The organism is Aeromonas sp. PI_26 (assembly GCF_027854445.1).
GTDB lineage: Bacteria > Pseudomonadota > Gammaproteobacteria > Enterobacterales > Aeromonadaceae > Aeromonas > Aeromonas veronii.
Window position 1 is genome coordinate 1 of sequence record NZ_JAJNOE010000010.1, and the last position, 56868, is coordinate 56868.

A 56868-nucleotide genomic window follows, 5' to 3' on the forward strand; every position below is an offset into this window, starting at 1 on the left:
TCTGGATCACGCTTGCAAGGGTGTTTTCGAATTAAATTCGCATTTTTGGTTCAACCGTTCACTAATCATCCAAAAAGCGCATTTATCCTGCAACAACACACCCGTTTGGCGAGCTCGCTATCCTCTAGATGGCGTGGCGGTGGTAGCAGATCAAGGTTGTGGCGATTTGGTCTCTCTACATCTATATGCATGGTGATCGAGGTCACGCCTTCGGGTAACATAGCGCCCCTTTGCGATTCACACACTCTTGGGCTTTGGAGAGTTTAATGCCTTTTGCACTTGGCCAGCGTTGGATTAGTGATACAGAGACGGATCTGGGGTTGGGGACTGTCGTTGCTGTTGAAGGACGCATGGTTACCCTGTTGTTTCCGGCTACCGGTGAAAACCGCATGTATGCCAAAGAAGAGGCGCCGGTCACCCGGGTCAGCTTCAATGTGGGCGATCAGATCACCAGTCACGAAGACTGGACCATGACGGTCGAAGAAGTGCAGGAGAAAGACGGCCTGCTTATATATGTAGGTGTGCGCACTGACAATAATGAGCCCGTTGCCCTCAAGGAAGTGTTTCTCAACAACTTTATCAAGTTCAACAAGCCGCAGGATCGCCTGTTCGCCGGTCAGATCGATCGGATGTCCCGCTTCACCCTGCGCTACGAAGCGCTGGTCAACCAGCACCAGCGTCGTCGCAACCCGACTCGTGGTCTGGCCGGTGGCCGGGTCAGCCTGATCCCGCACCAGCTCTATATTGCCCATGAAGTGGGTCACCGCTACGCTCCGCGCGTACTGCTGGCCGATGAGGTTGGCCTGGGCAAGACCATCGAAGCGGGCATGATCATTCATCAGCAGCTGCTCTCCGGCCGCGCCCATCGCGTGCTCATTCTGCTGCCCGAGACGCTCCAGCACCAATGGCTGGTCGAAATGCTGCGCCGTTTCAACCTGCACTTCTCCCTGTTTGACGAGGAGCGCTGCATCGAGGCGTTTGCCGATGCGGAGAACCCCTTCGAGACCGAACAGCTGGTGATATGCAGCCTCGACTTCCTGCGCAAGAAGCGTCGTCGCTTCGAGCAGGTGCTGGAAGCCGAGTGGGATCTGCTGGTTGTCGACGAAGCCCACCATCTGGAGTGGAGTGAAGAGGCGCCGAGCCGTGCCTATGAAATGGTGGAAGCGCTGGCCGAACAGGTGCCGGGCGTGCTGCTGCTGACTGCGACACCGGATCAGCTGGGCCACCAGAGCCACTTTGCCCGTCTGCGCCTGCTCGATCCCGAACGTTTCTACGACTACGAGGCTTTCCTCGCCGAGGAGCAGGCCTATGGTCAGGTCGCCAGCGCCGCACAAGAGCTGCTGGATGGCGAGACCCTGAGCGATGAAGCCAGACAGATCCTCGCCAGCCAGCTGGAAGGGCTGGACTTGAGCGATGCTGAGGCCCGCCAGCAGGCAGTCGCCAAGCTGCTGGACCAGCACGGCACCGGCCGGGTGCTGTTCCGTAACAGCCGCGCCAATATTCAGGGCTTCCCCGAGCGTCACCTCAACGTCTACCCTATGCCGCTGCCGGAGCAGTACAAGACTGCCATCAAGGTGATGGGCATGATGGGTGGTAACGGTGGCGATCTGCAGACCCGTGCCCTGCGCTACCTCTATCCCGAGAAGATCTTCCAGCAGTTCGAAGGCGACAACGCCACCTGGACCCAGTTCGACCCGCGCGTAGAATGGTTGCTGGAGCTGCTGCTCTCAGCCCGCCAGCAGAAGGTGCTGGTGATCTGCTCCGAAGCGGCGACCGCCATCGCGCTGGAAGAGGCGCTGCGTACCCGTGAAGGGATCCGTGGTGCCGTGTTCCACGAAGGGATGTCGATCCTCGAGCGGGACAAGGCCTCCGCCTATTTCGCCCAGCAAGAGGGGGGCGCCCAAGTGCTGCTCTGCTCCGAGATCGGTTCAGAAGGACGCAACTTCCAGTTTGCCAGTCATCTGGTGCTGTTCGATCTGCCGCTCAATCCGGATCTGCTGGAACAACGTATCGGCCGACTGGATCGTATCGGTCAGCAGAATACCGTCGAGATCCACGTTCCCTATCTGGAAGGGACTGCCCAGCGCGCCCTGCAGCTCTGGTATCACGATGGTCTGGACGCGTTCGAGCAGACCTGCCCGACTGCCCGCCCGGTATTCGAAGCGGTACGTGAAGAGCTGTTCGAGCTGCTGGCCGCCAACACCGGCGATCAGGCGGCACTCGACGTCCTGCTGGTCAAGACCCGCGAACTGCACGAGCCGCTCAAGGCCCGACTGGAGCAGGGCCGCGATCGCCTGCTGGAGATCCACTCCAGCGGTGGCGCCGCCGCCCAGCAGTTGGTCGACAAGCTGGCCGCCGAAGATGACGACACCGGCATGATCTCCTTTGCCCTCAAGATGTTCGACGAGATCGGCGTCAATCAGGATGACCGTGGCGAGAACGCGCTGGTGCTGACTCCCGGTGATCATATGCTGGTTTCCAGCTTCCCAGGCCTGCCGCAAGATGGCATGACCATCACCTTCGATCGCAACACCGCCCTGTCGCGTGATGACATGGCGCTGCTCTCCTGGGATCACCCCATGATGCGCGGCGGTATCGACCTGATCCTGGGCTCCGAGATCGGTGCCACCTCGGTCGCACTGCTCAAGAACAAGGCGCTGCCCATCGGCTCCATCCTGCTTGAGCTGATCTTTGTCGCCGAGTCTGCGGCCCATCCCCAGCTCTACCGCTTCATGCCGCCGACGCCAATCCGTCTGCTGATGGACAAGAACGGCCAGAATCTGGGTGAGAAAGTGGCGTTCGATGCCTTCAACCGCCAGCTGACTCCGGTCAATCGCCACCTCGGCAGCAAGCTCGTGACTGCATCCCAACCGGTGATCCACGGTCTGATTGGCAAGGGCCAGGCCATTGCCGAAGAGCTGAAAGCCGGGATTGTCGACAAGGCCCGCGCCCAGATGGCGCAGACCCTGCAGCAGGATCTGGATCGTCTGGAAGCGCTCAAGGCGGTCAACCCGAACGTGCGCGACAGCGAACTGGATTATCTGCGCAATCTGCAGGCAGAATTGCACCACCTGATCGATCAGACCCAACTCAAGCTGGATGCAATCCGCTTTATCGTGGTCACCCATAACTGACAAGGTACCGACTGATAGCGGCCAGACCCAGCTCAAACTGGATACCCAAGGCCGCTTTGTCGTGGTTACCCATAACTGATGGGGGCTTGCCCCCACCTTCTGATGCGAGACATTTATGTTTGAATACTCACCGCCTCTGGAACCCTGGCTCGATATCCTGTTCAAGGACAAGGACATCATGGTGGTCAACAAGCCCACTGGCCTGCTAAGCGTCCCCGGGCGCGGCCCCGAGAATGAAGACAGCGTCCTGCATCGGGTGAAACAGCAACACCCCAAGGCGGCGGCAGCTCATCGCCTCGACATGTCCACCACTGGCGTCATTGTCATTCCCCTCAATCCCAACTCTCATCGGGAACTGAGCCGACAATTTCGCGAGCGGGAGACCGAGAAGCACTACCTCGCCTGGGTGTGGGGTGAGCCGGAGGCAGAGTCGGGTCAGGTTGACCTGCCGCTCTGCGTCGACTGGCCCAACCGCCCGAAACAGAAGGTGGATCACGAGGAGGGGCGTCACGCTCTGACCCTGTGGGAAAAACTGAAAGTGGAGAACGGCAACAGCCTGATCAAGCTGACCCCCATCACAGGTCGCTCACACCAGTTGCGCGTCCATATGCTGGAGCTGGGGCATCCGATCCTGGGTGACAACCTCTATGCCCATCCGGATGCGCTGGCGGCTGCGCCCCATCTCTACCTTCATGCGGCCAGCCTGACCATCAGCCACCCCCGCAGTGGCGAGCGGATGACCTTCGAGGCGCCAGCCCCCTTCCCGCTCTGAGCGGAAGAGGCTCGCGCCAAATCGCAGAGATAAAAAAGCCCCCATCGTGAGATGGGGGCTTTTTCATTAGGGTCAGACGCGAATATCGATCTTGCTTCCCAAAGAAGCGCTGGCCGATGTCGGTGCAACCGGCGCTGATTGCGCTGCGTTTTGCAGCAGCTTCAGCGCAGCTTCGCCCTCTTGGGTCTGCTGTTTCTTGGCCAGACTGGCCGTCATCAGAGCAGAACCAAACGACGCATTTGCAGAACTTGATATATCCATAGGGTTCCTCCTGCATTCAACAGTATCGGCCAAGCGGCCCCGAACATAAGCACTGAATGCAAAACAATCTGACAGTTGCTTTTCTATCAATCAGATAGCAATAGCATTCATGGCCCCTATTCACCGCTGGATGACGCCTTCCAGCTCCTGTGCCGTCATCGGCCGAAGCACCTTGCAAGGGTTGCCAGCCGCCACCACGTTGGCGGGCACATCTTTGGTCACCACCGAGCCGGCGCCGATGACGCTGTTGTCACCGATGGTGACGCCGGGGCAGATGACGACGCTGCCGCCAATCCAGACGTTGTGACCGATCCGTACCGGCTTGCCGAACTCGACCCCCCTGATACGCGGCGCCACCGCCACCGGGTGAGCGGCGGTGTAGATCTGCACCCCGGGCGCCAGCAGCACGTTGTCGCCGATGTGCACCTCACAGACGTCGAGGATGGTGCAATTGACGTTGGCGTAGAAGTTCTCGCCGACGAAGATATTGGTGCCATAGTCGCAGAAGAACGGCGGATTGATGGCGCACTCCTGGCCGCGTCTACCGAGCAGCTCGTGCAGCAAAGCATCCAGCGCCGGTTTCTCCTGCCAGCAGGTGTTGAAGGTGTTATAGAGCTTGCGGCAGCGCTCGCGCGCCGCTTTGAGCTCGGGGTCGCCCGCATCATAGGGCTCCCCCGCCACCATCTTCTGCCACTCGGTACCGCGCACCACCTTCTCCATTACCTACTCCATCAGCCAGATCAGGGATTCATAAGGGCGCAGCATACCCGATTGCGGTTGGGCCGGGCTATCTGGGTAGTTTCCAAGCAGCAGGCGACCTTGCCCGCTTTGCAGCTCGACAGGCAAGGCAAACTCAGCCGGCTCGCCGTAGAAGTTGCTCACCACCAGCAGGGTCTGGCCGTTGGCGCGACGGGCATAGGCCCAGATCTGTTGGTGCCCGGTCAGCAGCTCCTGATAATCCCCCTGAGTGAAGATGGGGTGCGCCTTGCGCAGGGCGATAAGATCCCGATAGTGCCAGAACACCGAGTTCTGGTCGGCCAGCGCCGCATCGGCGTTGATCTCGGGATAGTTGGCGGCAGGCTTGAGCCAGGGCGTTCCTTGGGTGAAACCTGCGTTGGCCGCAGCGCTCCACTGCATCGGGGTGCGCGAGTTGTCGCGGGACTTGGCAGCGAGAATGGCGAGGATCTCGGCCTCGCTCATCCCTTCAGCCTGCTTGATGGCGAAGATGTTGCGGCTCTCCACATCCTGATAGTCATCGATGTGCTGATAGCCGGGGTTGGTCATGCCGATCTCCTCCCCCTGATAGATGTAGGGGGTGCCTTGCAGGCCGTGCAGCGTGCTGGCCAGCATCTTGGCGGCCACGACCCTATGCTCACCCTCATCGCCAAAACGGGAGACGATGCGCGGCTGATCGTGGTTGCACCAGAACAGCGCCGACCACCCCTTGCCATGCATGCCGCTCTGCCAGTGGTTGAAGATGCGCTTGAGTTCGAGGAAGTCGAACGGCGCCTTGGTCCACTTGTCGCCGTTGGGGTAATCCACCTTCAGATGGTGGAAGTTGAACACCATGGAGAGCTCGGAGCCATCGAGGGCGCCATAGCGCTGGCAGTGCTCCAGCGAAGTAGAGGACATCTCCCCCACCGTCATGGCGCCGACAGGAGCAAACACGTCGCAGCTCACATCCTGCAGGAATTCGTGGATGCGCGGCCCGTCGGTGTAGAAGCGGCGGCCATCGCCAATATCGTCGTTCGGGAAGGTCTGATCCTTGGAGATAAGGTTGATAACGTCGAGCCGGAACCCATCCACCCCCTTCTTGGCCCAGAAGTGAATGATGTTTTTCACCTCGGCGCGCACCGCCGGATTTTCCCAGTTGAGATCCGCCTGCTCGCGGGCAAACAGGTGCAGGTAGTACTGACCGGTGGCAGAGTCCAGCTCCCAGGCGCTGCCGCCAAACTTGGATTGCCAGTTGTTGGGCACGCCGCCATCCACCGGATCGTGCCAGATGTAGTAGTCGCGGTAGGGGCTGTTTTTATCCCCCAGCGCCGACTTGAACCAGGCGTGCTCGGTGGAGGTGTGGTTGACCACTATATCCATCACGATGCGGATATCGCGCGCGTGGGCGGCGGCCAGCAGCGCCTCGAAATCATCCATGGTGCCGTAGGCGGGGTCGATGGCGTAGTAATCGGCGATGTCGTAGCCGTTGTCCACCTGCGGCGAGACGTAGACCGGGGTCAGCCAGAGGGCATCGACCCCCAGCGTCTTGAGGTAATCGAGGCGGGCCATGATCCCCTTGAGGTCACCAGTGCCACGGGCAGCGGAATCCTGAAAGCTCTTGGGATAGATCTGGTAAATCACGGCGCTCTGCCACCAGGGTGTTTGGCTCATGGCTCTTTCTCTTGTCACAAATTGAAAAGGGAGAGGGCGACCCGCAAGGTCGCCCGGACAATCAGATTCAGGCGCTGGCTTCGGCCAGCTTGCCGGCCGCTTGCTGGCGCTTGTAGACCAGCAGAGTCAGCACCACCGGTACCACGATGGCGACCAGCATGGCGAGGGAGTAAACGGCCCAGTATTGCGGCTGGATGGAGAGGATGCCCGGCAGGCCGCCTACCCCGATGCCGTTGGCCATCACCCCGGCGAAACCGCAGATGAGGGCTGCAAGGCTGGAGCCCACCATGGCGCACAGCATGGGGAACTTGTACTTGAGGTTGATACCGTACATCGCCGGTTCGGTCACCCCGAGATAGGCGGAGATGGCGGCAGGCACCGAAATCTCCCGCTCGTTCTCCTTGCGGCTAATCAGAATGATGCCGACGACCGCAGACGCCTGAGCGATGTTGGAGAGGGCGATAAGCGGCCAAATCGGGGTGCCACCCATGCTCTGCATCAGTTGCAGATCCACCGCGTTGGTGGTGTGGTGGATGCCGGTGATGACCAGCGGCGCGTAGAGGAATCCGAACAGGGCGGCACCGATAGGGGCGAAGGAGCCGGTCATGGCCGCCTTGGCAGCGAAGCCGACGCCATCACCAATCCAGCGGCCGAACGGGCCGATAAAGGCGTGAGCCACGATCACCGCCAGCAGCAGCGAGACAAACGGCACAATCACCAGATAGAGGTAAGCCGGAATGATCCGCTTGAGGTTGGTCTCAACCCAGGCGAGGAAGACACCCGCCAGCAGCGCCGGAATGACCTGTGCCTGATAGCCCACCTTCTGGATCACGAACAGGCCGAAGTCCCACACCTCGGGAGTCTGCTGACCAATGCCGTAGGCGTTCATCAACTGCGGTGACACCAGCGTCACCCCCAGCACAATACCCAAGATCTCGGAGCCGCCCATCTTCTTCACTGCAGACCAGCAGACACCGACCGGCAGGAAGTGGAAGATCGCCTCGCCCAGCAGCCAGAGGAAGGCGTGCACCTGAGACCAGAACTGGCTGATCTCGGTGAGGGTGTGAGTACCATCGTCGAACATCTTGATGTCGCCGATGACGTTGCGAAAGCCCAGGATCAGACCGCCGGTGATGATGGCGGGCAGCAGCGGAACGAAGATCTCCGCCAGATGGGAAATGCCCCGCTCCAGCGGGTTCATGTTCTGGCGGGCCGCCTGCTTGGCGGTCTCCTTGCTGCCGCCGCTGACGCCGAGCTGCTCGGTCAGCGCCTTGTACCACTGCTCTACCTCGTTACCGATCACCACCTGGAATTGACCGCCCTGGGTGAAGCTTCCCTTCACCGCCGGGATGGTTTCGATAGCCTTGCTGTCGGCCTTGGCCGGATCGTTCAGGACGAAGCGCAACCGGGTCAGGCAGTGGCTGACGGTGGCGATGTTCTCCTTGCCGCCGATCTTGTCGATCAGGGTGGCAAGCTGCTGTGCGTTGATCTTGGACATGGGTCTTCCCTCTGTGACGCCATTGAATAGTGGTCTGTATCGCCCTTTTGAGCCAGTCTGTCGGCCGGAGCGTTTTTGGTATCGTTCCCATTTAGCATGCCGACAATCCGGCCAGATCGAAATGGGAACGTTCCCAAATCGTGGCCAGCGTCACAAAAAGCACACTTTTTGTTCAGTCGGAAGTGATGGGGCTCACAGGGTTCGGCAGGGGGCGATAGTCACCAGCGGAGGCTGATCCTGCTCAATCTGGCCGAGCAGCTGACGCGCCGCCTGCTCCCCCGCCCCTTTGTAACCAAGATCGAGAGTGAGGGCGTTGGGGAAGAGGAAACTGAGCATGGGGTTGTTGCCAAGACCGGTCACCAGCACCTCACTACGCCCTTGTTCTTGCAGGTATTTTGCCGCACCAATGGCGAGGGTGTCGCTGGCGCAGACCAGCGCCTGGGTGGAGGGGGTAAGCAGCTCGGCCGCCAGCCGGTAGCCGCTCTGCAGGCTGAGATCGCCGAGGGCGCTGCGCGGGCGCAACCCCTGCTCTGCGCAGTAAGCGAGATAGGCGTCTAGGCGGCGCTGGCCTGTGGTGAGATCCGAGGCATCCACCCCCAGATAGGCGATATCGCGGGCGCCACGGCTTGCCAGCTGCGCCAGCATGGTGCGCACCGCACCGGCGTCGTCAAAACAGACCGAGGAGAAACCGGGATATTCACGGGCGACCAGCACCAGCTTCTCTTTCAGCGGCGCCATGGCGGCATAGTCCAAGTCATTGAAGGCGAACAGGATAATGCCATCCACCCCGCGCCGCTCCAGCACCGCCAGATGCTCCTGTACCTTGGCGGGGGAGAACTTGCTCTCCATCAGCACAGCATCGTAGCCGCGCTGATAGAGGGTCTCCAGCATGCCGCGCACCGCCTGATTCTCCGAGCTGGAGTCGAGCCGCGAGACGATGATCCCCACCACCTGCTGGCTCTGGCTGCGCATGGCCCGCGCCGATTTGCTCGGCACGAAGCTATGTTCGGCGATGATCTGCTCCACCCGCTCGCGGGTCTCCTGCTTCACCTTGGGATCCTGATTGAGCACCCGGGAGACGGTCGACTTGCCGACGCCACTCAGTCTGGCGATATCGAGGATGGTCAGTTTCTTGTCCATGAATTGGCTCACAGGAGGCTAGGCGGTGGAATTGCCCACATTGTTGTGATTAACCCCTGTGAATACAAGCCCATGGCGTTAGAATGCCCTTTTTGCCCCGCCGTCAGGGTGTGTGGGCACAGCACAGGATGCCCATCATGGATCTGCTGGCCAGTATGCTCTTCTCCCTCTCCATCACAGGCCCCATCTGCGTGGTGCTGCTGCTCGGCATCTTGCTCAAGCGGCTGGGGCTGCTGCCGGATCCCTTTACCGAATCCGCCTCGCGACTGGTATTTCAGGTCACCCTGCCCGCCCTGCTCTTTCTCAGTATTCTGGGTACCAACTTCGCCACCATGCCGAGCCTCTGGTTTATCGGCTATGGCCTGCTCGCCACCGTTATCAGCTATCTGGTGCTGGAACTGCTGGCCGGACGTTTTATCGGGGAGCAGCGACTGCGCGGGATCTTCGTGCAAGGTAGCTTTCGCGGCAACAGCGCCATTATCGGGCTCGCCTATGTGCAGAACGCCTACGGCCACGAGGGGTTGGGGGCGGCGGCCTTCTATGTCGGCGCGGTGACCGTGCTCTACAACATTCTCGCAGTGATCACCCTCACCCGCAGTCTCGGCGGCGCCACCGGTATCCGCCCCATTCTGCTCGGCATCATCAAGAATCCCCTGATCATCGCCATTGTGGCGGCGCTGCCCTTTACCCTGTTCGGTATCAAGATGCCGCAACTGCTGCTCACCACCGGCAGCTACTTCGCCAACATGACGTTGCCGCTGGCGCTGCTCTGCACCGGCGCCTCCCTCAGCCTGGATGCTCTGCGTGGTGGTGCAGCCATTGCGGGCTGGGCCAGCATCATGCGGCTCTGTCTCATTCCGGCTGCGTTCACTCTTGGGGCGGCCCTGCTCGGCTTCAGCCATCTGGAGCTGGGTATTCTGTTTCTCATCAGCGCCACCCCGACTGCCGCCGCCAGCTATGTGATGACCCGTGCCATGGGGGGCGACAGCGTGCTGGCCGCGAACATCATCGCCACCACCACCCTCGGTTCGCTGGTCACTACCAGCCTCGGGGCAACTCTGATGAACTATCTGGGTCTTATGTACTGAGGCTTGACCTTGCCGGAGGCGGCAGCTTTAGGCTGGCGCTCATCAACAGAGGAGATATCCCATGACCATCGAACTCACCGTGTCCGGCATGTCCTGCGGTGGCTGCGCCGCCAGTCTGCAAAAAGCCCTGCTGGCCCAGCCTGCAGTCACCACCGCAACCGTCGATTTCACCAGCAGCAAGGCCGTCATCGAGAGCGAGCTGAGCAAGGCCGAGCTGATCGCCCTGATCGAAGACAAGGGTTTCTCTGCGAGTTAAATTATCTCCATAGAGGTATAAAACAGGTTAAAAATCTGTACTCACCTGTCTTTTGGTGAGTTTTATCACAGACCCGGGTTATTAAACGGGCAAACTTGCTGCGATTATTCCAACCATAAGGATTTGCAGCATGACCCTACCGATCCGCAAGACCCTGCTCGCCGCCGTCGTCGGCCTGACCCTCTCCCCCATGGCAATGGCCCTGCCCAACGTCCATATTCTGGCAACCGGCGGCACCATTGCCGGGGCAGGCCAGTCCGCGACCCAGTCCAACTACGAGGCAGGCAAGGTGGCCATCGAAACCCTGATCGCCGCCGTGCCCGAGATGAAAAACGTGGCCGACGTGCAGGGTGAGCAGGTGGTCAAGATCGGCTCCCAGGACATGAACGACGAGGTGTGGCTCAAGCTGGCCAAGCGGGTCAACGAGCTGCTGGCCAAGGATGACGTGGATGGCATTGTCATCACCCACGGCACCGACACCATGGAAGAGACCGCCTACTTCCTCAATCTGACCGTCAAGAGCGACAAGCCGGTGGTGCTGGTCGGCGCCATGCGCCCCTCCACTGCCATGAGTGCCGATGGCCCGCTCAATCTCTACAACGCCGTAGTGACCGCCTCCGACCCCGCCTCCAAGGGCCGTGGCGTGATGGTGGCGATGAACGACACCGTGCTGGATGCCCGCGACGTCACCAAGACCAACACCACCGGGGTGCAAACCTTCGCCTCCCCCAACTTTGGCCCGCTCGGCTACATCCACAACGGCAAGATCGACTATCAGCGCAGCCCGGCCCGTCTGCACACCAGCAAGACGCCGTTTGACGTGAGCAAGCTCGACAAGCTGCCGCAAGTTGGCATCGTCTACAGCTACGCCAACGCCACCGACTTGCCGGCCAAGGCGATGGTGGATGCCAAGTTCGACGGCATCGTCAGCGCCGGGGTGGGCAACGGCAACCTCTACCACACCCTGTTCGACACCCTGGCCAAGGCGAGCAAGGATGGCATCCGCGTCGTGCGCTCCGCCCGCGTGCCGACCGGCGCCACCACCCTGGATGCCGAGATCGATGATGCCAAGTACGGCTTCGTGGCCTCCGGCACTCTCAACCCGCAGAAAGCGCGGGTGCTGCTGATGCTCGCCCTGACCCAGAGCAAGGATCCGGCCCAGATCCAGCGCTGGTTCCAGCAGTTCTGACAACGGTTGCCTGAACCATGACAAGCAAGGGCGGGACTTCCCGCCCTTTTCCATCCAGCCATGCCACTTCGCCAAGCACCCGCCTCACCCATTACGTCGTTTGGCGAGGTCATACTTCCCTTTTCCGGCCATCTTTTTTAGCCATCACAAAGCGCTGTCATCAAATTAGCGAGCCGGATCACCCGCTTTCACAAGCGCATCGCCGCCAAATTCATTACACTGCCAGCGATCTTATCCACTCAAGGAGTGCTGTTGCTGTATGGAAATATTGATCCTGCTGGGATTGATTTTGCTTAATGGCGTCTTCGCCATGTCAGAAATCGCCATCGTCACCGCACGCAAGGCTCGCCTCGGCAAGCTTGCCTCTGAAGGCAACCGCTCCGCCGCCATTGCCCTCAAACTGGGCGAAGACCCGACCCATTTTCTCTCCGCCGTCCAGATCGGCATTACCAGCATAGGTCTGCTCAACGGTATCTACGGCGAATCCCTGCTGGCCCAGCCCTTCTCCCTCTGGTTGCAAGAATGGGGGCTCCCCGCCAAGAGCAGTGGCCTGATCGCCACCGTCATAGTGGTGGTGGTGGTTACTTATCTCTCCATTGTGGTGGGGGAGCTGGTGCCCAAGCGGCTCGGTCAGCTCAATGCCGAGCGCATCGCCTGTCTGGTGGCCCGCCCCATGCACTGGCTCGCCACCCTGACCCGCCCCTTCGTCTGGCTGCTGTCGGCCTCCACCAATGCCAGCCTGCGGCTGCTGCGGGTCAACCAGAACGGCAGCGCCAACGTCACCGAGGAGGAGATCCACGCCATGCTGGTGGAAGGATCGGAAGCCGGGGTGATCGAGGATCATGAGCACACCATGCTGCGCAACGTCTTCCGTCTCGACGAGCGCAGCCTCTCCTCCCTGATGGTGCCGCGCAGCGATATCCGCTATCTGGATCTGGCGCTGCCGCTGGAGACCAACCTGCAGCGGCTGGTGGAGTATCGCCACAGCTATTTTCCGGTCTGCGACGGCAACCTGTCAGAATTGGTGGGTATCATCAATGTCAGCAAGGTGCTGCACGCCTATATCAAGGGGGAGCCCATCGATCTGGTTGCCCTGACCCAGGAGGGCAGCCTGCTGCCCGAGACCCTCAACGGCGTCGAGCTGCTCAACCACTTCCGCACCCACAGCGAACAGATGGCGCTGGTGGTGGATGAATATGGCGAGCTACAGGGGCTGGTCACCCAGCAGGATCTGCTGGAGGCGCTGGCGGGGGATTTCCAGCAGGAGGATGGCGAGGACAACTGGGCCTTCCGGCGCGCCGACGGCAGCTGGCTGCTCGATGGCCTGATCCCGTTGCCGGAGTTGAAGGATTGTCTGGAGCTGGTTCGTCTGCCTGAAGAAGAAAAACATCACTATCACACCCTCGGAGGGCTTATCATGCTGCTCCTTGGTCGTGTTCCACAAACCGGAGACCTGGTGACACTGGAACAGTGGCAACTGGAAATTGTTGACATGGATGGCCTGCGCATCGACAAGGTGCTCGCCATGCCCTTGACCGATCAACCCAGCTAACCTGCGGAGTTTGCAAGTATGGAGCAGTTTTACCAACTGGCTCACGCCTTTATGAATCACGATCTGAACACACTTTCCGATCCCAAGATGGCCTTCATGATCTGTGGTGTGATTCTGACGTTTCTGGTACTGGAAAATGGATTCATCCCTACCGCCTTTCTGCCCGGTGACAGCCTGCTGATCCTCACCGGCGTACTCATCTATCAGGATGTGTTGTCTCTCGGGGTGATCCCGCTGTTGATCATGGCTACCTTTGTCGGCACCTGGCTCGGTTACATGCAGGGGCGCTTTCTCGGCCACACCCAGCTCTACCATCGGCTGATGTCCCACGTGGAAGAGCGGCACCAACAGAAGGTCTACCACCTGCTGGACAAGTACGGGATCATCACCCTGATCACCGCGCGCTATATCGCCTTCGTACGCACCGCCTACCCCTACATCGTCGGTGCCACCGAGCTGCCCCAGGGGCGCTTTCTCATCGTCAATCTGATCAGCTCCATCATGTGGATCTGCCCGCTGGTCGGGTTTGGCTACTACCTGAGCCACACCAAGCTAGCCGCCGAATACCAGACCCAGTTCTTCAACATCATCATCTATCTGCCGGTGGCCCTGCTGGTGGGTGGCATGGTGGCACTGGTCTGGCGCTGGATCAGCAAACGCAGGGCCGCGCAGCCGCGGGATTGACCCCTCGCCCAACGCCCGACCCGAAAGCCCTCGCCAGAGGGCTTTTTTGATCGCCAATTTTGCGCAAATAGCAGAAATAGTCCCGCTCGGCCCTTGTAAAGCCGGGGTAAAAATGAGTGAATCTAGCGCCTTTTTTTGGATGGGAATGGAGTCGGTTGTATGTGGTGTCGGATTCGCGCAGCAGCGCTGGTTGTCGGGTTGATGGGAATGTTGGGATTGCCTGCGGTCAGCGCGGCACCCAACCCAGCCAAACTGGAAGTACGCTCGAGCAGCGCCCTGGTCGTGGATGTAAAAACGGGCAAGACGCTCTACCAGAAGAATGCCACCAAGGTGCGTCCCATCGCCTCCCTCACCAAGCTGATGACAGCGCTGGTGGTGCTGGATGCCAAGCAGAATCTCAACCAGACCATTACGGTCGACAAGAACGATCTGGATCGGGTCAAACACACCCACTCCCGCATCCGCATGGGCACCAAGGTGACCCGCCGCGACGCCCTGCATCTGGCGCTGATGTCCTCCGAAAACCGGATGGCCTCGGCACTGGCGCGTCACTATCCGGGCGGTCGCAGCGCCTTCGTGCGGGCCATGAACAACAAGGCCAGACAGCTGGGTATGCGTAATACCCACTTCTACGACTCCACCGGCCTCTCCACCCGCAACGTCTCTACCGCCCAGGATCTCGGCAAGCTGACCGCCGCCGCCTATCGTCAGCCGCTGATCCGTCAGTTCACTCAGGATGAGAACCGGGAGATGCGCTTCAGCGCCCCCGCCTACAGCCTGATGTTCAACAACACCAACCCGCTGGTGAAAAACCCGGATTGGGACGTGCGCCTCTCCAAGACCGGCTTCACTGACGAAGCGGGTCGCTGTCTGGTGATGCGCGCCAAACCGGACAGCCGCGAGCTCGCCATCGTGCTGCTCAACTCGGTGGGCAAACGCACCCCTATCGGCGATGCCAACCGCATTCGCAAATGGCTGAAAAGCTGAGTAAATATCTCAACACAAAAGGATGCTGCGGCATCCTTTTTTATTGCCCGCAGAACGCCTAGGCAGGCTTTGCAGGATGTTGATATCCAAACCCTGAGATGATGAGCTGCACGGCATCTGCCGTTGCAACAGCAGGCATACAGCGCGCCTATAGATGAGGCAAAGGGTGGTGAGGCGGTACAACGATCAGAAAAACTGTGCACAATCACAGATAGGGGAAGAAATAAGGACAAGAACAGCCAGGTAAACGGGCGATCCACCCGCAACAGCGCACGGGGATCCGCACAAAAAAGTTAAATATCGCCCATAAAAAAACAGCCCCGACCGAAGTCGGGGCTGTCTGTATGGTGCGCCCGAGAGGATTCGAACCTCTGACCACCTGGTTCGTAGCCAGGTACTCTATCCAGCTGAGCTACGGGCGCTCATAAACTTTTGGTACTGCTTGAAATATGGTGCGCCCGAGAGGATTCGAACCTCTGACCACCTGGTTCGTAGCCAGGTACTCTATCCAGCTGAGCTACGGGCGCTCACAAACTTTTGTGTACTGCTTGAAAAATGGTGCGCCCGAGAGGATTCGAACCTCTGACCACCTGGTTCGTAGCCAGGTACTCTATCCAGCTGAGCTACGGGCGCTCATAAATCGTTGTGTCGTTTTAAATGGTGCGCCCGAGAGGATTCGAACCTCTGACCACCTGGTTCGTAGCCAGGTACTCTATCCAGCTGAGCTACGGGCGCCCTGTTTTAAAACGATAAAAAAAGCTTACTTATCAGTAAGCCTTTTCCAAAGTGTCGACTTGCTGATGGTCAACACATGACTCTTGCTTGAGTCGTAATATGGTGCGCCCGAGAGGATTCGAACCTCTGACCACCTGGTTCGTAGCCAGGTACTCTATCCAGCTGAGCTACGGGCGCAAATGGCGGAGAAGGGGGGATTCGAACCCCCGATGCGGGTATAAGCCGCATACTCCCTTAGCAGGGGAGCGCCTTCAGCCTCTCGGCCACCTCTCCGTTTGCGGGGCTGATAATACTTCACAGGGATTTTTAGTCAAACACTTTTTTGGAGAAAAAAGTGCGTTCGCTCAGCATTTGGCCAAAGCGTGGAATATTCAAACAATATCGGCACTTATCCCGCAGTTTCGCGCCCTGCAGGGCGATTTCAGGGGGCCGGAAAAACAAAAGGCGACACATGAGGTGTCGCCTTGTCACAGCCATGAAAGTGGCTTAGAAGCCCGGTTGGCCCGGAACTTTCTCGGCCTGGATGCGCTGGTAGATCTCTTCGCGGTGTACGGAGACCTCTTTCGGCGCGTTAACACCGATACGGACCTGGTTGCCTTTAACGCCCAGTACGGTGACAGTCACTTCATCACCAATCATCAGGGTTTCCCCAACACGACGAGTCAAAATAAGCATTCGCTTGCTCCTGTATCCTGTTTTGTTTTTATATCGATATGCGACATTATCTAACAAAGATACCGATATGGTAAATGGTTGAAACTAAATCAATCAGAGATTGTTAGCCCAAGGGCTGCTCTTGCGGTGCCTGATCCAACCCGAAAGCCGCGTGCAGGGCTCGCACCGCCAGCTCCAGATACTTCTCGTCAATCACCACAGAGATTTTGATTTCAGAGGTCGAGATCAACTGCATGTTGATCCCCTCCTCGCCCAATACCTTGAACATGGTGCGCGCAACACCGGGATGGTTCCACATGCCGACACCGACAATGGAAACCTTGGCAATTTCGCCATTTCCCTGCACGCAGGAGGCGCCAAGTTCGGTGGCGGTCTCCTCCAGCAGTGCCCGGGCGCGGCGATAGTCGTCACGATTCACCGTGAAGGTGAAGTCGGCGGTGCCATCTCCCAGGGTGTTCTGCACAATCATGTCGACATCAATGTTGGCGTCACTGATCGGATTCAGGATCTGCGCGGCAACGGTTGGTCTGTCCGGCACGCCCAGAATGGTCAGGCTGGCCTCGTTGCGGTTAAAAGCGATCCCGGATACCAGGGGAGCTTCCATCCTATCACCTCCATATGTGATTAAGGTTCCCTCTCCATCGATAAAGCTCGACAGCACCCGCAGCGGGACGCGGTACTTACCCGCAAACTCCACCGAGCGGATCTGCAGCACCTTGGCGCCGAGACTGGCCATCTCCAGCATCTCCTCGAAGGTGATGGTGTCGAGACGACGCGCCTTGGGCTCGATGCGCGGATCCGTGGTGTATACCCCATCCACATCGGTAAAGATCTGGCACTCATCGGCCTTGATGGCCGCCGCCACGGCAACCGCCGTGGTATCCGAACCGCCGCGGCCCAGCGTCGTGATGGCGTTATGCTCGTCACGGCCCTGGAAACCGGCGATCACCACCACCTTGCCCGCAGCCAGTTCGGCATGAACCAGCTCGGTGTCGATGTGGGTGATGCGCGCCTTGCCATAGGCGGAATCGGTATGAATCCGTACCTGATCACCGGTCATTGAGACCGCGGGGCAACCGCGTTTGTTCAACGCGATCGCCAGCAGCGCTATGGTGACCTGCTCACCGGTGGAGACCAGTACATCCATCTCCCGCCGGTTGGCATCAGGATCCAGCTGCTGGGCCATGCCCAGCAGCCGGTTGGTTTCGCCCGACATGGCGGAGACAACCACCACCACATCGTGTCCCTGGGCGCGGGTCTGCTCGACCCGCTCAGCTACCGCCTCGATCCGCTCCAGTGTGCCGACCGAGGTGCCGCCGTACTTCTGTACATAGAGTGCCACAGATCACCTCGCCCGATTACAGGCGCTCTTCCAGCCAGGAGTGAACGGATTGCAGCGCTGCCGGCACCGCCTCAGGCTGGGTACCACCCGCCTGTGCCATGTCCGGACGGCCACCGCCCTTGCCACCCACCTGCTGGGCAACCAGATTGACCAGCTCACCGGCCTTGACCTTGCCGGTCAGGTCGTTGGTGACGCCCGCGATCAGGTTGACCTTGCCATCGGCACAGGTTGCCAGCAGCACAACACCGGACTTCATCTGGTTCTTCAGCTCGTCCAGCATGCCGCGCAGGGATTTCGGATCGGCCCCTTCCAGCGCTGCAACCAGCACCTTCTGACCGTTGATCTCGATCACCTGACCCAGCAGATCGTTACCAGCCTGAGCGGCCAGCTTGGCCTTAAGCTGCTCCAGCTCGCGCTCCATCATCTTGGCCTTGTCCAGCATCTGGCGAACCTTGTCGGCGATGCAGAACTGGTCACCTTTCACCAGTGCGGCAGCCTCTTCGATCTGCTCGCCAACCTGATGCATGAAGTCGATGGCGGCTTTGCCGGTCACCGCTTCGATACGGCGCACGCCAGCTGCGATACCGCTCTCGGCGATGATCTTGAAGAAGCCGATATCACCGGTGCGCTTGGCGTGAGTACCGCCACACAGCTCGGTGGAGTAGTCGCCCATGCGCACGACACGCACGTCGTCTTCATATTTTTCACCAAACAGCGCCATGGCACCGGCGGACTTGGCCGCCTCCAGATCCATCAGCTGGGTGGTGATTTCGTGGTTGGCGCGGATCTGGTTGTTGACCAGCTCCTCGACCCGGCGAATGGTCGCCATGGTCAACCCCTCGAAGTGGGAGAAGTCAAAGCGCATGCGCTCGGCCCCTACCAGAGAACCTTTCTGGGTGACATGCTCGCCCAAAGCCTGACGCAGGGCAGCGTGCAGCAGGTGAGTCACGGAGTGGTTCAGGGCGATGGCCTGACGACGGTCAGCGTCAACCACGGCTTCCACTTCGGCGCCCTTCTCCAGGGTGCCCAGCTCCATGTAGCCCTTGTGGATGATCGCCTTGCCCGCTTTCAGGGTGTCGGTCACGGCAAAGATACCGTCGTCTACTTTCAGGGTACCGCTGTCGCCAATCTGGCCGCCGGACTCGGCGTAGAAGGGGGTCTCTTCCAGCACGATGACCGCTTCGTCACCGGCGATAAGACCGCTCACCTCTTCCACACCCTTGTAGATACCGACCACGCGAGTGCGCTCGGTCAGGGTCTTGTAACCGGTGAAGGGGGTCTCGAAGTCGAGCTTGAGCATCTCGTTGTAGTTCACGCCGAAGCTGGAGGCCTCTTTGGCACGAGCACGCTGCTTCTCCATCTCGGCCTTGAAGCCCTCTTCGTCGATGCCGATCTCGCGCTCGCGCACCACGTCGGCAGTCAGGTCGGCCGGGAAGCCGTAAGTGTCATAGAGCTTGAACACAACTTCGCCCGGAATAACCTTGGCATCACCCAGGTTGGCCAGAGCGTCTTCCAGCAGCAGCAGACCGCGATCCAGGGTGCGGACGAACTGCTCCTCTTCAATGCGCAGCACGCGCTCGACCAGCGGCAGCTGGGCGATCAGCTCGGCAGCGACATCCTTCATCTGCACTGCCAGCTCGGCAGCCAGTTTGTAGAAGAAGACATCGGTCGCGCCCAGCTTGCGACCGTGACGCACGGCGCGGCGGATGATGCGACGCAGCACATAGCCACGACCTTCGTTGGACGGCATCACGCCATCTGCCACCAGGAAGGCGCAGGAGCGGATGTGGTCAGCGATGACGCGCAGGGACTGGTTGCTCAGATCGGTGGTACCGACAATCTCGGCCGCTTTCTTGATCAGCGCCTGGAAGATGTCGATTTCGTAGTTGGAGTGGACACCCTGCATGATGGCGGAGATACGCTCCAGACCCATGCCAGTATCCACGGACGGACGCGGCAGCGGCTCCATGGTGCCGTCAGCCTGACGGTTAAACTGCATGAAGACCACGTTCCAGATCTCGATGAAACGGTCACCATCCTCTTCCGGTGAGCCGGGACGGCCACCCCAGATGTGATCGCCGTGGTCATAGAAGATCTCGGTGCAAGGACCGCACGGGCCGGTATCGCCCATCGCCCAGAAGTTGTCAGAAGCGTAAGGGGCACCCTTGTTGTCACCGATGCGCACGATGCGATCGGCCGGCACACCGACCTCTTTTTCCCAGATATCGAAAGCTTCATCGTCAGTCGCGTAGACGGTCACCAGCAGGCGATCTTTCGGCAGCTGCAGCACCTCGGTCAGGAAGCCCCATGCAAACTTGATGGCATCCTGCTTGAAGTAGTCACCGAAGCTGAAGTTGCCCAGCATTTCAAAGAAGGTGTGGTGACGAGCGGTATAGCCGACGTTTTCCAGATCGTTGTGCTTACCACCGGCACGCACGCAACGCTGGGAAGTCGTCGCGCGATCGTAGGCACGCTTGTCTGCGCCAAGGAACACGTCCTTGAACTGGTTCATACCCGCGTTGGTAAACAACAGGGTCGGGTCGTTATGCGGTACCAGCGAGCTGGAGGAGACAACCTGGTGCCCCTGGGAACGGAAATACTCGAGAAACGCAGCGCGAATCTCTGACGTGGACATATACATGGAAAATCCTGCTTGATTCGAATACGGACTTTTAACCGCATTAATGTAAGTTTTCTGCGGGGTAAAGTAAAACGGACAGGGCCGCCACGGGCGAAAAAGCGCACATAAACGGGCCAGATAAGAGCGCCGCTGCCCACAGTGGCTTTTTTCACTGTCGAGAGGCAAAAAGCAGCGCATAAAGAGGGATGAGATAAACAAAAGGCCGCTTTTTCGGGATTGTGCGCGCAAGCTACTGAACGGGCAGGAAAAACCTGCCGCAGGGAGAGGTGAAACGACGTTTGCCACGCAGTGGCGTTACTCCTCCCGCTCCTGCAGGGCAGAGATAGCGTAACGTGCCTGATCCTGGGTAAAGCCGCGCCCCAGCAGATATTTGAGCCACTTCATCCGCAGCTTGAAATCGGCCAGATCGGCCACCCGGGCGCGCCGTTCGAGCAGGGCAAACGCCAGTTCGAACCAGTCCAGCTCCGGCTGATCGAATGCGGCATCAATCTGCATATCGTCGAGCCCCTTGCGGCGCAGATCGAAGCGGATCTTGATGGGGCCATGCCCCTTGGCGGCTCCGGCACGTACAGCCATACCGCCGTAACGTTCGTCATTGACCCAGTTGTAACCACGGCAGTAGTCGACCACCGCCTCGATCACCTCTTCATTGAAACCCTGCTGGCGCAGCCGGTTGGCCAGCTCTGACTCGGCACTCTCGCGGCGGGCCAGACTGCGCATGGCAAAGGCGCGGGCGGCGGCCAGCTGTTCGGCAAAGCTCGGCTCGGCGGGCTCGACCGGTTCGGTAACGGATTCATCAACCATAAATAACAAGGCCGGGTATCAACCCGGCCTTCCTTTGTTCCTTATTCGAACTCTTGTTCGCTTTCGGCATCGAACTCGTCTGCCTCAACCGGAGCAGCCTTGTCATCGACAGGCACTGCGCCGGAGAGCAGCAGCTCGCGCAAGCGGGCTTCCACTTCGCCAGCCATCACCTTGTTCTCGGCGAACAGCTTCATCACGTTGGCCTTGCCCTGACCGATCTTCTCACCGTTGTAGCTGTACCAGGCACCGGCCTTGTCGATCAGCTTGTGCTTGACGCCGAGATCCACCAGCTCGCCCTCTTTGGAGATACCGGCGCCGTAGAAGATCTGGAATTCGGCCTGCTTGAAGGGCGGGGCAACTTTGTTCTTGACCACTTTGACGCGAGTCTCGTTACCGACCACTTCGTCGCCTTCCTTGATGGCGCCGATACGACGGATATCCAGACGCACGGAGGCGTAGAACTTGAGCGCGTTACCACCGGTAGTGGTCTCCGGGCTACCGAACATGACGCCGATCTTCATCCGGATCTGGTTGATGAAGATGCACAGGCAGTTGGCGTTCTTGATGTTGGCAGTCAGCTTGCGCAGCGCCTGGGACATCAGACGGGCCTGCAGACCAACGTGGGAGTCACCCATCTCCCCTTCGATTTCCGCTTTCGGCGTCAGGGCCGCAACGGAGTCGACGATGATGACGTCAACGGCGTTGGAGCGAACCAGCATGTCGCAGATCTCCAGCGCCTGTTCGCCGGTATCCGGCTGGGAGATCAGCAGGTCGTCGACGTTGACGCCCAGCTTGGCAGCGTAGATAGGGTCGAGGGCGTGTTCCGCATCGACGAAGGCACAGGTTTTGCCTTTCTTCTGGGCTTCCGCGATCACCTGCAGGGTGAGGGTGGTTTTACCGGAAGATTCCGGGCCGTAGATTTCGACGATACGGCCACACGGCAGACCGCCGATGCCCAGCGCCACGTCCAGCGAGAGGGAACCGGTAGAGATGGCTTCGATATCCATGGTCTTGCTGTCGCCCAGACGCATGATGGAACCTTTGCCGAACTGCTTTTCAATCTGACCCAGCGCAGCCGCCAGTGCCTTTTGTTTGTTCTGATCCATGCCAATCTCCGCTGGAAATCGTGAGTAAGAAGTGAAGTTGGGCTAAGTATACTGTCTATTCATACAGTATCAAGCCCAATTTATCTGAGCAGGGCCAACAGACCCGACAAGGCCTGTCTCACCGCCTGCTGGCGCACCTGTCGGCGATCCCCGTCGAAGCGGGCGAGCAGGGAGTGGTGACGGCCGTTGCGGTCGGCCCAGGCGAACCAGACGGTGCCGACCGGCTTGCCCTCGGTGGCGCCGCCGGGGCCGGCGATGCCACTGATGGCAACGCTGATGGAGGCCGACGAGTGCGTCAGCGCGCCGCGGGCCATCTCCAGCACCACCGCTTCGCTCACTGCACCGTGCTGTTCAAGGCTATCGCTGCTCACCCCCAACATCTGCTGCTTGGCCTCGTTGGTGTAGGTGACAAATCCGCGATCGAACCAACCGGAGCTCCCCGCGATGTCGGTGATGGCGCTGGCCACCCCGCCGCCGGTACAGGATTCGGCGGTCGCCGCCAGCCAGCCCCGCTGGCCAAGGGCCCGTCCCAGCTCGATGGCAAGGTGCTCTATCTCTGCATCCAGTTTCATCACGACTCCTTCTGATCCGCTCAAGAGGCACATTATGCGATCCCGCTAGCGCCGCCCGCAACCACGGCAGACCGCCCTTGCCTGCCGCAATGTGAGGTGCCGCACCTGTGCCATGCCTTCCATAGCGCAGAGCAGCTGCGCCCGGAACACCCGCTCCCCCGTCGCAGCGCTTATGTGTAGAATGGCGCCATCAAGCTCAAGGCTCATCACCGCAGACACTGGCCCGCAGAGGCCCCTTCTGGAACAGAACATGACCGCACAACACCAAGCCAGCGGCGCCACAAGCTCCGCTCCCGGCGCCAATCTGAGCGCCCACACCCCCATGATGCATTAGTGTTTTGATATTGAAAAATAAGATGTTTTTGTTAAAAACAAAAAAACAATACGCTATTTAGTACGCTTGTAAGACTTGCTAGCCTCTATTGCTCATTTACCCCCCTGATTACCTACCCCGCTGTACTTGGGTAGTCTCCTCCCAATTGTATCGCGACAACTTGTTGTAACACGCAACCATCTGTATGAGTCATATAGCTCTGGCTTATGCAAAATCCCCTGCTTCATCAAGTCTTGAGCCTCTACTCCAATTGACTGCCAACTAAAGACAAACTTGTCAGTAGAACATTCGTTAAGCCAAAGTTCAAGAGATACATATGAGATCACCACAAAACGGAATGACACTACATGTAGTGCTTATTTTTACGTTGAGCACTACATATAGATGGTGTATACCTATAGGGGTACCCATACAAAAAGTGAGCTTGAACACATGCCAACTGTAACCTTCTACCCCGTGGGCAACGGTGATACCAGCTTGATTAAGTTGGATAACAAAAAGATGATCCTGATGGACTATCACCAGAAGGACAAAGCCCAAGATACTGATACGCCTGAGTGCGATATAGCAAAAGCACTCAGAAAAGAACTTGATGATGCCAAGAAAAACTCTTTTGAGGTTGTGGCCTTCACCCATGCGGATGCAGACCACATAAAAGGAAGTTCCGAGTTCTTTTATCTTGAGCATGCAAAGGCATATCAGGATGAGGGGAGAATCATCATTGATGAGTTATGGGTTCCAGCAGCAATGCTGATCGAAGTGGCAGATCAAGACAAACAAAAAGAAGAAAACATTATCTGGAGAAGAGAAGCAAGGCACCGACTAAAAAACAAGAAGGGAATCAAAGTATTCTCCAAGCCCGAAGGATTAATCGATTTAATAGAGAATCAATGGGAAAGAAAAGTTGAAGAGTTTGATGACTTCATCATTGATGCCGGTACTTTAGTTGACACATTCACCTTAAGTGACGATGGTGTCGAATTCTTTGTTCATTCCCCTTTTGTATGGCGATGCGAGGAATCTGGCAAAGAGGTAAAAAAAGTCCGGAATGATGCATCTTTAGTTTTCAATGTGCGTTTTGATGTTAGCGGCCAAGAATTTAATTACCTTGCTGTAGGTGACTCAGTAGCTGAAGTCATGGAGTCCATCTATGACATATCAGTAAAGCATGACAATGAAGACCGCCTCAAGTGGGATCTTTTCAATGTCCCACATCACGGTAGCTATTTAGCTCTAGCTAAATTGGGGGATAAAGGCGACCATGAAACCATCCCGCTTGATAAAGTTAAAAAACTTTTAAAGCTAGGCCAAAAAGATGCTTACATGATTTGCTCAAGTCAAGCATTCGAAAAAAATATCAAGGATGCAGAGTCACGCATTCAGCCTCCTCACATTCAAGCTAGAAAGTGTTATGAAAGATATCTAGATGAAGTCAATGGACGCCGTTTTATTGTCACGGGAGAATATGAGGACTCCAAGAAACCTAAACCTATTGTAATTCAATTTGAAAAGACAGGTGTGAGCATCAAAAAAGTGACTCAGGTTGCAGCGGTAGCTGCTGCCGTTGCTTCACAACCTCTAAGAGCGGGCTAACTAATACTTATGTACTATGATATTTGCTCTGGCTCACAAGAAGTCAGCTTAATGACAGCAGGGCTACCAAGCCCTGTTGTACAGATGCTCAAAGCTATAGAAAAGTCACATTATTGCACATTAGATAAAGCTGTAAAAAAAGATGAGAAAGGCTCTAGCTCTTTCATTATTTCCTTTTACTTCTCCTGCGATGAAATACCTTCCAGAAATGATTTCGGCATTGAATACAAAGAAAAGATAGCCTTTTTATTTAATCCAAACAAATCCATACCAGATACTCTGACCCTTAGAAAATCTTTTCCAAAATTAATGCACCAAAATTCAAGAAGCGAAGGGGAAGCGAGATCTCTTTGTTTGTATGCTGAGGATGTAAAAGAGTTATCTCACTCATGGACGCCAGAGCAACATATTGAGAGATTAAAATGGTGGCTAGTAGAGTCCGCAAAAGGAACTTTACATCAAGATTCACAGGCTGTTGAGCAACTTTTTTTCAATCCATTTGCCACTCTACTGTTAGAATCTGAGCTAAATAAGAACGGCTTTAACAGTCTAGGTGAAAAACAAATCGATGTATCTTTAATAGTTGATCGAGATTTAAAAAAAGTCTTCCATCTTAATCTCGTAGAAAAAGACACAACCAACGTTAACACAAGAGCAAACATAGTATACTTGGAAGTCCCCCCTATAACGCATGGAATAATTTATTCCCCACCATATAGCCTACCCGAACTAATAAATACCCTTGAGCCGTTATGCCAAGATTTTTTGTCCATACTCAGGGAAAAAATGCTGGATATATATTGCCTCAAGCAGTATAGCAAGTCCGTTGATAACACTATATTCATAGTGAGATTTTTTATACGCCGTGAAGATAAGGGAAGTGTAGAAGAGACTCAAGACATTGCGTTTTTTTCTTTTACCTCCCTCTTTGAAATATTTGAAAAACTAGAAATAATAAATAAGCTTACAAAAGCAAACCACCCTAACATTGCTCAGGATGGTTCATTAAAACCAATGACAAATGAGATACCTGACATCCGCATATGGCCGATGGAAATTCAGGTTGAAACTACTGCACTCGATAGAAGAATTCAATCCGGCATTACTACAAAAAATACTAACGCTCTACTTATTGGTGCAGGTTCCGTTGGGGCATCCATGTTAGATGTATGGACTAAACAAGGCTGGGGCTCTTGGACTATTATTGATGATGACATATTGAAGCCTCACAATCTAACTCGATACCCACTCATTTTCCGTCGTTGCGATTACAAAGTTAATTCCATTGCAAGCTCACTAAACTACATATACCGCTCGAAGATCACCCCACTCGTCGGTGTTGGTGATGATATAGATAATGTTGAAATAAAAAAAGCACACTCATGCGCAGAATTTGTAGTCGATGCAACTGCGTCCTTACATTACTCTAGATTTGCATCTTATGCTCCCTGGCTAAAAAGACACGTATCTGCATTCTTCAATCCGAAAGGAACCGATGCAATTTTATTAGTAGAAGATGCAAAAAGAAAGACTACGCTATCCTCACTTGAGGCTCAGTATTATCGAGCAATTATAAATGACAGCCGACTATCTAATCACTTGGATTCAAATAAAGTGAGTTTTTCTACTGGTGCTTCATGTCGAGATAAGTCTTTTATAATGTCTTTTAGTCATACGCAATCTCTTTCATGTTTGCTTGCCGATCAAATCAGAACAGCCATGACACAGGATAAACCTCAAATAAAGATATGGCAAAATGACTTCGACAGCGGAAATAGATATTTAATAAATATTGATGTCTACAAATCATGTAGGCATAAGCATCATATTAACAATGTTCTTGATGTTATATGGGATGAGGGTTTAGAGAAAAAAGTTAAGACACTAAGAGAGTCCTCCCTACCAAATGAGACTGGCGGAATCCTAATCGGTTACTATGATTTCGTTAACCAAAAAGTTCTAATTGTTGATGCACTACCTCAACCTGCGGATAGTGTCGCGACACCATCTTCATTTACGAGAGGCGAAGATAACGTTGAAGAATTTCTAGCAGAGATTCAAGTTAAAACGCATGGTGTTGTGAAATACATTGGTGAGTGGCACAGTCATCCCAAAGGGTATTCAGCCACTATGAGTTCTGATGACAAAATTCAGTTGCAACAACTTTCAGAACGACTATCAACAATTGGATATCCTGCTTATCAGATGATTGTGGCAGATAACGAGATAAAAGTTTATGAACAGAAAGAATAACATGAAGAATGGACTCTCATTATCTGGTGGAGGATTCAGAGCTACCCTGTATTCTCTAGGCTCTCTAATCAGACTGAACGAAGTGGGTCTAATGAGAGAGTTGAATACGATTACCTCCGTCTCTGGAGGTTCCATCACTGCTGGTTGGCTAATGCTGAACTGGAGTAAATTGAACTTCAAGAATAATATAGATAAGCCTCACTTGTTCACTGCCGAAAACTTCCACGAAACGATCACTGAGCCACTGCTTGAGTTTTGTTCAAGAGATATTGTTGGTCGTAAAGAAATATTTCTTTCAAAACTACTTCCATGTTATAGCGCGATAAATTCAGTAAAATCAAAATATAATAAGTTTTTATTCGGTGATGTGCTATTAAAAGATATTGAATTAAGCCATGGAGCTCCTGAATTCATTTTTTATGGTACAAACCTAGATACGGGTAGTAGTGTTAGAATTCAGAAAAATACTGTACGTGATTATAATATCGGTATTGCACATGGTCATTCTTTATCATTGGCACAAGCAATTTCAATATCTAGTGGATTTCCTCCCTTCCTTTCTCCCATAATCATTGATTCATCTGATTGGGATTGGAACTCTAGTGGTTATGAAAAGCTTCCTAAAAACGTACTTGACAGACTCCGCCAACGTTTAATCCTGTGTGATGGAGGTCTTTACGATAACATGGGCTTAGAAGCACTATGGAAAACAGGTAACGAACAAGAGTTCGGTACAATTTTCTGCTGTGATGCAGGAGCTCCAATGTCTATGCCATGGGCAAAAAAAGATCTGAAATACTATTCTTGGTTTAAGCAGTTTAATAGAATGACTGACATCATGATTAATCAGCAACGAGCTTTGCGTAAAAGAACTTTTCTGAATAATCTTATTAATGGTGAATATAAAGGTGGGTATTGGGGACTTGATATTCGCTTAACTGATTCTGATCGTCAGCAATTCCTCCTTGAAAAAGAGTTTGACCGACAATACAGTCATATTAAGCTTCTGGAAACACAGCTTAAGCCATTTCCTGACTCTGACATGAGAAAACTGATTAATCTAGGATATTGCCACTCTGATCTAGTGTTACGCCAAAGATTTGATAGCAATATATCCAAGCCCACTTCAATACCATTCCCATCATGATGTATTTGTTGGTCAATATATCTAGGTATATTGACCAACAACACACTCTCATATTTTTTTTACTTTCTTATTATGACGAAGAACCCGCCGTTTCTTTTCTGCAAGCGTTGAGATGATGCTAGATACCTCCTCACTTTCATAAAAGATTTTTATATTATCTTCATTCCATTCGTCACCGTATCGCTCTCTGTATGTCAGTTTATTAAAAAATTTATATTTTCTTTTGTTTAAAAACTGACATATTGATTCACTTTTATCTCCAAGCTCTTTTTTTCTGTACTGTATTATGGAATACATACTATATAGGTATGCTTTATATCCGAATAACGAATCGAAACTTACATTTCCAGAATTGACGAAGAGAAAATATGACAAGGCAGCAGATAAATCTGCTGTTTTGAAACTGTCTCCATCACCTCTATCTATATATTCAAACCCTGCCTTTTCATAAATATTCTTCAAATGTTCATGAAGAACGGAGTCAACATTCAGCTTTATTGTCTTCATCCCAGATTCGACAATCTTATTCACTGAATTCTGCTTTCTCAAGGTAGCAGCATAACGGTCTATTGATTCAGGGGATTCGATACCAGATAAATCATCACCAAACGCCTTATCTAACTCATCAAATAGCTCATCTAAAGTTTCCTCCGATTTTATTCCTTTCATTCCCCATTCCCCACGTGAAAAGGCGCACAACTAGAAAGATGTCACCTTACCTCACGGGACTGATGAGATCCAAGAAGATGTAGCAACAGTGATGTGAACATCACAAAAGGCATACTCTTTAGTAAGAGGCTGTGATTTGTGAGCCTCACAAACTAGATTCGCAATCTTCCGTGACGTACATATGAAAACACTCTTTCATATTAATTTGTGAGCATCACAAAAAAATACACATCAACACATGACAGAAATCAACACAATAAGATATTGAATTGTATGGGAATTGAGTCTAACTCCCATATCTAAGCACTACTCTAGCGATAGAGAAAATCCGCTTTTTGTGAGCATCACAATCACTAAGAGACTCCATCTGTAAAGGGGACATGAACTCTGCAAAGGAGAAAGTTCATGCTCTCAGACAAAATCATGCGGATCAAAGAGGTTAGCCAAGTATGCGGCATATCCATCCCGACTATTTATCGGAAGATAAAAGCGGGCACATTCCCCTCTGGCCGCAGACTCAGTAGTAAAACCACCGGATGGCTTTCTTCCGAGATCTCCGAATGGATGCAGTCACTACCTAAAACGGATGTTTAGAAATAGGAATAGCCATGAGAAATGACAGATATATAAATGAGAATTGGGATGAGCTTAGCCATAAAATAAGTTGGAAAGAGCTTATGTTTAGAATAAATGCCTTGCGGAACTCCAAGAGTGATGAGGCAAAAAAACTCATGCATAAGCTTCTAGATTGCTCCCCTGAAGAGCGCTGTTGCAGCCTAGCGTGCCCTATATGCATATCAATTGATAGAGAAGAATATACCAGAAGCATAGTAGAGCTATTTGCTGACTCTCCAAATACGTTGTTTTTAACTTATATCCCCTATCCCATTCTGTCCTCTGACAAAAGGATATACGATATAAACTTTAAATTTGTCAAGGATAAGTTTCGATGCTACCTAAAGAACTCTAACATAACCTCATGTGCTGTAGGTTGTTTAGAGGTAGATTATGATTACGAAATTGGAATGTGGATTCCTCACATTCATGTGATCAGCGAACAAATTTCAAAGTCAAAATTTAAACACATGCGTGGTAAAATTAATAAAAAGCATATTCCAGCCAGAACGGAGGCTAAAGGAAGACCATTATTGAAAAAGAAAACATATAACATACGTAAGCTATGTAACTACGTTTATAAATTTATGTGGCAGAACAAACCAAAGAAAAACAACCGAAATTTAATAACAGATAAAACGAGAATCCCACATGATTTATTTATAGAATACTTAGTATGCATAGATGGATTAACCATGCAAGACTTGGAGTTTCGCTATCGGTTAAGAAGGAATAAAAACGGCCTATGTAAAATTCCTCGAAATTAACTATGGCTCTCTATTCCTATATGATACTTCATACTATCTGCTTGCTATTAAGGTATATCTATAGATATTAACTAATAACACTGGTGAGTTGGAAAGGGAGGTTCTCCTCCCTGTTTAACCTGTAGTCTCTATTAGTTCATCTAAGTGGTTTGCCCATTTTTGGAGCCACTCGCGACATTCTGAGTTATATCTATGAAGATTATAAGTCCCAACGATTCCTTTAGGCGCATGCCCCAAAACAGCCTCAGCTATTTCAGATGGACACCCCATTTTTGCCAATCCCGTTCTAACCGTCCTTCTTAGATCATGAGCTGTCCAATCTGCAATATCGATCATCCGTCCTTCAGACCTTAATCTCCAAGCTGTTTCACTTAGCGATTTTTGTAAAATTGGCTTTTTGGTTAATAATGAAGGAAAAACACAAAGGTTATTATTTAACTTTAAAACTTTTAAGTATGCCACTGCTTGGCTGCACAACTGCACATCACGTGACGTACCATTTTTAGAGTCTTTAATATGAAATACATTATTATTTAAGTCGATATCTTCCCAAAATGCCTGACATAGCTCTCCAGTTCTGCATCCCGTCCACAAGGTCATTCTAAGAATACTTTTTTGGGTGTCAGAAAAACCCGAACTTGGTAACCATTCTAAAAATCTCTTAAGTTCATTATCATCCAAGACTCTAGAGCGTTTCTTTGAGGTGATTTTCACATTTGCAAATTTGATAACTCTCTTGGCCAAGAATGCTGGGTTTACGAAATCATCATTTAACTTACCAACCCCAATAGCATAATCATAACTGGAACATAGTTCTCTTAGAACAGCACCAGCCTGAACACTAGCACCACGGTCAATTATCCCGTGAATTAACTTCACAATCTCTTTACTATTAACTGATTCAACAGGAAAATCACCTAAGACTTCAACAACGTCACGGTACAACATTCTCCTTACTTCCAACTGCCCTTTCTTTTTCCTTGCACCAGCAATAACTTCGCCTGACGCGGTATACCGATCCTCAATTCTCCCTGAAAGGTAGAGCTCAACCATATCACCAACAGTAAACGTGTCTGCTGGCTTTACCTGTGTCTCATTTCTTCTTAGAGACCGTTCTTTGGTCTTTTGTTCACGAACAAATGTTGCTGGACAGATCCCTTGGGCTCTTAATGACTTTAATTGAGCCAGCCTGACCCTAGCTTCTGACAGCGATAGAGAAGGGAAGGCGCCTATAGGGGCATTCTTTTGCTTCCTAGGATCATCCAAGCTATTGAATCTGTAGAAAAATGTCTTTTTACCGCTTTTACCACATCTAACTCTTAAGCCGCGAGACTCCCCTGTATCAGACTTCTCTGCATCCCCAGGCTTCATTGCCTCAATTGCTTTGGTAGTCAGCGGTTTGTTACCCTTCATAAATGCACCTCTATGAATTGATCTTTAGCCGTTACGTCACTCACAAACGTATCTTTTTCTATACCACCTAGACTATACGCTAAAAAAGATACGCCAAAAACTACGCTTTTAAGTAAGAAGTCCTGACATGTGATGACATGAATTGAGATGACGAGACACATCAAACAAACAAAAAGCCCTTTAAAAACATATGAATACAGATGAAAACTCAAATAAAATCATAGGAAATCTATCATCCCACACCCCTATGATGCAGCAGTACCTTGGCCTCAAGGCCGAGAACCCGGAGATCCTGCTGTTCTACCGGATGGGCGACTTCTACGAGCTGTTCTATGACGATGCCCGCAAGGCCTCCCAGCTGCTCGACATCTCCCTCACCAAGCGCGGCCAGTCGGCGGGCAGCCCCATCCCGATGGCGGGAGTGCCCTATCACGCCATCGAGGGTTATCTGGCCAAGCTGGTACAGCTCGGCGAATCTGCCGCCATCTGCGAACAGGTGGGGGATCCCGCCACCAGCAAGGGGCCGGTGGAGCGCAAGGTCATTCGTATCATCACCCCGGGCACCGTCTCCGACGAGGCGCTGCTCAGCGAGCGGCAGGACAACCTGATCGCCGCCGTCTACCACGATGGCCGCCGCTTCGGCTACGGCACCATGGACATCGGCTCCGGCCGCTTCTTCATCAATCAGTTCGAGAAAGAAGAGACCCTGCTGGCGGAGCTGCAACGCACCAATCCGGCCGAGCTGCTCTACCCCGAATCGTTCGAGTTTCTGCACCACGTCGAGGGTCGCCGCGGCCTGCGTCGCCGCCCGGAGTGGGAATTTGAGCTTGGCACCGCTCGCAAGCTGCTCTGCCAACAGTTCGGCACCCAGGATCTGGTGGGCTTTGGCGTCGACAAGAGCGAGACCGCCCTGTGCGCCGCTGGCTGCCTGATGCAGTACGTCAAGGACACCCAGCGCACCGCCCTGCCCCACATCCGCAACGTACGCCTTGAACAGCCAGATCATGCGGTCATCATGGATGCCGCCACCCGCCGCAATCTGGAGCTGACCCAGAATCTGGCCGGTGGCTATGAAAATACCCTGGCCGAGGTGCTGGATCGCACCGCTACCCCCATGGGCAGCCGCCTGCTCAAGCGCTGGATCCACCAGCCGATCCGCGATCGGGTGATCCTGAAAGGTCGCCAGAGCACCATCAAGGAGCTCATCGAGCAGAACCTCTATGACGAGCTGGGCAACCTGCTGCGTCAGGTGGGGGATGTGGAGCGGGTGCTGGCGCGCCTCGCCCTGCGCTCGGCCCGCCCGCGCGACCTCACCCGCCTGCGTCAGGCCTTCGCCCAGTTGCCAGAGTTGCAGCGCCTGCTGGCGGACAACGAGCACGAAGCGGTGCAACAGCTGGCCGAGCGGGCCAGCACTTTCCCCGAGCTGCTCGACCTGCTGGAGCGCGCAGTGATGGAAGTGCCGCCGGTGCTAATCCGCGATGGTGGCGTCATCCGTGACGGCTTCAATCAGGAGCTGGACGAGCTGCGGGATCTCGCCAACGGCGCCACCGCCAGCCTCGCCCGCATCGAGGAGCGGGAGAAGCTGCTGACCGGCATCAACACCCTCAAGGTGGGCTACAACAAGGTGCACGGCTTCTATATCGAGGTGAGCCGGGCCAACAGCCATCTGGTGCCGGCCCACTACATCCGCCGCCAGACCCTCAAGAACAACGAACGCTACATCATCGATGAGCTGAAGAAGTACGAGGACAAGGTACTCACCGCCCAGTCCCAGGCGCTGGCGCTGGAGAAACGGCTCTACGAAGAGCTGCTCGATGCCCTGCTGCCCCACCTCGACGATCTGCAGGATTCCGCCGCCGCACTGGCAGAGCTGGACGTGCTGGCAAATCTGGCCGAGCGGGCCGAGACCCTCGACTATCGCTGCCCGACCCTCATCGACGAAGATCAGATCATCATCGAAGCGGGCCGCCATCCGGTGGTTGAGCAGGTGATGAGCGATCCCTTTATCGCCAACCCTATCCGGCTGGAGCGGGAGCGGCGGATGCTGATCATCACGGGTCCCAACATGGGCGGTAAATCGACCTATATGCGCCAGACCGCGCTGATCGTGCTGCTGGCCCATATCGGCGCCTTCGTGCCCGCCGACAGCGCCCGCATCGGCCCCATCGACCGCATCTTCACCCGCATCGGAGCGTCAGACGATCTCGCCTCCGGCCGCTCCACCTTTATGGTGGAGATGACCGAGACCGCCAATATCCTCAACAACGCCACCGCCCGCAGTCTGGTGCTGATGGACGAAATTGGCCGCGGCACCAGCACCTACGACGGCCTCTCGCTGGCGTGGGCCTGTGCCGAACAGCTGGCGAGCAAGATTGGCGCCTACACCCTGTTTGCCACCCACTACTTCGAGCTGACCCGCTTGCCCGAGCTGATGAGCGGGCTGGCCAACGTCCACCTCGATGCGGTGGAGCACGGCGACACCATCGCCTTTATGCACGCTGTGCAGGAGGGGGCGGCCAGCCGCTCCTACGGCCTGCAAGTGGCGGCGTTGGCGGGGGTGCCGAAATCGGTGATCCAGCAGGCCCGTCACAAACTGCATGAGCTGGAGAGCGCCACTCCGGTCGCCGCCGGTGAAAGCCGCCCGGCTCCGGTGACTCTCGCCCCGCAGCCTCATCCGGTGGTGGAAGAGCTGCAAGCGGTGCGCCCCGACGAGCTCACCCCCCGTCAGGCGCTGGATCTGCTCTATCGCCTCAAGCAGATGCTGTAATCAGCGACTACCGCACAAGCATGCAAAAGGGGAACCGCGAGGTTCCCCTTTCTATATTCAGCACCCGGCAAAGCAGTCAAGCCACCGCTCGCGCCTCTCCACAGGCCCGCAGCAGGCTCTGGCGCCCCTGCCAGTAACCCTGCAGATAGCCGGACTCCAGCTTGACCGGATCCTGGGTAAAACGGGAGACCATGAAATCGGCTGGTGGCGCGATCACCTCGATCTCGCAATCGGCAGGGGGATTGGCGATGAAATCGAGCGCCCGGTTGTAGGCGCGATCCCGCTCCAGCATGGCTTGCGCCAGCGCAGGCTGGGTTTTCAGCAAGGCTTTGACCAGCCAGCAGAAACGGGCCGGCGTCTTGCGATATCCCCAGGGCTCCGAGAGCACCACCGTCATCCGCCGCGCCCCGCGCCGATAGGCCTCGATCACCGGAATGGAGTCGCTGATGCCGCCATCGGCCATCGGGCGACCATCGACGCAGGGGGTATCGTGCTGCACCACCGGCAGGGCGCAGGTGGCAGTCAGCACCTCATCCATATTGTCGGGCCGCACCGGCAGATAGATGGCCTTGCCGCTCGCCACATCGGTCGCCACCGCGTAGAAGGGTATGTCGCGGGCACTGAAAGTGTCGAGATCGAGCGGGAACCGATGGCGACTGGCCTGCCACAGCCAGCCGATGTCCACCAGATCGCCCCCTTTGACGAAACGCAGGGGATCGAGAAACCGGGAGCTGCAAGCCAGCTCGGTGATGATGTGGTGGCTGCGGCGCGGCTGCTCGCTCAGATAAGAGACCAGATTGGTGGCACCGGCCGAGACGCCTATGACGAAATCGAACGGATAGTGATGGCTTTCGACAAACGCATCGAGCACGCCGCTGGCAAAGATGCCGCGCATCGCGCCCCCTTCGACAATCAGGGCACAAGAGTGGGGATTAAACATAACAAGGCTCCGTCAGCTGTAATACCTGCCGGGATCGATCCCGGCCCAGTGATGGACGCCTTCATGCAGAACATCAAGACGCCGCAGCAGGACGATTCAAGCTCACTCGCACAAGCCAGAAGCAGTGCAAGGGCAAACCTGAACCGTGAAGCGACCACCAGTATATGCAGCGCACCAACCTTCAAAAAATGAATTTAAATAATAAAAAACATGCATTTTTGGCATGATTAAGCGCATCGGTAGAGACGGCCCTTTATCCGCTAACAACACCATCAGGATCAAGGCAGCCCGGGCCCGAACGTCCCGTCGACGGGGTTGTAGTGGTACGCCCGATAGTCAAAGTCCACCTTATCCAAGCGCGGATTGGCCAACTCGAACAACAGGCGCCTGGGGAGCTGCGCCTGCTCGAGGGAAGGTTTGAAGTGGCGCAGCCAGAGCTGTTGCAGCGAGCCATCCCGCCACGCCAGCTTGAGGCCGACCGATAGGCGGCGGATGGCGGCCTGATTATCCTTGTGGGTGTAGAAGAGGTGGAGGAAGGGATAATGCAGCGCCACTCGCCGATCCACGGTGAGGCCGGGCAGATCACTGTGCTGCTCCTGCTCGATAAAGAGCTCGTTGGCACCGCGGCAGAAGAGATCGATGCGGCCACGAGCCACCAGCTTGAACAGCCGCTCGTAACCGTCGATCTCCTGCACCTTGAAACCCCCGTGACGCAGGATCTCCGCATCCTGCCAGCCACGCCCCTGCCCGTGCAGAAATTGTTGCAGCTCGGTCAGGGTATTGACCCTTGCCACTGCGTCGGCCTGCTGCGGACTGACAAAACAGATGCGATAACCGAGGATGCCCAGCTCCACCGGAAAGCGGACGTAATCCAGCGCTTCGCTCTCTGCGGCCGGGCGCAGACTGTCGGCCACAAACAGATTGGGGTATTGCTGAGTCTGCACAATCTGTCGCATCCGGATACGGTTCATCGGCGGCGCGGTTCGCAGCTCGTAGTCACCGAAGCGGTCGCGGGTCTTCTCCAGCGCCAGCTGCAACAGATCGCGAAAATAGAGGGTACGCAAGTCCCGATCGCTTTCGGGGCTGATATGAGTGATGACGTCACTCGCCCGTAGGGGACTGGCAAGGAGGGAAAGACTGCACAGCAGCAAGCAGGAAGCGAGACGATGAAAAGTCATACTGCTCATCCCGGAAATACACGCTCACTAGAGTGTAGCGCCGGGACGAGCCGCCTTCTAAAGGGAAGCCAGGCCTACCAGAACATCCGGCCCAGCAGGGGCGCCAGCAGCACGGTCACCATACCGGCGATCATCATCACCATACTGGAGACCACCCCTTCCTCATTACCCATCTGATAAGCCTTGGCAGTGCCGGCGCCGTGGGCCGAGGCACCAAACCCCGCCCCCTTGCCGAGACGGCTGCGAATGGCCAGCACGGTGAGCACGCTCTCCCCCACCGCCATGCCGATGACGCCGGTCAGCACCACAAACAGCGCGGTAAGATCGCTCTGACCGCCGATGGCGCGGGTCGCCTCCACCGCAAAGGGGGTGGTGATGGATCGCATCGCCAGACTGCGTTGCAGCATGTCGGAGAGATCCAGCCAGCGAGCCAGCAGCACGGTACTCCCCACCGCCATGATGACTGAGGCGACCACCCCCACCGACAGCGATAGCCAGTGGCGGCGAATGAGCTGGCGGTTCTCGTAGACCGGCACCGCGAAGGCGACGGTGGCGGGGCCCAGCAACCAGAGCAGCCAGTGGGATTCCGCCATGTAATCCTGATAGGGGATGTGGAACAGCAGCACCACCGCCACCAGCAGGGTCGGCGCCAGCAGCAGCGGCATCAAAGGCAGGATACGCTTTTTGCCGTAGAGCCACTTGCTGGCGTAGTAGAACAGCAGGGTTAGGGCGAAACAGATCAGCCCAAGCAGGGTATCAGACATGACGGCGACTCCGGCGGGCCAGTTTCAGTTCGAGGCGGTAGACCCGATCCACCACCAGCGCGGTAGTGCCAAGCACTAGCGTGGTGCTCACCAGCAGCACCACCATGATGCGCCACCCCTCCTGCAACAGTAGATCCTGATAGTTGACCACCGCAACTACGGCGGGCACGAAGAAGAGCAGCATCTCGGCCAGCAGCCAGCGAGCCCCCGCGCTGAACCACTCGGCCTTGACCACCCCGAGCAGGATGCAGGCCAGCAGCAACAGCATGCCGGTGAGGTTGGCGGGCAGCGGCAGATGGAGGGTACGCACCGCGGTATCGGCCAGCAACCAGATGGCTGCCAGCAACACAATCTGGAAGGGAGTCTGTAACCAGCGCAAGCAGAGGGCTTTCATGATCATCGTCTTTCTGTGAACCGGCTCACAGTATAGAGTTGAGCAAAACTTGCCAGAAATGAATTAAAATTATCAAATTCATGCCGCATAGGCATACTTCATCCCGCACCCGCTAACACGAGTCGAGAGAGTCCATGGATATTCGCGCCCTGCGCTATTTTGTCGAACTGGTACGGGAAAAAAGCTTCACCCGAGCCTCTGAAAAGCTGTTCGTCACCCAGCCCACCATCAGCAAGATGATCCGCAATATCGAAGAGGAGCTGGGCCAACCCCTGCTCAACCGGGAAGGGCGCCGCTTCACCCTGACCGACAGCGGCCAGGTGCTGTTCAACCGGGCCCAGACCATCTTGGCGGAGATGCAACAGCTGGAGGCCGAACTGGCGGATCTGCAGAGCCTGCAACATGGTCGCCTCACCCTCGGCATTCCCCCCATGGTGGGTCACGTCTATGCGGATCTGATCCGCGCCTACCGCACCCGCTATCCCAAGGTGGAGCTGACCCTGGTGGAGTACGGCGGCCGCCGTATCGAACAGGCAGTGCTGGAGGGGGAGCTGGATCTCGCCATCACCATGCTGCCGACCAAAGAGGGGGGCGCCCTCAGCGCCCTGGAGCTGGATCAATACCCGATCCGGGTGGTGCTGCCTGATCAACCCCGCTGGCATGGCGATGCACCGCTCCGGCTGGAGTCCCTGCAGGAGGAGCCCTTCCTGCTCTATACCCAGGCGTTTACCCTGAGCGAGCGGCTGGAGCAGGCGTGTCAGGAAGCGGGCTTTGTGCCGCAGGTGGCGGCGCGCAGCAGCCAGTGGGATTTTCTCACCGCCATGGTACGCAGCGGCATGGGGGTCGCCTTCTTGCCGGAGCCGGTCTGCAACCGGCTGACCCCGGATGGTCTGGTGCTGCGGCCGCTGGAGCCCGAATTGAGCTGGCGACTCGGGGTGATCTGGCCGAGTGAGCGCTATCTGTCGCGCACCGCCGAGGCCTGGCTGGCCCTCTGCCGCCAGCGGCAGGCACCTCAATAATCGCCAAAGCGATCGGTCTGCGGATTGTAGAAGTAGGGGCGGTAATCGAAGCTGATCCCGTCGAGGAAGGGATTATCCAGCCGCAACAGTCGGCGCTGGGAGAGCTTGGCAAAGGCGATGGCCGGGCCAAAGCTCTTGCGCCACAGCGCCTGCAGCGAGCCATCCTGCCACGCCAGCTGCAACCCCCGCTCGACCCGCTGCCGCGCCTCGCGATTGTTGGGATTGGTGTAGAAAACCCGGGGCAGCGGGTAGTAGATCAACAGCGCGTCATCCACCAGCAGATCCGTCATCTCCTTGTGTGTAAGCTGCTCGCTGCGCAGCTCGCTCACCCCGCGGCAGAAGAGATCGAAGCGACCCCGCGCCACCATTTTGAACAACTTCTCGTACCCCTCCACTTCCACCACCTCCATCCCGGCGTAACGCAGGATATCCACATCCAGCCACCCCTTGCCCTGACCGAAGATAAACTGCCGCAGCCCCTTGAGGTCGGTCACTTTGCTCACCGCCGCTTTTTGCTGCGGGCTGACAAAACAGATGCGGTAGCTGACGATGCCCAGATGGATGGGAAAACGGACATAGGCGAGCCCCAGATCCTCGCGGGTGCTGCTGTAGCTGTCCATTACAAAGAGGTTGGGATAGCTGTCGAGCTGCATGCTGAGCCGCTCACGCGCCTTGGTCATGGGCGGCGCAGGCTCCAGCAGATAGTCGCCAAACTGGTCGCGGGTCTTGTCGAGGGCGAGCCGCAGCAGCTCCCGATCATAAGTGGTGCGCGGATCCCGCTCGCTCTCCGGGCTGATGAAGGTAAACCGGGTGGCCGCCTGTCCGGTCAGCGACAACACGCAGAACAGAGCGGCAGCCAGCAGATGCAGGGGTGACATAAACCGCGCCTTGGCTGAAGGGGTACTTTCAGTGTAGCCCTGAGCGTGGGCACCCCACCTTGGCGCGGCCTGTGCGAGGATAAGCAACACGACAAACAGGGGGACGCGGGCAGATATCCTCCGCCTCCGGGCCGCCACAGACCCGGAGAGCAAGTTCACACCGTGCCCGGCACTACTCTTCGCCGATAGGTGCGGCGATCCACTTCATCAGCGTCAGCATATCCTGCGGCGCCACCCCGACCGAGAGGCCGCGCTTGCCGCCGCTCACCAGGATCTCGTCAAACTGCAGCGCCGACTCGTCGAGCACGGTGGGCAGCAGTTTCTTCTGGGCCAGCGGGCTGATGCCGCCCACCTTGTAACCGGTCAGCTTCTCCGCTTCCGCCGGTTTCATCATCTCCACCTTCTTGAGACCGGTCGCCTTGGCCAGCTGCTTCAGGCTGCACATGCCGGATGAGGGCACGATGGCCACCACCGCCTGTTTGTCGTGGTGGGCGATCAGGGTCTTGAATACCTGTGCCTCCGGCAGCCCGAGCTGGGTCGCGGCATGCTTGCCGAAATCGTCGTGGGCTTCGCACTCGTAGGGGTAGAGCTTGTGGGGGATTTTGAGCTTCTTCAGCAGGTTGATGGCAGGAGTCATGATGGTTGCCTTGAATCGAATCGCATAAAAACAAGGCCAAACAGTCTGCGCCTCACTCTGGGGTGATGCAAGCGGGGATAGAAGTTGCAAGGGCCATTGACTGGCCGCCATGCCATGTACGCTGGCGGCGAACGACCAGAACACTTGACCAAACAGAGCCCAAACGGGTATTGCTTTAACCTTTTGACGCCGCCACAACCCATACCGCAGGAGCCCATATGCAACTCACCCCACCCCAACCGCCTCAGGACGATGAGATCGAAGCGCTGCGCATTGGCCTCTCGGGCTTCAACAAGGATCACGCCGGCCCCCATCTGCGCGAGCGGATCGCAAGCTTTATCAAGGATAAAGAGGGCAAGGTACACGGCGGCATCATCGCCGACATCAAGTGGGGCTGGCTTCACGTCGACTGGCTCTGGGTCGACGAAAGCATCCGCCGCGATGGCTGGGGTGGCCGCCTGCTCGGCGCCATGGAGCAGTACGCCCAAAGCAAGGGCATCAGCAACTACCATCTGGAAACCACCAGTTTTCAGGCCCTCCCCTTCTACCAGAAGCAGGGTTATGAAGTCTTTGGCCAGCTGCCCGATATGCCGCCGGGGCATATCAGTTACTTTCTGAAAAAGCAGTCATAAGCCGATGAGCAGCCGCAACAGCCCTGCAATAGACAAGGCGCCGGGTAGCAGGAGTCTCTCCTTCTACAGACGCCTTGCCTTGCTCTTTGCGCTGCTTGCAACCAGCGCCAGCGCCTTTGCCCTGTCACTACACGATCTGGATCCGGCATTTGAGCGATGTGAAGCGATCAAGTCACAACACAGCGCCATACTGCCCGCAAAAAGCGACCCCTTCTGGTCACTGGAGAAGGAACAACAGACGACCGTGCTGATCTATCTGCATGAGAAAAGCATGGAGCGCTGCACCGCAGCAGAAGTGGATGCGCTGGCGATCAAGGCGTTCCATCAGGCGGTTGAGGGAGACCGCAGTTTTCTCGACACCTTAATCAAGGCGAGAACCACCACGCTCACTCAAGCCCAGCAAACCCAATTGCAGCAGATTGGTCAGACAGAGCTGGACAGGTTGGCTGGTATGAAGGAATTTGCTCTGCCTTTCTCGCTAACCAAGTACCTCAAGAATATTAAGTAATATATGGGGATAAATATATCCAACCATTGATAATTTGCAGTATACCTCAATCTTTACATTAAATACTTCTGACAAATTGACATTGGCGATACACTACCACCATGAATAAAATCTTTATATTTGGAAATAAGAAATATGGATAAAACAAATAGAAATGAGCCATGTTGGTGTGGTTCAGGTAAAAAATATAAAAAGTGCCACTACCTCCGTTCAAATGAAGAACCTCATTCCATTGGTCGTTTACTAGCTGAATTAAAAACAAAAAAAAGCCATAAACAATGCTTACATCCTGATGCAAGCCAAGAAACCTGCACAAGCAAAATAATTGATGCTCACTCAATTCAGAAAAATGGCCCACTAAAACATGTCGCTGACGAAACCAATCATGTTTATACATTCGGGATAGACACAATAGGAAAAGAATGTATATCGAAGATTGGGTTGCAAAAAGCATCAACCTTTAAAGGTTTCTGTAGCTTACACGACAAGTCTATGTTTAGTCCTATCGAGGATGAAATATATAATGGCTCATCATTTCAATGTTTCTTGGCTGGATATCGTGCTTACGCACTTGAGTATTTTAAAAAAATAAGTGCAGTTAAGGGGCTCCCCTTCATGAGAGAAAATGTAGATAGAGGCATGTCTGTCGAACAACAACTTGAGGTACAAATAACATTGAATAGCATGCTTCAAGGCTTTTCAAAAGGATTGGATGATTTTAAAAAAACTCTTGATATATATATACAAACCACTACAAACTATGTAAATGGGATGAATTTAATAGTGCATCATTTTACTTTACTGGCGATTTAAGCCTAGCCGTTAGCGGAACATTCTCTCCTGACTTTTCACTGGCTGGAGAGAGGCTACAAATGTTAACACCCAATGTGCAATTCGTTGAAAATCTTTCAATAAATACTCTTACAACAAAAAACGGATATGCTATTGTTTTTTCATGGCCGAAGGTTTTCAAAAAATGTACTCGCTTTGTGGAGTCACTTTCAGCTATAGATAAGAACTTACTTCCCAGCAGACTAATTGAATTGATTTTCAGTTATATAGAGAATGTTTATTTTTCTAAAACCTGGGTAGATGGATTACCAAAGTCTGTTAGAGTTGATATCGAAAAAATGGCTAGAAACCCAATTCAATATGGGAAAGCCGTGTGTTTTACAGGAAATACCTACACTAATTGGGAAATAGCAGAGATTATATACAATTTATAATTTACTTAAATTGGATCTAAATAGCTAAAAGTCGGCGTGATATATAAATGTGATGGCCAGCACGGTCACTTGCCTCACGTCCACGATTTTTGCACTGGCGAAACGATGTCAAGAGCCATCGTCGCGCCAACGAAACAATCTTGTTGGAGCAAACAAAGCAAAGCGGCAAGCAGTGGCGGGGTCTGCCCCTCCGATCTGCTTGCCGCTGTCTGTTACCTCAGGTGTAAACGTCGTTAACGACCCAAAAACGGCTCCCAGTCCTTGAACACCGGCTGCAACCCCGCCTGCCGCACGGCGGCGGCCACTTCCCCCACCGGGCGGTCGTCGTGGATGGCGAACTGCTCCAGCTCCTCAGCATCCCCCTCGGCATAGCCACCCGGCTGGGTGCGTGACTCGGCCGACATCTGGGTGATACCAAGGCGCACCGCGCCGTTGCGGAAGGTGGCGGACTCGCGAGTCGAGAGCGACAAGTCCATCGTGGGCGAGAAGAGACGCCAGGCGCAGATAAGCTGGGCCAGCTGGCGATCCGACATGACCACGGCAGGCTCCAGCCCACCGGTGCAGGGGCGCAGGCGCGGGAAGGAGAGCGAATAGCGGCTCTGCCAGTGGTGGCGCTCAAGCCAGCTCAGATGCTCGGCGACAAAGTAGCTATCGGCGCGCCAATCCGAGGAGAGGCCGATGAGCGCCCCCAACCCGATTTTGTCGATACCGGCGCGGCCGAGCCGATCCGGCGTGGCGAGCCGCCATGCGATGTCCCGCTTGTTGCCGCGCAGGTGATGGCGGGCGTAGGTGGGAGCGTGGTAGGTCTCCTGATAGACCATGACGGCGTCGAGGCCGAGAGTTTTCAGTTCGGCATATTCGGCCTGCGAGAGGGGCTGCACCTCCATCCCTACCGTGCTGAAGTGGCGGCGGATGATGGGCATCACCTCGCGAAAATAGGCGAGCCCCACCTTGTGCTCGTGCTCGCCGGTCACCAGCAGCACGCTGTCAAAACCACGCGCCTTGATGGCCAGACACTCGCGTTCAATCTCCTCGCTATTCAAGGTCTTGCGCTTGAGGCGGTTGCTCATGGAGAAGCCGCAGTAGGTGCAGTCGTTGGCGCAGAGGTTCGACAGATAGAGCGGCACATAGAAGCCGATGGTGTTGCCAAAACGCTGGCGGGTGAGCCGCTCGGCCTCGGCCGCCATCTGCGGCAGATAGGCTTCGGCAGCTGGCGAGATCAGCGCCATAAAATCGGCCAAGGTACGGCGGGGTGAACCCAGCGCCCGCTCTACATCGGCGGCGGTCTTGGCGCGGATCTGCATGCCGATATCGTCCCACTCCAGCTCCTGCCATCGGTCGAGAAAGGAAGGCTCCTTAGCCCTTACACCCAGTGCCCTCACCCCCAGCCCCTCTCCCAGAGGGAGAGGGGGGCAAACCTCTGGCTGCCCTTGGGGCAAGGGGGAGATGTTCATAGTCGCCCCTGTTTCATGACTCATAACACCCCCAGAAAATCGGTCAGCGGGCTGGAGGCTTGGGCCTGCAGGGCGCGGGCGCCAAGACCTGCCTCATAGGCGCTGCGCCCGGCGGTGCAGGCCAGCGCAAAGGCGCGGCCCATGGCGACCGGGTCGCCGCTCACCGCGATGGCGGTGTTGACCAGCACGGCATCGGCCCCCAGTTCAAAGGCGGCGGCGGCGTGGCTCGGCGCACCGATCCCCGCATCCACCACCACCGGCACATTGGCCTGCTCGACGATGATGGCGAGAAACTCCCGGGTCACCAGCCCCTGATTGGAGCCGATGGGCGCGCCGAGCGGCATCACTGCGGCGCAGCCCACCTCTTCCAGCCGCTTGCAGAGCACGGGGTCGGCACCACAGTAGGGCAGCACCACAAAGCCCTCTTTCACCAGCTGCTCGGCGGCTTTCAGCGTCTCGATGGGATCGGGCAAGAGGTAACGAGGATCGGGGTGGATCTCCAGCTTGAGCCAGTTCGTCCCCAGCGCCTCGCGGGCAAGATGGGCGGCAAACACCGCCTCGGCGGCGGTCTTGGCGCCGGAGGTGTTGGGCAGCAGCTTGATCCCGAGTTGCAGCAAGGGGCTCAGGATATCATCGTGGGCCTTGCCCGGTTCGAGCCGCTTGATGGCCATGGTGACCAGCTGGGAGCCGCTCGCTTCGATGGCGGCGGCCATCAGATCCGGGCGGGCAAACTTGCCGGTGCCGGTAAAGAGACGCGATGAGAAGGTGTGATCGGCAATTGTCAGCATGTCAGCCTCCTGCAATGGCAGTGAAGAGGTGAAGTTCATCCCCGTCATTGAGACGGATCTCGGCCCAGCGGCCACGGGGCAGCACGGCGCCGTTAAGGGCCACCGCCACCCCTTGGGGATTAACGTCTTGCGCCGCCAGCAGGTCGGCCACGCTCTGTCCTGCCGCCAGCGGCTGGGCTTTATCGTTGAGTCGAATGGTGAGGGTCATGGGGTGATCTCCTTATCGTGTGTCGGGCATCGGTGCTGCCCGCAGACCGGGCAATCGGGGTCGGGAGCCAGAGTGAGGGTCTGCCACTGATGGGCCAGGGCATCGAAGCGGCGCAATGTGCCCGCGACCGGGCTCGGTATCCCGAGCAGCAGTTTCAGTGCCTCCAGCGCCTGCAAAGAGCCCATCACTCCGACCAGCGGGCCGGTGACGCCGCTGGTTTTGCAGCTCTGGACGAGCTTGGTATCCAGCGGATAGAGGCAGGCATAGCAGGCGTGATCGCTGCTGGTGCGCGCCATCAGCTGCCCCTGCCAGCCGACTGCGGCGGCGGAGATCCAGGGCTTGCCCTGCCCCACGCAGGCGGCGTTGATGGCCTGGCGGGTGGCCAGGTTGTCGCAGCAGTCGATCACCAGATCTACCTCGGCCACAAACTCCGGCAGGCTGGCGGCATCGAGCCGCTGGTTGATGGCAATCAGCTCCACCAGCGGGTTGTGGGCGGCCAAGCGCTCGCGGGCCAGCTCCGCCTTGGAGTGGTTGACTGCCTCGCTATCGAACAGGATCTGGCGCGGCAGGTTGCTGGAATCGACGGTATCGCCATCGGCCAGCCACAAGGTGCCCACCCCGGCGCCAGCCAGATAGAGGGCGAGCGGCGAGCCGAGCCCGCCCAAGCCCACGATCAGCACGGACTTATCTTTCAGCCGTGCCTGACCCGCCTCCCCCACTTCCGCCAGCATCAGCTGGCGGCCATATCTGAGGTATTCCGCATCAGAGAGCATGTTCCACCTCCTGCATGTCGGTCATGAGCTGCGCCGAGCGCGGCTCATCCCCTGCCCCCACGGCAGCAAGCAGCCGCTCGGTCGCCCCCTGCCAGTCGTCGCTGGCAGTGATGGCCGAGACCAGCGCGATACTGCCGACTCCGCTTGCCTTGACCGCCGCCACCCGCTCCTCGCTGATGCCGCCGATGGCCACCGTCGGCCACTCCGCCATCAGGGCGCGGTAGCGATGCAGCCGCACCAGCCCCTGCGGGCGTGAGGGCATCGCCTTGGTGTTGGTCGGGAAGATATGGCCCAGCGCGATGTAGGAGGGGGCCAGCTCGCGGGCCCGCATCAGCTCGAAGTAGCCGTGGGTGGAGATGCCAAGGCGCAGCCCGGTCGCCTGAATGGCGGCGAGATCGGCGGTCTCCATATCCTCCTGCCCCAGATGCACGCCCCAGGCGCCCGCCTCGATGGCCTGCTGCCAGTAGTCGTTGATAAAGAGCCGCGCCCCATGGCGGCGGCCAAGCTCAACCGCATCACGAATGGCTGGTGCCACCTGGGCGGCGGGCAGATTCTTGATCCGCAGCTGGATGGTCTTGACCCCAGCCCCCAGCAGGCGGCGCAGCCACTTGACCGAATCGACCACCGGATAGAGACCGAGGTTGTGTTCGGTCGGCGCGAAGGGGCCCTGCGGCAGGCGGGCGCTGCTCGCTTCATAAAGCCCGAAGCGGCAATCGAGGGTTGAGCCTGCCAACACGGCGCGGGGGAAGTGGGCAAGATCGGCTGGCCAGCCGAGATGGGCGATGGGCCCCGGGCCTGCGCCCACTCCTTGCGCCGCCGCCAAGCCCTGTTGCAGGTAGGCACGAGCGAGGGTGATGGCATCCTCTACCGGATAATCCTGCGCCACCACGGCGGCGATGGCGCTGGCGTAGCAGCAGCCGGTGCCGTGGCCGTGGCGGGTATCGAGGCGCGGCGCTGCCAGCCAGAATTCGCGGGTCTCATCCTGGTAGTAGTCCAGACACAGCTCGCCGCTCCACTCAAGATGACCCCCCTTGACCAGCACGGCGCGAGCGCCGAGTTCACGCAGGCGGCGGGCGGCAAGGCGCTCCAGTTCGGGGCTGCTGACCGGCAGTCCGGTCAGGGCTTCCAGCTCGGGGCCGTTGGGGGTGATCAAGGAGAGGCGCGGCAACAGCTGCTCGCGCACCGCCTCCAGCATATTGGGCTCCGCCATCGGGGTGCCGGTGCTGGCGATGGCCACGGGGTCGTAGACCACGAAGGGGGCTTCGATAGTTGCCAGTCGGCGGGCCAGCACCTCGACGTGAAGCCGGGTCGGCAGCAGGCCTATCTTGATGGCGGCGGGCGGCAGATCGACGCCAAGGGCGTCGATCTGGGCGGTGAAGGTCTGCATCAGCACGGGGTCAACCATCTTCACCGCCACCGAGTTCTGGGCGGTGATGGCAGAGATGACCGAGCAGCCGTGCACGCCGAGGTCGTGCAATGTGTGCAAGTCGGCCTGAATGCCGGCGCCGCCGCCGGAGTCGGAACCGGCGATGGTCCAGACCACAGGCAGCGAGTCCGTCACGGGCGACAGGTCGGCGGGGCTGACAGCCCCGCTTGCGCTGCTCACGCCTCCTCCCCTGCGGCCTGTTTCAGCGCCGCCGCCTGATGGTAGATCTCGCCGCCAGTCTCCTTGAAAGTCTCAGCCATGCGGGCCATGCCGCTCTCCACCTGAGCCACTACCTGCTCCTGCTGGCCGTCCATGCCGACCAGCTTTATCTCTACGGCTTCCAGCTTGGCGGCGTAGTCGCGTACATCCTGAGTGATCTTCATGGAACAGAACTTGGGCCCGCACATAGAGCAGAAGTGGGCCACCTTGCCGGACTCCTGCGGCAGGGTTTCGTCGTGGTAGGCGCGGGCGGTGTCGGGGTCGAGGGCCAGATTGAACTGATCCTCCCAGCGGAACTCGAAGCGCGCCTTGGACATGGCGTTGTCGCGGATCTGGGCGCCCGGATGCCCCTTGGCCAGATCGGCGGCGTGGGCGGCGATCTTGTAGGTAATCAGCCCCTGCTTCACATCCTCCTTGTTGGGCAGCCCCAGATGCTCCTTGGGGGTGACGTAGCAGAGCATGGCGCAGCCATACCAGCCGATGAGCGCGGCGCCGATGCCGGAGGTGAAGTGATCGTAACCCGGCGCAATGTCGGTGGTGAGCGGGCCCAGCGTATAGAAAGGCGCCTCGTGGCAGTGCTCCAGCTGCTCGGTCATGTTGCGCTCGATCATGTGCATCGGCACGTGGCCGGGGCCCTCGATCATCACCTGCACGTCGTACTCCCACGCGATTTTGGTCAGCTCGCCCAGGGTGCGCAGCTCGGCGAACTGGGCCTCGTCGTTGGCGTCATAGACGGAGCCGGGGCGCAGACCGTCGCCCAGCGACAGGGCCACGTCATAGGCGGCGCAGATCTCGCAGATTTCGCGAAAGTGCTGGTAGAGGAAGTTCTCCTTGTGGTGGGAGAGGCACCACTTGGCCATGATGCTGCCGCCGCGCGACACGATGCCGGTGAGGCGCTTGGCGGTCATCGGCACGAAGCGCAGCAGGACGCCGGCGTGGATGGTGAAGTAGTCCACCCCCTGCTCGGCCTGCTCCAGCAGGGTATCGCGGAACAGCTCCCAGGTGAGGTCTTCGGCGATGCCGTTGGTCTTCTCCAGCGCCTGATAAATGGGCACGGTACCGATGGGCACCGGGCTGTTGCGCAGGATCCACTCGCGGGTCTCGTGGATGTAGCGACCGGTGGAGAGATCCATCACGGTGTCGGCGCCCCAGCGGGTCGACCAGACCAGCTTTTCGACTTCCTCTTCGATGCTGGAGGTGACCGCCGAGTTGCCGATGTTGGCGTTGATCTTCACCAGGAAATTGCGGCCGATGATCATCGGCTCCGCTTCCGGGTGGTTGATGTTGCTGGGGATGATGGCGCGACCGGCGGCTACTTCATCACGCACAAATTCGGGGGTGATGTTCTGGGGCAAACGGGCACCAAAATCGCGGCCCGGATGCTGGGTACGCAACAGCTCGGAGCGCACCCGCTCGCGCCCCATGTTCTCGCGAATGGCGATAAATTCCATCTCGGGAGTAACGATACCGGCACGGGCGTAGTGGAGCTGGGTGACCCGGCGGCCCGGCTTGGCACGGCGTGGCTTGGGCAGATGCTCGAAGCGCAGGTGATCCAGCCCCTCGTCGGCCAGCCGCTCCTGGGTGAAGGTGGAGCTGAGCCCCGGCAGTTCGTCGGTGTCATCGCGCTCCAGCACCCAGTTCTCCCGCAGGCGCGGCAGGCCGCGGCGCACGTCGATGGCGACCCCCTCCTCCCCGTAACGGCCAGAAGTGTCGTAGACCGGCACCGGCTCGTTGGGCTCGAACCGGGGATCTTCTTTGGTGCCGCCGACGAAGGTGTCGGCCAGCTGGATCTCCCGCAGGGGAACACGGATATCGGGGCGGGAGCCTTCGATAAAGATGCGGCGGGAATTGGGATGAGCCATCCCCTTGAGGCTGTCGATAAAAGCTTGGGCGCTGGAGCGCTGCTCGCGGCGGCTGGATTTGGCGGTATCAGATACAGAAGTAGACATAGCAAAACTCACATTAACTGGTTGAAGTTATGGGTGTTTGCTTGTCTGGAGTTCGAGGAGAAGATGAACTTGCGGCGGGGTGTTTATCTCGGGAGGGAGTGCGCGCGGGATAGATCTCCGCGCTGCTGTTCTGCCACTTCCCGCTCTCTGCACGCGGTGGGCAAGGCGCCCCACGTGCTGGAAAACCGGACGGGACAGACTCCCTCCTGTGCGCCCTGACCCATCAAGGGTGAGCCCTTTGATGAGCGGAAGAGGCTTGTTCCTCCTCCGGCGCGGTAACCCGCAAGTTACCCTTGTTCCCTTCGCAGGTTTTAACCTGATCAGGTTCCACGGATCCCGAATTAACGGTCTCAGCTTCGCGTCGTTCGACGGTCAGCACTCCGACAAGATGGCGCCAGTATAAGGGGGAAAATCTAAAGCACAAGCCGTTAACAATCTGGCCAACACGCCTCTTTCAACAAATGAGTGAACAATGCCTCGCTCACGGGGCCACCCCAAACAGAGGTCAAACCTGCGTTGGCATCCCCTTGGCACGCCACAGGTTCCCGTTGTGAGCATTCAGGGACAAGAGGACAAAAAGAGGGAAAAGCGAGGTGCGCTGGGCAAGTGCATCGTCTTGCGCAGAACAGAAACAGGCCCCTATGAAAGGGGCCTGTGAGGGAGGTTATTGAACTGGAACTATGGTCAGGGATACATTGCCAAACCCTTCGTTGGCAAGGGCCTCGCTATCCAGATCCACACCGGTAAGCGCCACACCCTCTGCAGAGGCGTTACGCAACTGAGCAGAGGCCGCGGAACGGGTCTGGGGCTGACCAATCTCGATATCACCGGCAAACTGGCTCTCGGCATAGAAGTCACCGGTCACCGCCGAACGGATCGGGCGCAGCACACGCCCCAGGTTATTCTGCATGGTCGACAAACCATACTCGCTGATGGTCCAGTTCCAGTCCCACCACTTCACTTCACCCGGGATATAACGCTTGTCCCACTGGTAGCGAATGCTGCTGGCCTTGTCGCGGAACGGGCCGACGGCAAAGGTGTGCTCCCAGGTGGGACGATTCTCAGGATGGGTATACCAGGCATTGCCGCCCCAACGCAGGAAGCCCTTCATGGTCAGGTCATAATTGACCTCGGCCTTGAACTCGTAGGGGTAGGAGATGTTGGACTTGTAGAGGGCAACCCGCACCGGCAGGCTGGAGTGAGGCGGCACCGTGGGGCGCGCTTCAACCGAGACGGTCTCGGTGGTCGAGCCCCCGTGTTGGGAAGCCCAGCTCTGGCTCGCCGCAATCTCGATGGCAAGCTCGGTCTCACCCACCAGCGGCCACTGGAACTTGTTCTTGGTGGTCACCTTCTCGCTCAGACTGTAGGTGTCGGTCTTCGACCAGTTGGTGGCCTTGTCGTACTTCAGGGTCACTACCACCTGCTGGGGCAGGTCGGTGTAGTTGGTCGCATTGGCCGTGATGGTCTTGACCAGCTGCTTGCCGCTCTCGGTGACCTGACCATGGCTGAAAGAGTCGGGTTCCAGGGTATATGAGAAGTTGCTTACCTTGATGGAGCTCTTCTCCCCGCAACGATATCCGGAGCAGCCTCCATCATTATTTCCCTTTATCAACCAGCCATCGCCAACCCGGGTAACATCCATATCTTCCCCGACATAGGGGCTATGATTTCCACCCACCCAGGCGTATCCCAAATAATGAGCGAGATAACTGACCGGCTTGATAAAATAATCATTGTCGTGGACAAGACGCCATTGCACATCGACCTCATCACCCGCTGGAATATTCCAGTCAGAGAGTGTTGGTATTTCTCCGGAAACCGGTGAGTTGGGATAACACCAGGTTTCTCCGGCAGTGCCCTGTTTGATTTCGCCATTATATCCCGGCCCCATGATCACCCAGCGATCCGCCAGCCCGGTGATCTGCCACTGCCCCATGCGGCTGACCAGATTACCCTTGATACTCATGGCTTCATCGCGGGTCAGAGGACGATAACCACTGGCACAGACGCCCGTGCCAAGACCCGCCCACTTGACCTGATCAGGGTAGACAGGTTCAGCCGCCTGCACCTGAGCGAGCATCAATGAAGACGCCAAAAACGCCAGATTGGCGGTAATTATTCTATTCATCATTTATCCCTCTTTCAGACATACGATAATTGTTATTGTGTAGAAATATCCTTTTTCATTTGACAGGTATGGACTCCGACAAAACCTGACACAAATAAAATAAACCACCAAAAAACATTCATGACAAACAAAATAATGGTGATACAGGAAAATAATTAGAGTGATGACTTTATTGAGGAATAAATCATAAATATTGTGGCAGCCATTATTTAATGGCTGCCACAATATGGTGAAACCATATTAAATAAGAAGATGCTGAATTACTCTTCCGGATTGATCACTTCAATTCCCTGCAATATTCCATCCGCCGAACGGATCAATACCAGCTCGCTCCCGGCATGCAGATCGGCGGCCGAACCGTTGACCCAGCGCACCTGCGGATTGAGTGGCACTGTGCCCAGGGTTGCCAGCGTGAGCTGCCGGTCATCGAAGGATTGCAGGCGATCTTGCGCCCGCTGCCAGGGCAGATTGGCCAGCGGGGCTCTGGCGGCCAGCAGCTCAATCCGGGTAGCAACGCCATCGGCCACCAGCAGGGCGAGCTGGTCGCCGGGTTTGAGTGGCTGTGGCCAAATCTCCCCCTGCCGCCAGACGGCGGCACTACCCAGCTCCACTTCGGCCCCCTGAAATTGCAGGCGGATGCCATCGCTGTGCTCCAGCTCCACCAGCCACAATTCGTCAGCTCCCGCCTGCACCGCCCAGAGCGGTACACCCAGCATCCATGCACACCACTTTCTCGATTGTTCCATCTTCGTTCGTCCCTGAACAAAAAGCCCATGCTGGACAAGCATGGGCTTCATTCGGGAGCATTTCTAATCGGAACGCAGAGATCGGATCAGTCATCCTCGCGACAGCGGCTCAGGCGCATGCCGTCAAACTTGCACTCCAGCTCGAGCCAGCGCCCTTCGAACGGCGCCAGACTGTTGTCCGAGGTGGTGTAGCCCCAGATCCGCCCCCCTTCGACCGGCCCCTCCAGATCCATCTCGTCCTTGTCATCTTCGTCGAGGGCTTCGACCTTGCGTACATAGCGCACGCCGTTCTCCACCACCCCCTTCATCTCGACCCAGGTACCGCCGAGATCATCCTCGTTGAGCCAATCCTTGAAGCGGGTCTGGTCGTCGATCACGAACGGCATGCCGTTGACCATCAACTGGCCAAGCTGCCAGGTGGTGCGGCCGGTCAGTTTGAATTCGGTCGCCTGTGCGGTGCCAAGTGGCAACAAGATCAACAGCAGGAGGGCGCAGAGAGACTTCTTCATCAGGGATCCTCGGGGTTACACTGGCAAACAGGATGCCGAATCCGGTGTGAAAAGAGCGTGAAACGCTCGCCAACCAGGAGAGCAAAGCATGAAGATTTTGGTAGTGGAAGACAATCCTCAGGTGGCGGAAACCATCATGGATTATCTGGAGCTGGCCGGTCACCGCCTCGATTGTGCCTATCACGGTCAGGCGGCGCTGCAACTGCTGGAGGAGCAGCGTTTCGACGTCATCATCATGGATGTGATGATGCCGCGCCTCGATGGCCTCAGCACAGTGGCGCGCCTGCGCGAGCAGGGGATTGCCACTCCCGTGCTGTTTCTCACCGCCCGCGACAGCCTGGAAGACAAGCTGGCGGGCTTCAAGGCGGGAGGGGATGACTATCTGGTCAAGCCCTTCGCCATGGAGGAGCTGGAGGTGCGACTGCAAGCTCTGAGCCTGCGTGGCCCGCGCGGCGATGTGGGGGCCATCAGCTTTGGCGATCTGACGGTCGATGTCGCCAGCGGCCGCGCCACCCGCGCCGGTGAGCCCCTCAAGCTCGGCAAGATCCCGTTCCAAATCCTCGCCCTGCTGGCCCGCCGCGCCCCCGCCATCGTCAGCCGTCAGGAGGTACTCGACACCGTCTGGGGGGATGAGGAGCCCGACTCCGATGCCCTGCGCAGCCATATCTACGCCCTGCGCAACGCGCTCGACAAACCCTTCCCCACTCCCATGCTGGAGACCCTGCACGGTCAGGGCTATCGACTGGTGAGCGCATGAGCCTGCCGAGCCTGCGCCGCCGCCTGATCATGGCGCTCGGCGGCGCCGGGGTGGTGCTGCTGATCCTGCTCTCCGGCTTGATGCTGGTGGCCGAGGACAAGATGGAGGAGCTGAGCCTGCGCCACTGGCTGGAAGCCGAAGTGACCCGCTACAGCGATGACTGGCTGCGACTCGGCCCGGCTGCGGCTGCCCCGAGCCCCAGACAGTTCTCCAGCTACTGGACCGAGGCGGGCCGCCTGCCGAAGTGGCTGAAGCCCTACCAGACCCCCGGCTTTTTCGAGCACCAACTGGGCAAAGAGGACAAACACTTTCTGGTGGCCCGTCACCCCTCCGGCGAGGGACTGCTCTATCTGGTCTTCAACGACGACGCCGACGACTACCTCGACCCCTACGAAGACAAGCTGCATCTGGCCACCCGACTGATCGGGCTGGCGCTGCTGCTCGCCTGCCTCGGCTTCGGCATCTGGCTGGTGCGCCATATCACGGGGCCGCTGCAACGGCTGCAACAGAGGGTCGCCCACCTCACCCCGGATCAGGCGGATTTCGAACCCGACGCCCCCTGGCAGGAGCTCAGGGATATCGAGCTGGCGCTGCTGGCCGGCAAGCAGGAGGTGAGCGCAGTGTTCGCCCGCGAGCAGGAGTTCAGCCGCTTCGCCAGCCACGAGCTGCGCACCCCCAACATGGTGATCCAGGGCTCGGCGGCCCTGCTCGGCAAGGTGACGGACTTGCCCGCACCGGCCGCCCGCGCCACCATCCGCATCCGCGCCGCCGCCGACGAGATGGCGCTGCTCACCGAGACCTTCCTGCTGCTGGGCCGCAAGGAGGCAGTGGAGCGACCGCTGCAACAGGTCACCCCGCTGATCCGTCAGGAGCTGGCCCGCCTCGCTCCGCTGTTGCAGCGGGAGGCCCTCGATATCCGGCTTAATCTGGACGAGAGCAGCGAAGTCAACGCCCCCCTCTCCCTGCTCGCCATCGCCCTCGGCAACCTGCTGAAAAATGCCCTGAGCTATGCCGAGGGACATATCGACATCGAGCTGTGTGGCCCGGTGCTCACCATCAGCAACCCGACGGCGGCGGCGCCGGATCAGATCCTCGGCTACGGCTGTGGCCTCACCATCATTCAGCGCATCTGCGAGAAGCTGGGCTGGCAGATCGATACCCGGCTGAAGGACGGAATTTTCAGCGCCCGGCTGGCGATGATCGCCGCCGGAGAGTTCCCTCTCCCTTTGGGAGAGGGTTAGGGTGAGGGCGCAGTGGCACCGCCAACCCACCAGCCAGATAGCAACAAGGCGCCCGAGGGCGCCCTGTTTCTATCTGACGGATGCAAGCCCGCGGCTCACTCCGCCGGTTTGTTCTTGCGGCTCGCCTTGAGTTCGAGGAACTCGATGATCTTGCCGGCCACATCCTTGCCCGAGGCGGCTTCCACCCCTTGCAGGCCGGGGGAAGAGTTGACCTCCAGCACCAGCGGGCCACGGGCGCTGCGCAGGATATCCACCCCCGCCACATCCAGTCCCATGATCTTGGCGGCCTGCACCGCGGTGGCGCGCTCTTCCGGGGTGATCTTGATCGCCTCGGCGGTGCCGCCACGGTGCAGGTTGGAGCGAAACTCCCCCGGCTGGGCCTGGCGGCGCATGGCGGCAACCACCTTGCCGTTGACCACCAGACAGCGGATATCGGCGCCATTGGCCTCGCGGATATACTCCTGCACCAGAATGTTGTTGTTGGTCTGGATAAAGGCCTCGATCACGCTCTCGGCGGCTTTCTGGGTCTCGCACAGCACCACGCCAATCCCCTGGGTTCCCTCCAGCAGCTTCACCACCAGCGGCGCCCCGCCCACCATGGTGATGAGGTCGGGCACGTCGTGGGTGCTGTGGGCATAGCCGGTGATGGGCAGGCCGATGCCATGGCGGGAGAGCAGTTGCATCGCCCGCAGCTTGTCGCGGGAACGACTGATAGCCACCGAGCTGTTGAGGGCCATGGTGTTCATCATCTCGAACTGGCGCAGCACGGCGGTGCCGTAGGCGGTAATGCTGGCCCCGATCCGCGGGATCACGGCGTCATAACTTCCCAGCTCCCCACCCTCGTAGTGAATGGAGGGGTTGTGGGAAGCGATATTCATATAGCAGCGCAGGGTGTCGAGCACCTCTACCTGATGACCGCGCGCCTGCGCCACCTCGACCAGACGGCGGGTGGAGTAGTTTTTCGGCTCACGGGATAAAATGGTGATCTTCATGACAATTCCGCTAGAAGGCTGTGCCTGGGCAGGATGGGGCGGGAGAGTATAAGGTGCCACAGCGCCAAGACAACGCCAATTGTTTATCCTGACAACAAGACAAACCACACCAAACCGCACGCTACCACATCACTGTGACCAACAGGTTAAACGGCGGCTCTGCGCAGGTTGTTCAACCCGTGCAAGGATGCCGCCGTTTCTCGTTAAAGATCAACCGATGTCACGCGGGAGTCAGTTCAGGTTTGGCCCCAACCAGCGCTCGGCCTCGGCCAGCGTCATACCCTTGCGGGCGGCGTAATCTTCCACCTGATCGTGCTGGATCTGCGCCACCGCGAAGTATTTGCTCTCGGGGTGGGAGAAGTACCAGCCCGATACCGCCGCCCCCGGCCACATGGCGTAGGATTCGGTGAGCTGCATGCCGATGGCCTGCTCCACCTCCAGCAGCTCCCAGATGCTCCCCTTCTCGGTGTGCTCCGGGCAGGCCGGATAACCGGGGGCCGGGCGGATACCCTGATAGTTCTCGCGGATCAACTCCTCGTTGCTGAGGGCCTCGTCGGGAGCATAACCCCAATGTACCTTGCGCACCTGCTCGTGCAGATACTCGGCAAAGGCTTCGGCGAGACGGTCGCACACCGCCTGAATGAGGATGGCGTTGTAGTCATCGTGCTGCGCCTTGTAGGCCTTGGCGATGGCCTCCTCACCGATGCCACCGGTCACCGCGAAGGCGCCGATCCAGTCCGGTTTGCCGCTCTCTTTCGGCGCCACATAGTCCGCCAGACAGTAGTTGGGGAAGCCCTGCTTCTCGCTCTGCTGGCGCAGGTGGTGCAGCACCTTGATGACCTCGGTGCGGGACTCGTCGCTGTAGACCTCGATGCTGTCCCCTACCGCGTTGGCCGGGAACAGGCCGACCACCCCGGCGCAGCGCACGCTCTGATCCTTTTCCAGTTGATCCAGCATGGCGTTGGCGTCGGCAAACAGCTTGGTCGCCTCCTCGCCAATGATCTCGTCCTCGAGGATGCGCGGGAATTTGCCCGCCAGCTCCCAGCTGAGGAAGAACGGCGTCCAGTCGATGTAGGGGCGCAACACCGAAATGGCCACATCTTCGAACTTCTGCACCCCGAGC

At 57.1% G+C, this 56868-nt stretch carries 53 protein-coding genes, 6 tRNA genes and 1 riboswitch (1 of these 60 only partly in view); of the genes, 23 read left to right on the forward strand and 36 right to left on the reverse strand.

Annotated elements, in window-relative coordinates; all coding sequences use genetic code 11:
• The 3 genes from LRL22_RS11925 to rluA form a co-directional block, all read left to right on the forward strand.
• The coding region (locus LRL22_RS11925; RefSeq protein WP_270905456.1) for a hypothetical protein at positions 1–196 on the forward strand (196 nt) is incomplete at its 5' end.
• A 70-nt stretch (positions 197–266) separates the two neighbouring features.
• Positions 267–3134, forward strand: coding sequence for an RNA polymerase-associated protein RapA (gene rapA, locus LRL22_RS11930; RefSeq protein WP_270905457.1), 2868 nt, complete (start codon positions 267–269; stop codon positions 3132–3134).
• Between the two features lie 115 nt (positions 3135–3249).
• On the forward strand, positions 3250–3906 hold the full coding sequence (rluA, locus tag LRL22_RS11935; RefSeq protein WP_042058808.1) for a bifunctional tRNA pseudouridine(32) synthase/23S rRNA pseudouridine(746) synthase RluA: 657 nt from the start codon (positions 3250–3252) through the stop codon (positions 3904–3906).
• Positions 3907–3978: 72 nt separating this feature from the next.
• Here the strand turns inward: rluA and LRL22_RS11940 are convergent, their stop codons facing one another.
• The 5 genes from LRL22_RS11940 to treR all read right to left on the reverse strand — a co-directional run bounded on the left by LRL22_RS11940 (position 3979) and on the right by treR (position 9190).
• Positions 3979–4167, reverse strand: coding sequence for a hypothetical protein (locus tag LRL22_RS11940; RefSeq protein WP_005336040.1), 189 nt, complete (start codon positions 4165–4167; stop codon positions 3979–3981).
• A 120-nt stretch (positions 4168–4287) separates the two neighbouring features.
• Complete coding sequence (locus LRL22_RS11945) at positions 4288–4887, reverse strand: sugar O-acetyltransferase (RefSeq protein ID WP_270905458.1); 600 nt, start codon at positions 4885–4887, stop codon at positions 4288–4290.
• A gap of 3 nt (positions 4888–4890) precedes the next feature.
• Entirely contained in the window at positions 4891–6552 is a 1662-nt protein-coding gene (treC, locus tag LRL22_RS11950) for an alpha,alpha-phosphotrehalase (RefSeq protein WP_270905459.1), read from the reverse strand.
• 67 nt (positions 6553–6619) lie between these two features.
• Positions 6620–8050 carry a PTS trehalose transporter subunit IIBC gene (gene treB, locus LRL22_RS11955; protein ID WP_270905460.1) on the reverse strand — a complete coding sequence of 477 codons (1431 nt, stop codon included), beginning with the start codon at positions 8048–8050 and terminating at the stop codon, positions 6620–6622.
• Positions 8051–8242: 192 nt separating this feature from the next.
• Positions 8243–9190 carry a trehalose operon repressor TreR gene (treR, locus tag LRL22_RS11960; protein WP_270905461.1) on the reverse strand — a complete coding sequence of 316 codons (948 nt, stop codon included), beginning with the start codon at positions 9188–9190 and terminating at the stop codon, positions 8243–8245.
• A 137-nt stretch (positions 9191–9327) separates the two neighbouring features.
• On the opposite strand from treR, the gene LRL22_RS11965 reads away from it, so the two are divergent.
• From LRL22_RS11965 to pbpG, 6 genes are all read left to right on the forward strand, one after another.
• Positions 9328–10278 (forward strand): AEC family transporter, encoded by a 951-nt coding sequence (locus LRL22_RS11965; RefSeq protein ID WP_199416610.1) that lies wholly within the window; start codon positions 9328–9330, stop codon positions 10276–10278.
• Between the two features lie 61 nt (positions 10279–10339).
• Positions 10340–10534 (forward strand): heavy-metal-associated domain-containing protein, encoded by a 195-nt coding sequence (locus LRL22_RS11970; protein ID WP_199416611.1) that lies wholly within the window; start codon positions 10340–10342, stop codon positions 10532–10534.
• Between the two features lie 130 nt (positions 10535–10664).
• Positions 10665–11723 (forward strand): L-asparaginase 2, encoded by a 1059-nt coding sequence (gene ansB / locus LRL22_RS11975; protein WP_219264521.1) that lies wholly within the window; start codon positions 10665–10667, stop codon positions 11721–11723.
• A 259-nt stretch (positions 11724–11982) separates the two neighbouring features.
• The gene (locus LRL22_RS11980; RefSeq protein ID WP_216949737.1) at positions 11983–13275 is read left to right on the forward strand and encodes a hemolysin family protein; all 1293 of its coding nucleotides are present in this window, start codon (positions 11983–11985) and stop codon (positions 13273–13275) included.
• Positions 13276–13293: 18 nt separating this feature from the next.
• On the forward strand, positions 13294–13959 hold the full coding sequence (locus LRL22_RS11985; RefSeq protein ID WP_005343012.1) for a DedA family protein: 666 nt from the start codon (positions 13294–13296) through the stop codon (positions 13957–13959).
• Positions 13960–14118: 159 nt separating this feature from the next.
• Positions 14119–14946, forward strand: a complete 828-nt coding sequence (pbpG, locus tag LRL22_RS11990) for a D-alanyl-D-alanine endopeptidase (protein WP_236768632.1) — start codon at positions 14119–14121, stop codon at positions 14944–14946.
• Positions 14947–15291: 345 nt separating this feature from the next.
• Here pbpG and LRL22_RS11995 read toward each other — a convergent pair.
• From LRL22_RS11995 to pncC, 12 genes are all read right to left on the reverse strand, one after another.
• Positions 15292–15368, reverse strand: a tRNA-Arg gene (locus LRL22_RS11995).
• A gap of 28 nt (positions 15369–15396) precedes the next feature.
• Positions 15397–15473: transfer RNA gene (locus tag LRL22_RS12000), tRNA-Arg, on the reverse strand.
• Between the two features lie 29 nt (positions 15474–15502).
• Positions 15503–15579 (reverse strand) — tRNA-Arg (locus tag LRL22_RS12005).
• A 25-nt stretch (positions 15580–15604) separates the two neighbouring features.
• Positions 15605–15681, reverse strand: a tRNA-Arg gene (locus LRL22_RS12010).
• A gap of 100 nt (positions 15682–15781) precedes the next feature.
• Positions 15782–15858, reverse strand: a tRNA-Arg gene (locus LRL22_RS12015).
• A gap of 3 nt (positions 15859–15861) precedes the next feature.
• Positions 15862–15954: transfer RNA gene (locus tag LRL22_RS12020), tRNA-Ser, on the reverse strand.
• Between the two features lie 213 nt (positions 15955–16167).
• Positions 16168–16356, reverse strand: coding sequence for a carbon storage regulator CsrA (gene csrA, locus LRL22_RS12025; RefSeq protein WP_005336053.1), 189 nt, complete (start codon positions 16354–16356; stop codon positions 16168–16170).
• A gap of 103 nt (positions 16357–16459) precedes the next feature.
• Positions 16460–17698, reverse strand: coding sequence for an aspartate kinase (locus LRL22_RS12030; protein WP_005336054.1), 1239 nt, complete (start codon positions 17696–17698; stop codon positions 16460–16462).
• Between the two features lie 16 nt (positions 17699–17714).
• Positions 17715–20339 (reverse strand): alanine--tRNA ligase, encoded by a 2625-nt coding sequence (gene alaS / locus LRL22_RS12035; protein WP_270905462.1) that lies wholly within the window; start codon positions 20337–20339, stop codon positions 17715–17717.
• 294 nt (positions 20340–20633) lie between these two features.
• Positions 20634–21143, reverse strand: a complete 510-nt coding sequence (locus LRL22_RS12040) for a regulatory protein RecX (RefSeq protein WP_270905463.1) — start codon at positions 21141–21143, stop codon at positions 20634–20636.
• A 41-nt stretch (positions 21144–21184) separates the two neighbouring features.
• Entirely contained in the window at positions 21185–22249 is a 1065-nt protein-coding gene (gene recA / locus LRL22_RS12045) for a recombinase RecA (protein WP_005348744.1), read from the reverse strand.
• A gap of 80 nt (positions 22250–22329) precedes the next feature.
• A complete protein-coding gene (gene pncC / locus LRL22_RS12050; RefSeq protein WP_123173861.1) occupies positions 22330–22821 on the reverse strand; it encodes a nicotinamide-nucleotide amidase in 492 nt (163 codons plus the stop codon).
• A gap of 766 nt (positions 22822–23587) precedes the next feature.
• Here pncC and LRL22_RS12055 point away from each other — a divergent pair.
• Genes LRL22_RS12055 through LRL22_RS12065 form a run of 3 tightly spaced genes read left to right on the forward strand, consistent with a single transcriptional unit; the run spans position 23588 to position 28148 of the window.
• Positions 23588–24748: a hypothetical protein gene (locus LRL22_RS12055; protein ID WP_270905464.1), complete on the forward strand. Its 1161-nt coding sequence runs from the start codon at positions 23588–23590 to the stop codon at positions 24746–24748.
• A gap of 9 nt (positions 24749–24757) precedes the next feature.
• Positions 24758–27001, forward strand: coding sequence for a Mov34/MPN/PAD-1 family protein (locus LRL22_RS12060; RefSeq protein ID WP_270905465.1), 2244 nt, complete (start codon positions 24758–24760; stop codon positions 26999–27001).
• Position 27002: 1 nt separating this feature from the next.
• Positions 27003–28148, forward strand: coding sequence for a patatin-like phospholipase family protein (locus LRL22_RS12065; protein ID WP_270905466.1), 1146 nt, complete (start codon positions 27003–27005; stop codon positions 28146–28148).
• 48 nt (positions 28149–28196) lie between these two features.
• Here the strand turns inward: LRL22_RS12065 and LRL22_RS12070 are convergent, their stop codons facing one another.
• Positions 28197–28817 (reverse strand): hypothetical protein, encoded by a 621-nt coding sequence (locus LRL22_RS12070; protein ID WP_270905467.1) that lies wholly within the window; start codon positions 28815–28817, stop codon positions 28197–28199.
• A gap of 423 nt (positions 28818–29240) precedes the next feature.
• Between LRL22_RS12070 and LRL22_RS12075 the strand changes: the two genes are divergently transcribed.
• Both LRL22_RS12075 and LRL22_RS12080 read left to right on the forward strand, forming a co-directional pair.
• Positions 29241–29411 carry a helix-turn-helix transcriptional regulator gene (locus tag LRL22_RS12075; RefSeq protein WP_232097938.1) on the forward strand — a complete coding sequence of 57 codons (171 nt, stop codon included), beginning with the start codon at positions 29241–29243 and terminating at the stop codon, positions 29409–29411.
• A gap of 14 nt (positions 29412–29425) precedes the next feature.
• Positions 29426–30199, forward strand: coding sequence for a hypothetical protein (locus LRL22_RS12080; RefSeq protein ID WP_270905468.1), 774 nt, complete (start codon positions 29426–29428; stop codon positions 30197–30199).
• 114 nt (positions 30200–30313) lie between these two features.
• On the opposite strand, the gene LRL22_RS12085 is transcribed toward LRL22_RS12080, so the two are convergent.
• On the reverse strand, positions 30314–31612 hold the full coding sequence (locus tag LRL22_RS12085) for a tyrosine-type recombinase/integrase (RefSeq protein WP_270905469.1): 1299 nt from the start codon (positions 31610–31612) through the stop codon (positions 30314–30316).
• Between the two features lie 190 nt (positions 31613–31802).
• Here LRL22_RS12085 and mutS point away from each other — a divergent pair, with 190 nt between their 5' ends.
• The gene (gene mutS / locus LRL22_RS12090) at positions 31803–34379 is read left to right on the forward strand and encodes a DNA mismatch repair protein MutS (protein WP_270905470.1); all 2577 of its coding nucleotides are present in this window, start codon (positions 31803–31805) and stop codon (positions 34377–34379) included.
• A 76-nt stretch (positions 34380–34455) separates the two neighbouring features.
• Here the strand turns inward: mutS and LRL22_RS12095 are convergent, their stop codons facing one another.
• Positions 34456–35319: a patatin-like phospholipase family protein gene (locus LRL22_RS12095; protein ID WP_270905471.1), complete on the reverse strand. Its 864-nt coding sequence runs from the start codon at positions 35317–35319 to the stop codon at positions 34456–34458.
• A 63-nt stretch (positions 35320–35382) separates the two neighbouring features.
• Here LRL22_RS12095 and LRL22_RS12100 point away from each other — a divergent pair, with 63 nt between their 5' ends.
• A complete protein-coding gene (locus LRL22_RS12100; protein WP_270905472.1) occupies positions 35383–35511 on the forward strand; it encodes a hypothetical protein in 129 nt (42 codons plus the stop codon).
• Positions 35512–35597: 86 nt separating this feature from the next.
• Here the strand turns inward: LRL22_RS12100 and LRL22_RS12105 are convergent, their stop codons facing one another.
• The 3 genes from LRL22_RS12105 to LRL22_RS12115 form a co-directional block, all read right to left on the reverse strand.
• Positions 35598–36497: a hypothetical protein gene (locus LRL22_RS12105; protein ID WP_270905473.1), complete on the reverse strand. Its 900-nt coding sequence runs from the start codon at positions 36495–36497 to the stop codon at positions 35598–35600.
• Positions 36498–36571: 74 nt separating this feature from the next.
• Positions 36572–37261: an LrgB family protein gene (locus LRL22_RS12110; protein WP_041210813.1), complete on the reverse strand. Its 690-nt coding sequence runs from the start codon at positions 37259–37261 to the stop codon at positions 36572–36574.
• Complete coding sequence (locus tag LRL22_RS12115; RefSeq protein ID WP_040069042.1) at positions 37254–37655, reverse strand: CidA/LrgA family protein; 402 nt, start codon at positions 37653–37655, stop codon at positions 37254–37256. The genes LRL22_RS12110 and LRL22_RS12115 overlap by 8 nt, the downstream gene beginning before the upstream one ends.
• 134 nt (positions 37656–37789) lie before the next feature.
• Between LRL22_RS12115 and LRL22_RS12120 the strand changes: the two genes are divergently transcribed.
• Positions 37790–38674: a LysR family transcriptional regulator gene (locus LRL22_RS12120; RefSeq protein WP_064335340.1), complete on the forward strand. Its 885-nt coding sequence runs from the start codon at positions 37790–37792 to the stop codon at positions 38672–38674.
• Here the strand turns inward: LRL22_RS12120 and LRL22_RS12125 are convergent.
• Both LRL22_RS12125 and ybaK read right to left on the reverse strand, forming a co-directional pair.
• Positions 38668–39552: a hypothetical protein gene (locus LRL22_RS12125; RefSeq protein ID WP_270905474.1), complete on the reverse strand. Its 885-nt coding sequence runs from the start codon at positions 39550–39552 to the stop codon at positions 38668–38670. The genes LRL22_RS12120 and LRL22_RS12125 overlap by 7 nt on opposite strands.
• Positions 39553–39724: 172 nt before the next feature.
• A complete protein-coding gene (ybaK, locus tag LRL22_RS12130) occupies positions 39725–40189 on the reverse strand; it encodes a Cys-tRNA(Pro) deacylase (RefSeq protein ID WP_033135644.1) in 465 nt (154 codons plus the stop codon).
• A gap of 218 nt (positions 40190–40407) precedes the next feature.
• On the opposite strand from ybaK, the gene LRL22_RS12135 reads away from it, so the two are divergent.
• The 4 genes from LRL22_RS12135 to LRL22_RS12150 all read left to right on the forward strand — a co-directional run bounded on the left by LRL22_RS12135 (position 40408) and on the right by LRL22_RS12150 (position 42555).
• Positions 40408–40821 (forward strand): GNAT family N-acetyltransferase, encoded by a 414-nt coding sequence (locus LRL22_RS12135; RefSeq protein WP_270905475.1) that lies wholly within the window; start codon positions 40408–40410, stop codon positions 40819–40821.
• A 4-nt stretch (positions 40822–40825) separates the two neighbouring features.
• Positions 40826–41329: a hypothetical protein gene (locus tag LRL22_RS12140; RefSeq protein ID WP_270905476.1), complete on the forward strand. Its 504-nt coding sequence runs from the start codon at positions 40826–40828 to the stop codon at positions 41327–41329.
• A 135-nt stretch (positions 41330–41464) separates the two neighbouring features.
• Positions 41465–42142 carry an SEC-C domain-containing protein gene (locus LRL22_RS12145; RefSeq protein ID WP_270905477.1) on the forward strand — a complete coding sequence of 226 codons (678 nt, stop codon included), beginning with the start codon at positions 41465–41467 and terminating at the stop codon, positions 42140–42142.
• A 59-nt stretch (positions 42143–42201) separates the two neighbouring features.
• The gene (locus LRL22_RS12150) at positions 42202–42555 is read left to right on the forward strand and encodes a hypothetical protein (protein WP_270905478.1); all 354 of its coding nucleotides are present in this window, start codon (positions 42202–42204) and stop codon (positions 42553–42555) included.
• A 233-nt stretch (positions 42556–42788) separates the two neighbouring features.
• Here LRL22_RS12150 and thiH read toward each other — a convergent pair whose 3' ends face one another.
• The 9 genes from thiH to LRL22_RS12195 all read right to left on the reverse strand — a co-directional run bounded on the left by thiH (position 42789) and on the right by LRL22_RS12195 (position 52755).
• A complete protein-coding gene (gene thiH / locus LRL22_RS12155) occupies positions 42789–44009 on the reverse strand; it encodes a 2-iminoacetate synthase ThiH (RefSeq protein WP_270905479.1) in 1221 nt (406 codons plus the stop codon).
• Between the two features lie 20 nt (positions 44010–44029).
• Positions 44030–44797: a thiazole synthase gene (locus LRL22_RS12160; RefSeq protein WP_270905480.1), complete on the reverse strand. Its 768-nt coding sequence runs from the start codon at positions 44795–44797 to the stop codon at positions 44030–44032.
• A 1-nt stretch (position 44798) separates the two neighbouring features.
• Entirely contained in the window at positions 44799–45005 is a 207-nt protein-coding gene (gene thiS, locus LRL22_RS12165) for a sulfur carrier protein ThiS (protein ID WP_101531477.1), read from the reverse strand.
• The gene (locus tag LRL22_RS12170; RefSeq protein ID WP_270905481.1) at positions 45002–45778 is read right to left on the reverse strand and encodes a HesA/MoeB/ThiF family protein; all 777 of its coding nucleotides are present in this window, start codon (positions 45776–45778) and stop codon (positions 45002–45004) included. Before LRL22_RS12170 ends, thiS begins: the two co-directional genes overlap by 4 nt.
• Positions 45768–47384: a thiamine phosphate synthase gene (gene thiE, locus LRL22_RS12175; RefSeq protein WP_270905482.1), complete on the reverse strand. Its 1617-nt coding sequence runs from the start codon at positions 47382–47384 to the stop codon at positions 45768–45770. The genes LRL22_RS12170 and thiE overlap by 11 nt, the downstream gene beginning before the upstream one ends.
• Positions 47381–49372: a phosphomethylpyrimidine synthase ThiC gene (gene thiC / locus LRL22_RS12180; RefSeq protein ID WP_270905483.1), complete on the reverse strand. Its 1992-nt coding sequence runs from the start codon at positions 49370–49372 to the stop codon at positions 47381–47383. The genes thiE and thiC overlap by 4 nt, the downstream gene beginning before the upstream one ends.
• 280 nt (positions 49373–49652) lie before the next feature.
• Positions 49653–49765, reverse strand: a riboswitch (TPP riboswitch).
• A 271-nt stretch (positions 49766–50036) separates the two neighbouring features.
• Positions 50037–51500: an aerolysin AerA gene (aerA, locus tag LRL22_RS12185; protein WP_270905518.1), complete on the reverse strand. Its 1464-nt coding sequence runs from the start codon at positions 51498–51500 to the stop codon at positions 50037–50039.
• 260 nt (positions 51501–51760) lie between these two features.
• On the reverse strand, positions 51761–52246 hold the full coding sequence (locus LRL22_RS12190; protein ID WP_270905484.1) for a hypothetical protein: 486 nt from the start codon (positions 52244–52246) through the stop codon (positions 51761–51763).
• A gap of 86 nt (positions 52247–52332) precedes the next feature.
• On the reverse strand, positions 52333–52755 hold the full coding sequence (locus LRL22_RS12195) for a hypothetical protein (protein WP_005340092.1): 423 nt from the start codon (positions 52753–52755) through the stop codon (positions 52333–52335).
• A gap of 88 nt (positions 52756–52843) precedes the next feature.
• On the opposite strand from LRL22_RS12195, the gene LRL22_RS12200 reads away from it, so the two are divergent.
• Positions 52844–53512 carry a response regulator transcription factor gene (locus LRL22_RS12200; RefSeq protein ID WP_019446511.1) on the forward strand — a complete coding sequence of 223 codons (669 nt, stop codon included), beginning with the start codon at positions 52844–52846 and terminating at the stop codon, positions 53510–53512.
• The gene (locus LRL22_RS12205; protein WP_216952774.1) at positions 53509–54753 is read left to right on the forward strand and encodes a sensor histidine kinase; all 1245 of its coding nucleotides are present in this window, start codon (positions 53509–53511) and stop codon (positions 54751–54753) included. The genes LRL22_RS12200 and LRL22_RS12205 overlap by 4 nt, the downstream gene beginning before the upstream one ends.
• Before the next feature lie 95 nt (positions 54754–54848).
• Here the strand turns inward: LRL22_RS12205 and rimK are convergent, their stop codons facing one another.
• Positions 54849–55745 (reverse strand): 30S ribosomal protein S6--L-glutamate ligase, encoded by an 897-nt coding sequence (gene rimK, locus LRL22_RS12210; protein ID WP_270905485.1) that lies wholly within the window; start codon positions 55743–55745, stop codon positions 54849–54851.
• 231 nt (positions 55746–55976) lie between these two features.
• Positions 55977–56868, reverse strand: the final stretch of a protein-coding gene (gene metH / locus LRL22_RS12215) for a methionine synthase (protein WP_270905519.1). 2804 nt of this gene lie beyond the right edge of the window; 892 of the gene's 3696 nt are visible here — the last part of the coding sequence; the start codon falls outside the window, past its right edge — the gene reads right to left on this strand; its stop codon occupies positions 55977–55979.

Excerpts from the sequence above, each read along its gene's own strand:
- rapA (WP_270905457.1), top strand. The coding sequence starts at position 267 with ATGCCTTTTGCACTTGGCCAGCGTTGGATTAGTGATACAGAGACGGAT.
- rluA (WP_042058808.1), top strand. The coding sequence starts at position 3,250 with ATGTTTGAATACTCACCGCCTCTGGAACCCTGGCTCGATATCCTGTTC.
- LRL22_RS11940 (WP_005336040.1), bottom strand. The coding sequence starts at position 4,167 with ATGGATATATCAAGTTCTGCAAATGCGTCGTTTGGTTCTGCTCTGATG.
- LRL22_RS11945 (WP_270905458.1), bottom strand. The coding sequence starts at position 4,887 with ATGGAGAAGGTGGTGCGCGGTACCGAGTGGCAGAAGATGGTGGCGGGG.
- treC (WP_270905459.1), bottom strand. The coding sequence starts at position 6,552 with ATGAGCCAAACACCCTGGTGGCAGAGCGCCGTGATTTACCAGATCTAT.
- treB (WP_270905460.1), bottom strand. The coding sequence starts at position 8,050 with ATGTCCAAGATCAACGCACAGCAGCTTGCCACCCTGATCGACAAGATC.
- treR (WP_270905461.1), bottom strand. The coding sequence starts at position 9,190 with ATGGACAAGAAACTGACCATCCTCGATATCGCCAGACTGAGTGGCGTC.
- LRL22_RS11965 (WP_199416610.1), top strand. The coding sequence starts at position 9,328 with ATGGATCTGCTGGCCAGTATGCTCTTCTCCCTCTCCATCACAGGCCCC.
- LRL22_RS11970 (WP_199416611.1), top strand. The coding sequence starts at position 10,340 with ATGACCATCGAACTCACCGTGTCCGGCATGTCCTGCGGTGGCTGCGCC.
- ansB (WP_219264521.1), top strand. The coding sequence starts at position 10,665 with ATGACCCTACCGATCCGCAAGACCCTGCTCGCCGCCGTCGTCGGCCTG.
- LRL22_RS11980 (WP_216949737.1), top strand. The coding sequence starts at position 11,983 with ATGGAAATATTGATCCTGCTGGGATTGATTTTGCTTAATGGCGTCTTC.
- LRL22_RS11985 (WP_005343012.1), top strand. The coding sequence starts at position 13,294 with ATGGAGCAGTTTTACCAACTGGCTCACGCCTTTATGAATCACGATCTG.
- pbpG (WP_236768632.1), top strand. The coding sequence starts at position 14,119 with ATGTGGTGTCGGATTCGCGCAGCAGCGCTGGTTGTCGGGTTGATGGGA.
- csrA (WP_005336053.1), bottom strand. The coding sequence starts at position 16,356 with ATGCTTATTTTGACTCGTCGTGTTGGGGAAACCCTGATGATTGGTGAT.
- alaS (WP_270905462.1), bottom strand. The coding sequence starts at position 20,339 with ATGTATATGTCCACGTCAGAGATTCGCGCTGCGTTTCTCGAGTATTTC.
- LRL22_RS12040 (WP_270905463.1), bottom strand. The coding sequence starts at position 21,143 with ATGGTTGATGAATCCGTTACCGAACCGGTCGAGCCCGCCGAGCCGAGC.
- recA (WP_005348744.1), bottom strand. The coding sequence starts at position 22,249 with ATGGATCAGAACAAACAAAAGGCACTGGCGGCTGCGCTGGGTCAGATT.
- pncC (WP_123173861.1), bottom strand. The coding sequence starts at position 22,821 with ATGAAACTGGATGCAGAGATAGAGCACCTTGCCATCGAGCTGGGACGG.
- LRL22_RS12055 (WP_270905464.1), top strand. The coding sequence starts at position 23,588 with ATGCCAACTGTAACCTTCTACCCCGTGGGCAACGGTGATACCAGCTTG.
- LRL22_RS12060 (WP_270905465.1), top strand. The coding sequence starts at position 24,758 with ATGTACTATGATATTTGCTCTGGCTCACAAGAAGTCAGCTTAATGACA.
- LRL22_RS12065 (WP_270905466.1), top strand. The coding sequence starts at position 27,003 with ATGAAGAATGGACTCTCATTATCTGGTGGAGGATTCAGAGCTACCCTG.
- LRL22_RS12070 (WP_270905467.1), bottom strand. The coding sequence starts at position 28,817 with ATGAAAGGAATAAAATCGGAGGAAACTTTAGATGAGCTATTTGATGAG.
- LRL22_RS12075 (WP_232097938.1), top strand. The coding sequence starts at position 29,241 with ATGCGGATCAAAGAGGTTAGCCAAGTATGCGGCATATCCATCCCGACT.
- LRL22_RS12080 (WP_270905468.1), top strand. The coding sequence starts at position 29,426 with ATGAGAAATGACAGATATATAAATGAGAATTGGGATGAGCTTAGCCAT.
- LRL22_RS12085 (WP_270905469.1), bottom strand. The coding sequence starts at position 31,612 with ATGAAGGGTAACAAACCGCTGACTACCAAAGCAATTGAGGCAATGAAG.
- mutS (WP_270905470.1), top strand. The coding sequence starts at position 31,803 with ATGAATACAGATGAAAACTCAAATAAAATCATAGGAAATCTATCATCC.
- LRL22_RS12095 (WP_270905471.1), bottom strand. The coding sequence starts at position 35,319 with ATGTTTAATCCCCACTCTTGTGCCCTGATTGTCGAAGGGGGCGCGATG.
- LRL22_RS12100 (WP_270905472.1), top strand. The coding sequence starts at position 35,383 with ATGCAGAACATCAAGACGCCGCAGCAGGACGATTCAAGCTCACTCGCA.
- LRL22_RS12105 (WP_270905473.1), bottom strand. The coding sequence starts at position 36,497 with ATGACTTTTCATCGTCTCGCTTCCTGCTTGCTGCTGTGCAGTCTTTCC.
- LRL22_RS12110 (WP_041210813.1), bottom strand. The coding sequence starts at position 37,261 with ATGTCTGATACCCTGCTTGGGCTGATCTGTTTCGCCCTAACCCTGCTG.
- LRL22_RS12115 (WP_040069042.1), bottom strand. The coding sequence starts at position 37,655 with ATGAAAGCCCTCTGCTTGCGCTGGTTACAGACTCCCTTCCAGATTGTG.
- LRL22_RS12120 (WP_064335340.1), top strand. The coding sequence starts at position 37,790 with ATGGATATTCGCGCCCTGCGCTATTTTGTCGAACTGGTACGGGAAAAA.
- LRL22_RS12125 (WP_270905474.1), bottom strand. The coding sequence starts at position 39,552 with ATGTCACCCCTGCATCTGCTGGCTGCCGCTCTGTTCTGCGTGTTGTCG.
- ybaK (WP_033135644.1), bottom strand. The coding sequence starts at position 40,189 with ATGACTCCTGCCATCAACCTGCTGAAGAAGCTCAAAATCCCCCACAAG.
- LRL22_RS12135 (WP_270905475.1), top strand. The coding sequence starts at position 40,408 with ATGCAACTCACCCCACCCCAACCGCCTCAGGACGATGAGATCGAAGCG.
- LRL22_RS12140 (WP_270905476.1), top strand. The coding sequence starts at position 40,826 with ATGAGCAGCCGCAACAGCCCTGCAATAGACAAGGCGCCGGGTAGCAGG.
- LRL22_RS12145 (WP_270905477.1), top strand. The coding sequence starts at position 41,465 with ATGGATAAAACAAATAGAAATGAGCCATGTTGGTGTGGTTCAGGTAAA.
- LRL22_RS12150 (WP_270905478.1), top strand. The coding sequence starts at position 42,202 with ATGTTAACACCCAATGTGCAATTCGTTGAAAATCTTTCAATAAATACT.
- thiH (WP_270905479.1), bottom strand. The coding sequence starts at position 44,009 with ATGAACATCTCCCCCTTGCCCCAAGGGCAGCCAGAGGTTTGCCCCCCT.
- LRL22_RS12160 (WP_270905480.1), bottom strand. The coding sequence starts at position 44,797 with ATGCTGACAATTGCCGATCACACCTTCTCATCGCGTCTCTTTACCGGC.
- thiS (WP_101531477.1), bottom strand. The coding sequence starts at position 45,005 with ATGACCCTCACCATTCGACTCAACGATAAAGCCCAGCCGCTGGCGGCA.
- LRL22_RS12170 (WP_270905481.1), bottom strand. The coding sequence starts at position 45,778 with ATGCTCTCTGATGCGGAATACCTCAGATATGGCCGCCAGCTGATGCTG.
- thiC (WP_270905483.1), bottom strand. The coding sequence starts at position 49,372 with ATGTCTACTTCTGTATCTGATACCGCCAAATCCAGCCGCCGCGAGCAG.
- aerA (WP_270905518.1), bottom strand. The coding sequence starts at position 51,500 with ATGAATAGAATAATTACCGCCAATCTGGCGTTTTTGGCGTCTTCATTG.
- LRL22_RS12190 (WP_270905484.1), bottom strand. The coding sequence starts at position 52,246 with ATGGAACAATCGAGAAAGTGGTGTGCATGGATGCTGGGTGTACCGCTC.
- LRL22_RS12195 (WP_005340092.1), bottom strand. The coding sequence starts at position 52,755 with ATGAAGAAGTCTCTCTGCGCCCTCCTGCTGTTGATCTTGTTGCCACTT.
- LRL22_RS12200 (WP_019446511.1), top strand. The coding sequence starts at position 52,844 with ATGAAGATTTTGGTAGTGGAAGACAATCCTCAGGTGGCGGAAACCATC.
- LRL22_RS12205 (WP_216952774.1), top strand. The coding sequence starts at position 53,509 with ATGAGCCTGCCGAGCCTGCGCCGCCGCCTGATCATGGCGCTCGGCGGC.
- rimK (WP_270905485.1), bottom strand. The coding sequence starts at position 55,745 with ATGAAGATCACCATTTTATCCCGTGAGCCGAAAAACTACTCCACCCGC.